A 55,430-nucleotide genomic window follows, 5' to 3' on the forward strand; every position below is an offset into this window, starting at 1 on the left:
ACACCCGTTCCCATACCGAACACGGAAGTTAAGCTCTTCAGCGCCGATGGTAGTTGGGGGCTTCCCCCTGTTAGAGTAGGACGTTGCCGGGCATATATATTATTCCACAGTAGCTCAGTGGTAGAGCTATCGGCTGTTAACCGATCGGTCGTAGGTTCGAGTCCTACCTGTGGAGCCATTTATATGGAGAGCTGTCCGAGTGGCCGAAGGAGCACGATTGGAAATCGTGTATACGTTAACCGCGTATCAAGGGTTCAAATCCCTTGCTCTCCGCCATAATTACTTAAATACGGCCCGTTGGTCAAGCGGTTAAGACACCGCCCTTTCACGGCGGTAACACGGGTTCGAATCCCGTACGGGTCACCAAGTTTTTTCATGAAAATGAAAACAACCATGTTTTTTCGAAAAAAAACTTATACATATAAACCTTTTGGAGGATTAGCTCAGCTGGGAGAGCACCTGCCTTACAAGCAGGGGGTCGGCGGTTCGAACCCGTCATCCTCCACCATTTTACCTTAATATTTATCTGGATATCATCGCGGAGTGGAGCAACGAGCGTTACAGCACGATTATGCTGCGAGTAAACTCGACGCACACTTCAAAGAAAAGTACTTGCAGAGGAAGAGTTCCTCACACTCGGACACAATCGTCCGTAATCTTAATATCATCGCGGGGTGGAGCAGTCTGGTAGCTCGTTGGGCTCATAACCCAAAGGTCGCAGGTTCAAATCCTGTCCCCGCAACCAAATGGACTCGTGGTGTAGCGGTTAACATGCCTGCCTGTCACGCAGGAGATCGCCGGTTCGATCCCGGTCGGGTCCGCCATTTTGGCTCGATAGCTCAGTCGGTAGAGCAGAGGACTGAAAATCCTCGTGTCGGCGGTTCGATTCCGTCTCGAGCCACCATTTTTGGCGCCGGTTTAGCTCAATTGGTAGAGCAACTGACTTGTAATCAGTAGGTTGGGGGTTCAAGTCCTCTAGCCGGCACCACTATTCTTATTGTTCAAAATGTAAGAAATTACTTCTTGAAGAATACATGAATATGTATTAAAATAGGTTTTGTCTCTCATGGAGGGGTAGCGAAGTGGCTAAACGCGGCGGACTGTAAATCCGCTCCTTTGGGTTCGGCGGTTCGAATCCGTCCCCCTCCACCATCTAATTTTTAGCACATTTATTGATTCAGGGGCATAGTTTAACGGTAGAACGAAGGTCTCCAAAACCTTTGGTGTGGGTTCGATTCCTACTGCCCCTGCCATATGGCGATCGTGGCGAAGTGGTTAACGCACCGGATTGTGGTTCCGGCATTCGTGGGTTCGATTCCCATCGGTCGCCCCATATGATTGGGCTATAGCCAAGTGGTAAGGCAACGGACTTTGACTCCGTCATTCGTAGGTTCGAATCCTGCTAGCCCAGCCATATATGCGGAAGTAGTTCAGTGGTAGAATACAACCTTGCCAAGGTTGGGGTCGCGGGTTCGAATCCCGTCTTCCGCTCCAATTATATGATCTTAAATGGCGGCATAGCCAAGTGGTAAGGCCAGGGTCTGCAAAACCCTTATCCACCGGTTCGAATCCGGTTGCCGCCTCCACTACATACCACCCAGCCGGGGTGGTGGAATTGGCAGACACACAGGACTTAAAATCCTGCGGTAGGTGACTACCGTGCCGGTTCGAGTCCGGCCCTCGGCACCAATTAAATAAACTGCCAGCTTTACTTTTCACATGCCGGTGTGGCGGAATTGGCAGACGCGCACGACTCAAAATCGTGTTCCTTCGGGAGTGTCGGTTCGACCCCGACCACCGGTACCATTACATAACGATCAAGACTTCTTACAGTTGTAAGGAGTCTTTTTGTTTAACTGGACAAACTTACTTCACACACGCTGAGAACAAACGGAGAAGAGTGTTCAATATCTGCGGACCAGTCTCTCCTGATTTAAAAAAGTGATGGAAGGTTGTCATATTTTTATTACACGCTGACTATATTGGTATCAAGGCAGTTGTAGGTTTTAGCGCAGGACTTCGTTTTAAATGAAGTCCTGCGCTTTTTTTATTGGATGAGAAAGGATTCAGAGGAGCCGCCGTGGATTTGTATAAACATTTTTTCGATCGCCTTCAGCAGCCTTTCGGCTTCGTCTTCCGGCATGGAAGGCCTGAGATAAACGAGCTGCAGGGTATTTTTTACTTGTTCTTCTGTCATGGTGCGTTTGGAATCAACGATAGGGCTTCCAAATGCGCTGTTTTCGTCCTTGGACAGAAGTTTGCCTTCCATGTTCATTAAACGCCCGTTTAACCCTTCATATTGATCTCCAGGAGCGCCTATTTTAATTTCTACGTCTCCATGGATGGCATCTGCATTATAAATACCTAAAGGTATACCATATTGAAGGGAAAAGAAGTTATTTACGTCAACGGCGGAATTGACCAGTGCTACGTCCTTGCCTCCATATACACGGCGCAGGAGAGCTTCAGAGGAAGGTCTGTAGCGGGAGGGATCCATAGAAAGCTTTTTGAAGACCTGGCGCCATTCCTGTATACCCGGGTGGTCGGCCACGGATTTATCAAGTGCATCCAGTTTCAAGGATTCAAGAAATAATTGGAATCTGCCTCTTAGCATTTGCGGTGATTCTTCAATCACGATATCATGATATAGTATTACGCCCATTTTAAAGGAAGGGACAAGCCTTTTTATGTCCTCTGCCAGTATAATCATTAACGATCATCCTTATCTATAGCTGTATTTTATAGTTAGTTTACCATAGATGAAATCATCCATTTAAGGAGAAAGGAGGTACATTCATGACAGGTGCCCAGTTAAAAGAAGAACTCATTGCATATAGTAAATCAATTGGTATCGACAAGATTGGGTTTGCTGCAGCTGATGTCTTTGTGGAACTGAAGGAACGACTGAAGGAACAGCAGAACCACGGATACCAATCTGGATTTGAAGAAAAGGACATCGAGAAACGGACGAATCCCGAGCTGCTGCTTGAGGGAGCGAACACCATTATTTCGATTGCTCTTGCTTATCCTTCCAGGATGAATGATGCTCCACGCAGTACAAGGGAAGCGAGAAGAGGGATATTTTGCAGAGCTTCCTGGGGAGTGGATTACCATCATATTTTGCGTGAGAAATTAAGGCTGCTGGAAGCGTTTATCGCTGAAAAAGCTCCGCATGCCCGTTCAGTATCGATGGTAGATACCGGCGAGCTGTCTGACCGCGCGGTGGCAGAACGCGCCGGCATCGGCTGGAGCGGCAAAAATTGCGCAACCATTACGCCGGAGTTTGGTTCATATGTTTATTTGGGAGAGATGCTGACAACGGTTTATCTTCCGCCTGATACTCCCATCACAGACCAATGCGGAGATTGCAACATCTGCGTGGAGGCTTGTCCTACGGGCGCTCTCGTACAAGGGGGACAGCTCGATTCGAACAAATGCATCGCCTTTTTAACACAAACAAAGGATTTTATTCCTGATCAATATCGTGAAAAGATTGGCAACCGATTGTATGGTTGTGATACCTGCCAAACGGTCTGCCCTAAAAATAAAGGAAAAAATTTTCACCTTCATCCCGAAATGGAGCCGGATCCTGAAATCGCCAAACCATTATTAAAACCACTTCTCCGCATGAGCAATCGGGAATTCAAGGAGAAGTTCGGTCAGGTGTCCGGTTCCTGGAGGGGGAAAAAGCCGATTCAGCGAAATGCTATCATAGCGCTTGCCCATTTTAAGGATACCAGTGCTGTTGGCGATTTGGTACAGCTTATGAAGGAGGACCAAAGGCCCCTTATTCGTGGAACTGCTGCATGGGCACTCGGTAAAATAGGCTCAGAGGCAGCGAAAAACGAGCTTATTTCGGCGAAAGAACAAGAAAAAGACGGGAATGTGGCAGCTGAGATCAATAAAGGCCTTCAAATGATTCAAAATCAAGGCATACACTAATCGCATCGCAACTGCATGTCCGTTAGTATAGAAACCAAGAAAATAAAAGAAGGGATTTTTATGTGTAATATCAAAACCTTATTCTCTTACGAGGAAATGGATAGCCCCATGGGCCCCCTGACTGTTATAGCCACACAAAACGGCGTTTGCCGGATTGATTTTGGGAGCCTTGAAGAAAATTTACCATCCCTTCAATCCTGGATGTCGAAGCACTATCTTAAGGGGGAACTGATCCATTCACCGGAAAAACTCAAACCGGTTGTTGATCAGCTTGCGAGTTATTTCAGCGGGAATCTCCAACAGTTTACTATTCCTTTGGATTTATATGGTACTCCTTTTCAGATTAAAGTGTGGGAGGAGCTTAAGGGAATTCCCTATGGTGCCACATGTTCCTATAAGGACATTGCTCAAGGAATCGGTGCACCAAAAGCAGTAAGAGCTGTAGGCAGTGCAAACAATAAAAATCCAGTTCCGATCATTATTCCTTGTCATCGTGTGGTAGGGAGCAATGGTGCCCTGGTCGGTTACGGCGGGGGTCTGGATAAAAAAGAGCTTCTTTTAAACATCGAACTTCAAAACTTTATACCTAAGTCTTCCTGAACCGTTTATTATGACGGTTCTTTTTTTTTAGCTCTGATTCATATGGTAATAGTACGTTACTTTTGCAGCAGTGGAGGTGCCATATGAACTGGCTGGAACATCTCAAATTTTATGTTCAAAAGCTTACCGACTGGATGGTGAATGAGAACTGGAGTGAAAGTGTTCAGCTTCCGATGGAAGAAAGGGAAAGCTTTGCAAGGAAAAAACAGGCGCTGCATGAACGGAATGCGGTACTTGTCAATAATAATGTGGAGGCACAGGTTCTCAGGCATTCGGTTTTTAATGATACGAGACAGGTGGATTATGTACTTCACTTCAGTAATTTAATCCGGCATGGATTCGATTTTTATGTTGAAGAGTGGATTCAGCAGAGGAGGGCGTTGTTTAAAGAAGACGTGCTGATCAGTGACCAGCTCCTGAATCCTGAAGGAAAGCATAAAGAAAAAGTAAAGATCGAAAGGGAAACGGATCCGCCTGAACCGCGGAAGCATTCGTATGACCGGCTTGCAGCGGTACGGTATGCGGAGCGATGGTGGAACACCTACAATCCGGCCTACAAGTCATTTGATGTTGATTGTACAAACTATATCTCCCAGTGCCTTCATGCAGGGGGAGGCATTCCCATGGTTCACCATGGAACACGCTCCAAAGGGTGGTGGTTTAAGTATCATGACTGGAGCTACAGCTGGACAGTGGCCAATGCCATGCGGTGGTATTTAAGCGGATCCAAGTCATCTCTGCAGGCGAGGGAGAAATCCTCTGCCAGCCAGCTGATTCCGGGTGATGTTATTTGTTATGACTTTGACGGCGACGGCCACTGGCAGCATACCACCATTGTCGTGGGGAAGGATTCTTCGGGCGAACCGCTGGTAAATGCCCATTCCACAGACAGCCGGATGAGGTATTGGAGGTATGAAGACTCGACAGCCTATACTCCGAACATTAAATATAAGTTCTTTCATATTACGTAATGTTCCGCTTCGGGGCTAATTCTTCATAAAAGTGCTATAATAATGAAGATATAAGCATACGAGGTGAGAGTTTTGGGTTTACATGTAGTTCTTTATCAGCCGCTGATTCCGGCAAATACAGGGAATATTGCCCGTACATGTGCGGGAACAGGCACTTCACTGCATCTGATCCGTCCGCTTGGCTTTTCAACGGACGACAAACAGCTAAAACGTGCAGGTCTGGATTACTGGGAACATGTGGATGTTCATTACTATGATTCGCTGGATGAACTGTTTGGACGGTTTCCGGAAGGATTGTTTTATTATATTACAAAGTTTGGAAAACAGCGGTATACCGATATGGATTACAGCGCGCCGGCCAGAGACCACTTTTTTGTATTTGGCCGGGAGACAACCGGATTGCCGGATGAATTATTGAAGGCAAACGAGAAGTATTGTTTCAGGCTGCCGATGAATGATAACATCCGGTCGCTGAACCTTTCCAATACAGCCGCCATTTTGATTTATGAAGCACTGCGTCAGCAAGGTTTTCCGGCGCTCATATAAGTGCGGCCTGAAGTAAATAAAAAAACGTCCCGGGTTGGGGCGTTTTTTTATATGTACAGATTATTTGGCTCCAGGATTATCATTGTATCCCGCAGTGAAAATGGCGGTCAAGAACGCAAGCATAACTCCTAGGATCAGGATAAAACTCATGCGGTCTCCTCCTTTGGGTGTAATGGTTCCGTAGCTTCTTTTATTATATCGAAACCGCTGTCATCGTACAACGGCAAACATAGCCAGAAAAAGAAAAGACTATTTCTTCAACTTGTATCATACCCATACTAAAACCACTATCATTCATTAAATTCTGTGGCAATACGGCAATCATGCGAAATTCATAAAACAAGTTGAATGATTGGGGACATCCTCGCATAAAGTAGATTAACAAACGAAGGATGCAAACACTACGCAAGGGGGTACACATGGATATTTTAGGTAAAATCCAATTGCACCGTGAAGAAGAGAGGCGTCTTGCCTGGGAAGGTACCTTCGGAGAATATCTTGAGATTTTAAAGGAACGTCCCTATGTCGCTCAGTCCGCTCATTCCCGAGTCTATAATATGATAAAAGATGCTGGAATAGAGGAAGTGAACGGAACCAAGAAGTATAACTTTTTTAACAACCAGATTTTTGGGCTTGAAGATTCAATCGAGCGGCTGGTGGAGGAGTATTTCCATCCGGCAGCCAAACGGCTGGACGTGAGAAAAAGGATACTTTTGCTGATGGGGCCAGTTTCCGGGGGGAAATCCACCATTGTTACCATGCTTAAGAGGGGTCTGGAAGATTATTCGAAAACAGAGTCGGGGGCAGTCTATGCGATTAAAGGTTGTCCGATGCACGAGGATCCGCTGCATCTCATACCGCATCATTTGAGGGACGATTTTTACCGGGAATTTGGCATTCGAATTGAGGGCAGCCTGTCCCCGCTGAACACCATGAGGCTTGAAAAGGAATACGGAAATTGCATTGAGGATGTAATGGTTGAACGAATCTTTTTTTCCGAGGATAAACGAACAGGGATTGGAACGTTCAGTCCTTCCGATCCAAAGTCGCAGGACATTGCCGACTTAACGGGAAGCATTGATTTTTCAACCATTGCGGAATTTGGATCAGAATCCGACCCCCGTGCCTATCGTTTTGATGGAGAACTGAATAAGGCCAACCGGGGTATGATGGAATTTCAGGAAATGCTTAAGTGTGACGAAAAGTTCCTCTGGCATCTCTTATCATTAACGCAAGAAGGCAATTTTAAAGCAGGACGTTTTGCCCTTATCTCGGCTGATGAGCTCATTGTGGCCCACACCAATGAATCGGAATATCGCTCGTTTATTGCCAACAAGAAAAATGAAGCCCTTCATTCCAGGATTATCGTAATGGGTGTCCCTTACAACCTGAGGGTTTCGGAAGAAGAACGCATTTATGAAAAAATGATCAAGGAAAGCGATATGTCCCATGTTCACATTGCGCCCCATGCACTTAGGGTAGCGGCCATTTTCTCGGTGCTTACCCGTTTGATGGACTCCAAAAAGCAGGGGATGGACCTCATCAAGAAAATGAGGCTGTATGACGGCGAAATTGTCGAAGGCTATAACCATATTGATCTTGAAGAGCTTCAAAAAGAATTTGCTGATGAAGGTATGAGCGGTATTGACCCGCGGTATGTCATCAACCGGATTTCATCTGCCATCATCCGCAAGGAGGTTCCTTCCATCAATGCGCTGGATGTGCTCAGATCGATGAAGGATGGACTGGATCATCATGCATCCATTACGAAAGAGGATAAAGAACGCTTCATGAACTTTATCTCTCTTGCCCGAAAAGAGTATGATGAGATAGCCAAGAAAGAGGTTCAAAAAGCATTTGTATACTCCTATGAGGAATCTGCCAAGACATTGATGGACAATTACCTCGATAATGTTGAAGCCTATTGCAATAAGAATAAACTGAGAGATCCGTTGACTGGCGAAGAAATGAGCCCGGATGAAAAACTCATGCGCTCCATTGAGGAGCAAATTGGAATTTCTGAAAACGCCAAAAAAGCCTTCAGGGAAGAGATATTGATCCGAATTTCAGCGTATGCAAGAAAAGGAAAGAAATTCGATTATAATTCTCATGAACGGTTGAGAGAAGCGATTCAGAAAAAGCTGTTTGCTGACCTAAAAGACGTGGTAAAGATTACAACATCCTCAAAAACTCCGGATGAAGCACAACTGAAGAAGGTGAATGAAGTAATTGCCCGTCTCGTGGATGAGCATGGGTATAATACGACATCAGCGAATGAACTCCTTAGATATGTAGGAAGCCTGTTAAACCGGTAACCGTAAAAAACGCATCCCTATTTAAAAATGGGATGCGTTTTTTTATCTTTAAAAGGTTCTCAGCAGAACACATAGCACCCAAGAATAAAAATCAAACAGGAGGAGAATACCTTGTAATATGATAAACTATAGTGGTAAATTAATACTATACGCTAACAAAAAGGAAGTGAAAGGATGAGTTCCAGGGAGAAGAGCAGCCAATTATGGGATTGGATCAAAGCCATTGGAATTGCACTTATTCTAGCGTTGCTAATAAAAAACTTTTTATTTGAGCAGTACGTTGTTTATGGAGAATCAATGATGCCTACGATCGAAAACGGGAACAGGCTGATTGTAAATAAATTAGGCTACAATATAGGTGAACCTAAGCGATTTGATTTAATCGTTTTTCATGCAAATTCGCAGGAGGATTACATCAAGCGGGTAATCGGTATGCCGGGAGAGCACATCGAGTATGTAAACGATCATCTTTTTATCAACGGTAAACAAGTGGATGAACCTTACTTGGATAACTATAAAAAACAGGTGACCAATGGGAACCTGACGGGAGATTTTACGCTGGAGGAAGTTACCGGGAAAAAGGTGATCCCAAAAGGAAAAGTTTTTGTGATGGGAGATAACCGGCTTCACAGCATTGACAGCCGGCACATCGGGCTGGTTGATGAAAGCGAAATCGTCGGGGAAGTGAATCTGCGTTATTGGCCGATGGAAGAATTGAAAGTCATAAAGTAGTTTATTGACGTGGAGTATTGGGAATAGTGGAGGCAAGAGGTGATGGTTATGTCCAGAGAACAGGATTATATCGATAAACCGAAAAACAGTTCCATGACACCAAATTTAAAAGAAATGAAAGAGCATGGAAAAGTGATGGAACACATGTCCACCAACGAAAATGTGAAAAAAAGCGGAAAAATGCCTGATCCGGATCAATATGAGGATGAAGGCGCAAAAAAAGATAAATAATCGTGGCGAAAAATCTGCTCTGGGATGTCCTGGACAGGTTTTTTTTTTGCGGGATTTGTTTGGGAATTCAAAATATCTATTTACTAATGAGAATCAATCTCATATAATGGATGAATATACTGATAATAATTATCATTCTCTCAGAGGTGCTATATATGGTATTAACGGACATTAAAGCTGGCGGAAAAGCAAAAATCACCAATACGGAACATGTGAATGTACTGGTACGAAGAAGATTGCTTGACTTGGGGATCATGGAAGGAACGGAGGTCAGCATTAAACGAATCCTCCCTTTTGGAGGTCCGTTTGCGGTGGAAGCCGGCGGACAGTGGGTGGGCATTCGCAGAAGTGAAGCCAAATTGATCCAGGTGTCCCATCCATGATTGAAATCGCACTTGCCGGAAATCCGAATACCGGAAAAACCTCTTTATTTAATATACTTACCAACTCATATGAGTATGTTGGGAACTGGTCAGGTGTAACGGTAGAGAAGAAAGTCGGCATGCTGAATAATAAAAAAGGGCATCTTATCGATCTGCCCGGTATTTACTCACTTAATCCTTTGTCCAGGGATGAAGGGGTGGCAACCCGCTTTTTGATTGAAGAGAATTTTTCCATGGTTCTCAATATCGTTGATGCCTCCCAGCTTGAACGAAACTTATACTTAACGATTCAGCTTCTCGAATATGGAAAACCTGTGGTGATTGGGCTGAACATGGTTGACGTAGCCAAGGGCCGCGGAATCATGGTTAATGAAAAGAAACTGTCCGAGAAATTACAAAGCCCCGTTTTGCCAATTGTAGCCCGTACAGGATCCGGCTGCAAAGAGCTTGCAGGGCTTTTAACCAATGAAGAACAAAAGAACAAGCCCTTGTATATTTCGTATGGTCAGCCGCTGGAACAGGCGATGGAAACGCTCGCGGCAAAAATGCACGGTGTCGAAAATTTGCCGCCAAAACGCTGGCTTGCTCTTCAATTTTTTGAAGGGAATGAAGTGGTTCATGGGTTGCTGAAAACCATGATACCTGAAGCTGAGCTTCAACGCATTTTTACAGAAACCGAGGCACTGGTTCAATCCAAGGAGGGGGCCAAGTCACTTTCCTATCATATCCGCGCTATACGGGCCCAGTATATAAAAGGAGTGCTTGATGTTTCCCTTCAAAAAGGCGAAGAGGTCACTTATACATTGACCGATCGGATCGATAATATCGTGACCAACAAGTTTTTGGGGATACCGATTTTTATCCTTTTTATGTACCTGATTTTTAAACTGACGTTTGACTGGCTTGGCAGCCCGATCTCAGACATGCTTGACGCATTTTTAACGGGACCGCTCACTGACGGCCTGACATCGATGCTTCAAGCCGCAGGAGCTTCTGCCTTTATTAAGGCCGTTATTCTCGATGGGATTGTAGCCGGTGTAGGTGGGGTTCTTGTATTTGTTCCACAAATCATGATCCTGTTTTTCCTGATCTCCTTTATTGAGGATTCAGGGTATATGGCCAGAATTGCCATGGTTATGGATAAGACACTGGAAAGCATTGGTCTGAACGGAAAAGCCTTTATTCCGATGATTATCGGGTTTGGCTGCAACGTCCCCGGTATTATGGCCGCACGTACAATTGAACAGCCAAAGGAAAGGCTTTTGACCATTATACTCACACCACTAATGTCCTGTTCTGCGAGACTCTCCGTGTACAGCTTGTTCGTTGGAGCCTTTTTCACGCAAAACCAGGCACTTGTTGTCCTTTCGCTCTACCTGCTTGGTATCGTGATTGCACTTACGCTGGCGAAGATTTTTTCTTCTACTATTTTGAAAGAAGAAAGTTCGATGTTCGTGATTGAGCTTCCTCCATACCGTATTCCTCAATGGCGTACATTGATGCGAAATACATGGGAGAAGGGCAAAGGCTTCATCAAAAAAGCAGGAACGTTTATTTTCGGAGGATCTGTTATCATCTGGTTCCTCAGTTATGCAGGTCCCGGAGGACTGGGTGTGGACATGAATAAAAGCTTTCTTGCATTGATCGGCGGAGTGCTCGCTCCTCTGTTTGAACCGATAGGGTTCGGCAGCTGGCAGGCAGGTGCTGCTCTGATCACCGGATTCCTGGCCAAAGAAGTCGTTGTTTCTACCATGAATATTATTTATGTTGCTCCGGATCTTCATACATTGCAAGGAATCATGGCAAATCATTTCACCTCATTATCGGCTTACAGCTTTATGGCGTTCTTGCTGCTCTATGTTCCTTGTCTGGCGACAGTGGCTGTTATAAAAAAAGAAACAGGGTCCGCCAAGTGGACGTGGTTTTCCATCATATATGCACTGCTTATCGCCTATATTGTTTCATTAATCATTTATCAGGGCGGCAAGCTGCTCGGATTTTAAGATTAACCTGAAAGTAGGGAATATAAATGTTGCTTAGTATTTTGCTCGGGATACTGATTTTTGGATACGCAGGTTTTACCATCTTTCGTTTTGTGAAAAAAAGCAAACAAGGAAAATGCGCGACCTGTTCTATGAAGAAAGGCTGTCAATCTGCATGCAGTGATGTGACAGAAAGCAAAGCCGCATTTAACAACTACACGAAATAACAAAAAGCATTCCATGGCTTGCCATGGGATGCTTTTTTTTCACAGTTCTTTATAAAATGTGCCAATTACATAGCAACTCTCGTCTTATCCTGCATAGGATAGTGTAACCAACCCTTTTTACATTCAAAAAAGCGGGTGGTTCTTTTATCAATTTGATCCATTAACATTCAAATAAAATAATGAGTACGTAAAAAAAGGAGGGGAAATAATGGGCGAGGAAGCGAAAAACAATTTTGTAGTTTCTCAGGAAAACTGGTCCCTCCACCGCAAAGGCCACCATGACCAGCAGCGTCACATGGAAAAGGTTCAGGAAGCCATTAAAAACAATTTGCCTGACTTGATCAGTGAAGAGAACATCATTCTTTCCAATGGGCGGGATGTCATAAAAATACCCATTCGTTCATTGGATGAATACAAAATACGTTACAATTATGAAAAGAACAAGCATGTTGGGCAAGGAGAGGGAGACAGCCAGGTTGGCGATGTAGTGGCCAGAGATGGAAATCCAAGCCAGGCCGGAGCCGGAAAGGGCAAAGGCGCGCCGGGAGATAAGCCGGGATCCGACTATTCGGAGGCGGAGGTTTCTTTGGCGGAGCTTCAGGAATTCTTATTTAAGGAATTGGAACTGCCGGATCTTAAACAAAAAGAACAGGATAATATCGTTCTTGAAAAAGTTGAATTTAATGACATTCGAAAAACTGGTCTGATGGGCAATGTGGATAAAAAGCGCACGATTCTTACAGCGTTTAAGCGAAATGCCCTGAAAGGCAAACCTGCCATTGCTCCGATCTATAACGATGATCTCCGTTTTAAGACTTGGAATGAAGTCGTAAAGCCTGAATCAAAGGCTGTGGTGCTTGCCATGATGGATACATCAGGAAGTATGGGGATTTGGGAGAAGTACATGGCAAGAAGCTTTTTCTTTTGGATGACCCGTTTTCTTCGATCCAAATACGAAACCGTTGAAATTGAATTTATTGCTCATCATACTGAAGCAAAGGTGGTCTCTGAGGAAGACTTCTTTAATAAGGGGGAAAGCGGCGGAACCATTTGTTCTTCCGCCTACAGGAAGGCATTGGAGCTTATCGAAACCAAGTATTCTCCATCCCGTTTTAATATTTATCCGTTTCATTTCTCAGACGGTGATAACCTGACAAGCGACAATGCACGCTGTGTGAAGCTCGTGCAGGAGATCATGCAGCACAGCAATATGTTTGGCTATGGCGAGGTTAATGCCTATAACCGCCATTCCACCTTAATGAGCGTCTATAAGAACATAACCGATCCGAAGTTCAACTATTACATTTTAAAGGAAAAAGCAGACGTATATCATTCCATGAAAAGCTTCTTTAAAAAGAGAGAAGCTGCACGGTAAAGAGGAATCCCATTATCCATCTATTGGATAATGGGATTTCTTTTATTATTCCCGATAATTACATATAACTAATTCATAACTAATGTTGGGAGGGACCGGAGCCTGTGAATATCCGAATAGTAAAGCAGATGGTCACGGTTTTTTTTCTGTCTGCGCTTGTATTGTGGTTCTCTCCTCAAAATGCGAGTGCCGCCTGGTTTGAGCCGCTCAAAGTGCATTTTCTCGATGTCGGCCAGGCTGACAGTATATTAATCCAAACACCAAATGGGAAAAATGTTCTGGTGGATGCGGGAGATGAAAATGACGGCCCGGAAATTATCCGCTATCTTCAAAGCCAGGGTGTGGCTGATATTGATGTGCTAGTGGCGACCCACCCCCACCATGACCATATCGGTTCGATGGACGATGTGATCCGGAATTTTAACGTCAAAAAGATCTATATGCCGAATTTGCCCTACGACACCGCCTACTACCATGATTTGTTTAAAATAATAAACGAAAAGAAAATACCGGTAGAGCGGGCAAAAGCGGGGGTCAGTTTTCGATTTGGATTTTCTGTAAAGATGGAAATGCTTGCTCCAAGGTCTTCTTATTATAAATACATTAATGATTATTCAGCCGTAATGAAAGTGACCCACGGCAAAAATTCATTTTTATTAATGGCGGATGCCGGTATGGAATCGGAAAAGGAGATGCTTTCGTCCAAGAAAGATGTAAGGGCAGATGTAATTAAAATCGGCCATCATGGAGCAAATACAGGGACGACCATGGCATTTTTGAAGGCTGTCCATGCAAATACGGCCATTATCTCCGTTGGCAAGAACAATCCGTATCACTATCCCTCAAAGGAAGTGTTGTACCGGCTGGCGCGGAGAAACATGACGATTTACCGAACCGATCAGCTTGGTGTGATTACTGCGATCAGCAACGGAAAAAAGATCACATACCGGACGAACGGTTTCAAATAAGGCAGCCTGCAATGAGGCTGTCTTGTTTTTTTTATGAAAAAAACGGGTATAAATGTTGGCTGGCATTTATAGCTTCCCCCTTGCACTTTTTTGTGCTGGATAAGAAAATAAGAAGGAAGAGAGGGGAGATGAGAGCAATATGATTAAAGCTGTTGTTTTTGATTTTGACGGGCTGATTCTTGACTCGGAAACATCCGTTTATAATGCCATCCAGGAAATTTTTTCAGAGCATTCAAGCCATATGCCCCTTGAAGTCTGGCAGCAATGCATTGGAACAAAGGATTTCTTGGATCCCTTCGAATATCTTGAAGAACAGATCAGTAAAAAAGTGGACAGTGATGGCCTCCGTGCTATGCACCATGAAAGGGTGGTGGCCATGCTTGAAGGAACAAGCGCTCTTCCCGGTGTGGAGGATTATATGGAGGCGGCAAAGGAGCTCGGCTTGAAAATAGGTTTGGCGACAAGCTCATCCCGAGCCTGGGTGACGGGTTATCTGGAAAAACTGAATCTGCTTCCCTATTTCGATTGCATCAAGACGGCCGATGACGTAGAACACGTTAAGCCAGACCCTGCTTTATACCGTGAAGCAGTAAAGTGTCTCGGTGTTAAGCCTGAAGAGGCTATAGCATTTGAGGATTCCGCGAATGGAGCCAGAGCAGCCAAAAAGGCAGGTTTGTATTGTGTGGTTATCCCAAATGAAGTAACAAAGGGGCTTGTGTTTGGAGATGTTGACCATCAAATGGAAACGATGGCTGAACTGCAGTTTAAGGAATTGCTGAGGAAATTCAAATGATCCCCATACAAGGCATCAATCATCTCACACTGACTGTCTCAAGCCTGACGAGATCCCTTTCTTTTTATATCGATGTTTTAGGTGCGGTACTGATACACCGGGGCCGGACCGACGCTTATATCGAGTGCGGGCCTGTTTGGATTTGTTTACTTGAACGGGGAGAAGCTAATAGGGCAGAAGCTGGCAAAGCCGGTATGGATCACGTGGCATTTACGATCTCTGATTCTGATTTTGATCAGGCCGTTGAAACTTTAAAAGCCAGTTCAGTCAGCATTATCAGAGGTCCAGTTACACGCGGGGACGGCAGGTGTGTGAATTTCTTGGATCCTGACGGGATTCAGCTTGAATTGAATACAGGTTCTTTAGCCGGAAGAATGAAGATCTGGAACTGAAGAACATAAAATAAAATAGCAGTTAAGGAGTGAATCCATTGAGCGAAGTTGATGTTTCAAAATTCGAGAAAAAAATTGAACTGAGAAATATTCAGTACAATGATATAGATGAAATACTTGAATTGCAGCGGATCTGCTTCCCGGGGCATATGGAACCCTGGAAGCGGGAACAGCTTGAAAGCCATCTGGATATTTTTCCGGAAGGCCAGTTTGTTGTTACCTTTGAGGGGAAAATTATCGGAAGCTGTTCGAGCCTGATCATTAATTTTGATGAGTACGATGATCAGCATACCTGGGATGAAATTACGGATGAAGGCTATATCACGAACCATAATCCAAACGGATATAATCTATATGGAATTGAGGTTATGGTTCATCCGGATTACCGGCGGATGAAAATTGGAAAACGCCTGTATGAAGCAAGAAAAGAGCTTGCCGAAGAATGGAACTTAAAAAGCATTATTCTTGGAGGACGGATTCCGAATTATTATAAATACTCCAAAGAAATGACACCCCGCGATTACGTGAAGGAAGTCATCCACCACAACATTTATGATCCGGTGCTTACCTTCCAGCTCATGAACGGTTTTACCGTGATGAGAATTAACCGCCATTATCTTCCAGATGATAAGCAATCAAAGGAATATGCCACATTAATGGAATGGAACAATGTGGACTACCATCCGCATAATACGCGAAGGCACTTTAAGACAAGTGAGCCGATCCGCATTACAGCGATTCAGTACATGATGAAAACCATTAAATCATTTGATGATTTCGCAACACAGGTAGAGTATTATACAGACGTTGCGGCGGATCAGGGATCGGACTTTGCCGTATTTCCCGAATTGCTGACCACTCAGCTTCTCTCATTTGTGGAGGAGAAAAGCCCTAGTCAGGCCATCCGAAGGTTAACCGAATTTACCGAGGATTATATCGAACTGTTTACCGGGTTAGCTGTAAGGTATAATGTAAATATTATAGGCGGTTCCCATTTTGTAGAGGAAGATGGAAATATTTATAATGTTGCCTATCTGTTCCGCAGAGATGGTACGATTGAGAAACAATATAAGATCCATATCACTCCGAATGAAAGAAAATGGTGGGGAATCACACCGGGAGACAAGGTACAGGTGTTTGATACGGACTGCGGAAAGATCGCCATCCTTATTTGTTATGATATTGAATTCCCTGAGCTTTCAAGAATTGTTACAGATATGGGTGCGAATATTATTTTCAGCCCGTTTTGTACAGAAGACAGGCAAGGCTATGTCCGGGTAAGATATTGTTCACAGGCAAGAGCGGTTGAAAATGAAATTTATACCGTGATTGCCGGGACTGTTGGAAACCTTTCGCAGGTAGAAAACATGGATATTCAGTATGCACAGTCCGGAATCTTTACCCCTTCAGACTTCGCATTTCCGCGTGACGGCATCGTGGGAGAATGCCACCCGAATATTGAGACCGTGGTTGTCGGGGATGTGGACCTGGAAATACTGCGCAGACAGCGCAAGACCGGGAATGTCACCCAGCTGAGGAACAGGCGGCTGGATCTCTATGAAGTCATCCAAAAAAGCAAAAGTAAAATGTAAGGTGCATGGCGGCAGGGAAACTTCCTGCCGTTTTTGCTTGAAATTTAATATTTCTCGGGAAATATGTCACTTCTTCCAGAAATGGAAAGATATTTATGCGAAGCGTGTCGAAAGCGGTTTTCCTGTCTGCGGCTCTGCGCTATAATAAAGAGAAGTTAATGATTATTGAACAGAGATTCAGCATATAAAAGGAGGAGAGTCGGGAAATGACCTGGAAGACATCATATGAAAAATGGCGAAACGAACCAACTCTTGATAAGGAGCTTCGATTCCAGCTGGAAGAATTAGAAAAAACAGAAACGGGCCTGGAGGATTCCTTTTATAAAAATCTGGAATTCGGCACAGGTGGAATGAGGGGCGAAATCGGCCCAGGAACAAACCGAATGAATACATACACGATTCGAAAAGCATCCTCCGGTTTGGCAAGCTTTATTGAAGAGCAAGGTGAAAAAGCAAAGGTACGCGGTGTGGTGATCGCGTACGACTCAAGACATAAATCTCCTGAATTTGCAATGGAAGCTGCCAGTACACTGGCTTCAAGAGGAATACAGACCTATGTGTTTGAAAGCCTCCGTCCGACTCCTGTACTTTCATTTGCTGTCCGCTATTTAAAGGCGTTCAGCGGAATTGTGATTACAGCAAGCCATAATCCTCCGGAATATAATGGATTTAAAGTGTACGGGCCGGACGGCGGCCAGCTTCCTCCACGTGAAGCGGACCTATTAACCGAAAAAGTGGAAGAGGTTGAAAATGAACTTGCCATCTCTGTAAAAGATAAATCACAATTGCAGGAAGATGGTCTTATTCAGATCGTGGGTGAAGAAATTGATACTGCTTACCTTGAGCAGCTGAAAGGCATTACTGTAAATCCAGACCTGATCAAGGAGATGGCAGACTTAAGCATTGTCTTTACCCCCCTTCATGGAACGGCGAACCTTCCTGTACGAAATGGCCTTGAAGCAATCGGTTTTAAAAATGTCACGGTAGTCAAAGAACAGGAACTGCCTGATCCCGATTTTTCCACGGTAAAATCGCCAAATCCTGAAGAACATGCCGCATTCGAGCTTGCCATTCAGTATGGAAAAGAAAAAGATGCAGATGTCCTAATTGCGACGGATCCTGATGCAGACCGCGTGGGAGTCGCTGTCAAGAATCTGGATAATGAGTATGTGGTGCTAACCGGAAACCAGACAGGAGCACTCCTGCTTCATTACCTTTTATCACAGAAAGAGGCACAGGGAGAACTTTGTCCAAAGGGCGTTGTGCTAAAAACGATTGTTACTTCTGAACTTGGAAGAGAGATTGCAAGCTCCTTTGGACTTAAAACAGTGGATACGCTCACTGGTTTTAAATTTATCGGAGAAAAGATTAAAGAGTATGAAAAAACCGGGGAGCATACCTTCCTGTTTGGATATGAAGAGAGCTACGGCTATCTTATCGGTGACTTTGTGAGAGACAAAGATGCTGTACAGGCCTCCCTGCTGGCAGCTGAAGTAGCGGCTTATTACAAAAAACAAGGTAAGACCATGTATGAAGGCCTTATGGATGTGTTTTCCACTTACGGCTATCACCTTGAAGGCCTTGAATCCCTTACGCTTAAAGGGAAAGCTGGCGCTGTACAAATTGCGAACATCCTCGAGAGTTTCAGAGCCGACCCTCCAGCAGAAGTGGGAGGAAAGGCAGTGCTGTATGTGGATGATTACAGCATTGGGAAACAGCGCAATCTTGCAACGGGAGAGGGGACCCAGATCGACCTTCCAGCCTCCAATGTTTTAAAATATATTTTAGAAGACGGCTCATGGTTCTGTCTCCGTCCTTCAGGAACGGAACCAAAAATCAAATTTTACTTTGCTGTTCAATCCAACACATATAGTGACAGTGAAAATCTGCTGCAAAGTCTGAAGAATGACGTTATGGACCTTGTCAGCCAGCTTGTCGCTGCTGCTCAGTAATCCATCATCTAAGGCAGCCCGGGTCTTTCGGGTCTGCTTTTTTGGTGATTCGACGAATGCGAGCCGGGAGGTGTAGATGATCGGAAAGCAGCGTAAACAGACGAATTTTTAAACAAGCGAAAACCAAACCCAGACCTTTAAGTCCCTGGGAACCATGGTTATCATGTTTATGTCGCTGATTTTTGTCATTTTGCTTTTACTTGTAGCTTTACTTTGTATAAATCTGGGCTGCTGATGGAACTGAAACGTTTGACTGTATAGTTGGAATTCTGTAAAATTGTTTATTATCTATGCATTGGGGTGATTGATTTGGGAAGTACCGTATCAGTGAACTAGCAACATTAGCAGGCGTTTCAAAAAGAACTATTGATTATTATACGAAGCTTGGCCTGTTAAAGGCTGAACGTTCCCAATCAAATTATCGATTTTACAGTGGAGAAGCTCTAGAGCAGCTTAAGTGGATTAATTATTATAAAAATCAGCATCTTCCTTTAGAGAAGATTAAAGAAAAAATGGCATCACTCAATGAACATTCAGGAGAGTATGCCGAAACACTACAAAAAGTTGATATGCAGCTCAATACGCTTGAAAAAGATGTTCAGGAGCTAAAACCTCTGCTTCAGCAACTGAACAAAGATCAGCTAAAACTGGCAGTTAAACACATGCCTGCCGAGCGTGTTGCCCTACTTCACAGCCTATTATTGATTATTGGAGAAACGCCGTTTGTTTAAGGGAACGATTGGTTATCCAGTAAAAACTTTAGGAGGTGACATCTTTATTCCTCTTTTTAAACGGGAGAATAAAGAGTCTATTTGGACATATTTAAGCTATTCTTAGTAGCATTATTGATTGTATTAACCGCCTTTTTTGTGGCAGCTGAATTTGCGATTGTAAAAATCCGCCGGACGAGAATTGACCAGCTCGTTGAAGAAGGAAACAAAAAGGCCATTGCCGTCCGAAAGGTACTGATGAACCTTGATGGATATCTTTCGGCCTGCCAGCTTGGTATTACGATTACGGCTCTCGGGCTGGGCTGGCTTGGTGAATCCACCCTTGAACACCTGCTGCATCCATTGTTCAGCCAGCTGGATTTATCACCGGCACTCACAAAAACAATAACAATTGTACTTGCTTTTGCCATCATTACCTTTCTTCACGTCGTTCTTGGAGAACTATCGCCTAAAACCTTTGCGATTCAAAAAGCCGAAGAGATCAGTTTAATGCTCTCGGGTCCCCTGATCATGTTCTACAGGGTATTGTACCCGATCATCTGGCTGTTGAACGGAAGTGCCCGGCTGTTTACCAGAATGTTTGGTTTGCAAGCTGTTTCGGAACACGAAATGGCCCACTCTGAAGAAGAATTGCGTTTGATTTTATCAGAAAGCTATAAAAGCGGAGAAATTAATCAGTCAGAATACAGCTACGTGAATAAAGTATTCGAATTTGATGACCGTATCGCGAAGGAAATCATGGTGCCGCGTACGGAAATTGTGTGTTTGTATCTAAATAAATCCATTGAGGAAAACCTTGCGATCATTACGAGTGAGAAATATACTCGTTATCCTGTTGTAGACGAAGATAAAGACCATGTGGTTGGAATGGTTAACGTTAAAGAAATTTTCTATGACCTCATGTCGGGCCAGGAAAAAACGCTGGAAAGCTATCTGCGTCCTATCCTGACGGTTCTTGAAACCATGCCGATTCAGGAAACATTGGTGAAACTTCAAAAACAACAGGTTCATATGGCAGTACTGATGGACGAGTACGGAGGAACTGCGGGACTTCTAACGGTTGAGGATATCCTGGAAGAAATCGTAGGTGAAATCCGTGATGAATTTGATACAGATGAGACACCGATGATCTTAAAAATCACACCGAAGGTCACCGCACTCGACGGAAAGGTTTTAATTTCAGAAGTGAATGATTTATATGGTTTGGAAATTGACGATTCAGACCTGGACACGATCGGCGGATGGGTGCTTTCCCAAAATTCCGATATTGTGGAAGGTGAGGTTATTAATTACGAAGGATTAACCTTTAAAGTCGTTGAAATTGATGGACACCAAATTAAACGGATTGAGGTTAACAAGGTGGAGAGCCCGAAAAAGGAAGAGGAATCTCTTAGACAGCCAGCCTTGATCACGGATTCGGAATAACTATAAAACAACAGGAGCCTGCCATCATCGAGATGGCAGGCTCCTGTTGTTTATCTTGGGCTAAGAAAGATGGATACCGAACGGATCAATGTCAGGGAGCTGGTCGCAAACGCCACGGAAAGGATGGTAACCATGGAATAAAAGAACATTCCTTCTCCGATAAAATACAATCCCGCTAAAATAACGGAAGCATCGATAAAGAAGATGATGATACCAACGTTAAGAGGGGATCTCTTGGCGATAAACAAAGCTAAAAGATCGGTGCCTCCGGTACTTGTTTCGTATCGGAGCATAATCCCAATTCCTGTACCGATCAACAAGCCACCCGCCACTGCGCTTTCCATCTCAGGAAGATGGAAAAACCCATTGAGCGGCACAAGCAAATCAATGACAAATGATGAGATCAACATTCCGTGCAGGCTGTTTAGAAAATACGTGCGGTCAAACTTCCAGGCCAAAAAATAAATAGGGATGCTGAGCAGGATAATCGTCATTCCCACCTTAAATCCCCAGATATATTTAAATAGGAGGCCAATTCCAATCATCCCGCCGTCCAGGAGATGAAAAGGCAGGATAAACATATTGATTCCAATCCCCATCAGAAAACTGCCAATAAAGACAGCTGTCACTTTTGCCAGCATCGTCTCACTCCTGTCCACCCTTTATTTTACTTTATGATGGGAGGCAGGCAGCGATTCATGAAAGACGATGCGGTTTATGTCTTTTTTAGAAGCTCCCTTAGTTCGCTTGAGCTTACCGTTTCTATATCGAATTGATTTTTTAACGTGTCCAGTTGCTTCATTCTTTCTTCAAATTCTTCTTCTTCATCTTCCATATACCGCTTGGAGAAGTAAAGGGAGTCATTATCTGCTTTCATAAGAAGTTTGATCTCAAGCTCCAGCGGCTGTTTTCCTGAATCTTCATCACTGAACAAGATGCCGCCTGGTGAGGTTTCTTTTTGGCTCAGATACATCTTACCATGAGTTGATTGGTGAGCATTGGAGAATTCAAGGATCTCTTCGAACGATTCTGCATTTCGCATGTGAACCCCATCCCTTCTTTTGCATTATCCTATACAGGTTTCCCTGTACGCCTGAATTTAAACAACCGTTTAATTTAAAATATCAGCTGAAGACCATGATGATTGTCCACACCAAAACCATTGGATTTGCATTAACTATTAGTAACATCGGTTCTGTTTTTAATCGATGATGAAAGGAGAGTAATTCATGGGTTTTGGTTTTGATGGCGGAGGCTTTGGCGGCCGCCGGGGAGATACGTTTAGAAGAGAAGCGTGTGCGCTGATTAACGAACGTGTACAAGTAGATACCGTAAACCAGACATTCCGTGGCCGATTGGTAGAAGTTGGCCGAGATGTCATCGTACTGCGTGTTCGAAAAAACAACTGTACGTTCCGTGTCGTCATTCGCATATGCGAGATTGTAGCGATTTTCCCGATTTAACAAGATTTTTACCGGTACTAAACATCCCGTTAAGGGGTGTTTTTTTTAATTTCTATACCAAAAAAAATAAGTTAGCAATTATTTACTTTGACAAGTAATTTAGCTTGATTATAAAATAGAAGTATTGTGTGAACGATTACAACTATAAGAGGTGAGATACAACATGAAAAGAATTGGACTAGCTTGGCAGATTCTTATCGGTTTGGTTCTGGGTATTGCGGTGGGTGCAATTTTTTACGGCAACGATGACGTTGCTAAATATTTGCAGCCGATTGGCGATATCTTCATCAGACTGATCAAAATGATTGTTATTCCTATCGTGGTTTCCAGCTTGATTGTCGGTGTAGCCGGGGTTGGTGATATAAAAAAGCTGGGTAAACTTGGCGGGAAAACAATTCTCTATTTTGAAATCATTACAACCATTGCTATTGCGATTGGTTTGCTTGCTGCTAATATCTTTCAGCCAGGTGCTGGTGTAGACCGTTCCGGGTTGGAAAAAACAGATATCGGAAGTTATGTGGATACGGCAAAAACTGCCGGAGAGCATGGTTTTGCGGAAACCTTTGTAAACATTGTCCCGTCAAACCTCTTCCAATCCCTGATGAATGGCGACATGCTTGCGATTATCTTTTTCTCAGTAATCTTCGGGCTTGGAGTAGCAGCTATTGGGGAGAAAGGTGAACCCGTTCTTAAATTCTTCCAGGGAACAGCGGAAGCGATGTTTTATGTGACTAACCAAATTATGAAGTTTGCTCCATTCGGCGTGTTTGCGCTTATTGGTGTGACGGTTTCCAAGTTTGGTTTAACCTCCTTGATTCCATTAAGTAAACTGGTGGTACTCGTATACGCCACTATGATATTCTTTGTGATTGTAGTACTTGGTCTTGTAGCAAAAATCGCAGGCGTTAATATCTTTAATATTTTCCGTATTTTAAAGGATGAACTTATTCTTGCCTATTCCACTTCAAGTTCGGAAACGGTTCTTCCAAAACTGATGGAAAAAATGGAGAAGTTCGGCTGTCCAAAGGCGATTGCATCCTTTGTTATTCCGACAGGCTATTCGTTTAACCTTGATGGCTCGACCTTGTATCAGGCACTTGCGGCACTGTTTATCGCTCAGATGTACGGAATCGATATGCCGATTTCTTCCCAAATCACCCTCCTTCTCGTGTTGATGGTGACATCTAAAGGGATTGCAGGTGTTCCTGGAGTATCGTTTGTCGTACTTCTTGCCACATTGGGTTCAGTTGGAATTCCGGTTGAAGGATTGGCGTTCATCGCAGGAATCGACCGTATTCTTGATATGGCACGTACAGCTGTTAACGTGGTTGGTAACTCTCTGGCAGCAATTATCATGTCCAAGTGGGAAGGCCAATTTGATGAAACCAAAGCACAAACTTATATTAATGAAGTGAAACAAGCGTCATAAAGCAGAAGCTCCTGTACAATACAGGAGCTTTTTTTTTATTAGGCACACAGGCATATTGATTAAGTTATTATAAAAAAAATGATATAATCGAGATATACCATAAGAGAAACTTATAACAAGAGGGGGAGTGCTTTTGGAAGCTTTACAGCAGCAAGAAGCTCATAAACGAATTACCAAGACAAATCTTTTAAAGAGAGTGGTTTTTATCGCGCTGGGGGCTGCATTGGTCGCCACAGGACTTGAAATTTTCCTCGTTCCCAACCAGATCATTGACGGCGGAATCGTCGGCATATCTATTATTCTTTCCCATTTAACTCACTGGAAACTTGGCCTTTTTCTTATCGTTCTTAATATTCCTTTCTTCTTCTTTGGATATAAACAGATAGGTAAAACCTTTGCCCTTTCCACATTGTTTGGCGTCCTGGTCATGTCCATTGGGACAGCCGTGCTGCATCCCGTCCCAGTACTCACTGATGACCCTTTACTCGCTGCGGTATTTGGTGGAATTATCCTTGGTGTTGGAGTCGGAATGGTGATTCGTTATGGAGGATCCCTTGACGGAACGGAAGTGATGGCTATCCTCTTTAATGCGAAAACCCCGTTTTCTGTCGGTGAAGTGGTAATGTTTTTTAACATTTTCATTCTGGGCAGTGCCGGTTTTGTATTTGGCTGGGACCGTGCCATGTATTCATTAATCGCATACTACATTGCTTTTAAGGTGATTGATATCACGCTCGATGGATTTGATCAATCCAAATCGGTATGGATTATCAGTGATGAACATACGAGGATCGGTGAAGCACTGTTAGCGCGCCTTGGACGAGGGGTTACCTATTTGAATGGGGAAGGTGCCTATTCAAGGGATGAGAAAAAAGTCATTTTTACAGTCATTACCCGGCTGGAAGAAGCCAAATTGAAAAATATTGTAGATGACATTGATCCTACTGCCTTTTTAGCAGTCGGTAACATTCATGATGTAAAAGGCGGCAGATTTAAAAAGAAAAACATTCACTGATTGATCAGTGGCAACAGCCCTTGAATTATTGCTCAATATAGGGTAAGATTTATCCTTGTTTTGGGTATAGTTTAAGAAAGTATAGTTGATATAGACAGGGTTGTGAGAAGATTGCTTGGAGTAAAAAGAAAAAAGGATAAAAAAGGGTTATTTTTAACCTCGGTTCAAATTATTGTTCTTTTTTACCTCATATCTGTAGTTGTTGCAACCGGAGTTTTAAGTCTGCCGGCATTTCACAATCCGGGTGTTTCATTAAGCTTTATTGATGCGCTGTTTACAGCGGTCAGTGCCGTCAGTGTGACAGGCCTTTCCGTTGTAACCATTCATGAGACATTTAATACAAGCGGTGTTATTGCTTTGGCCATCATCGTTCAAATTGGCGGGGTAGGAGTAATGACTCTAGGGACTGCATTATGGATTTTACTGGGAAAGAAAATTGGCATGCGTGAGCGCCAATTGATCATGACCGATCAGAACCAGTCCACACTGGCCGGTATTGTTAACCTGATGAGGCAGATTCTCGGCCTTATTATCATCATTGAGTTCATCGGTATGGTCCTTTTCACGTTTCTTTTCCTTAAATATTACCCGACCTGGCAGGAGGCTGCCTATCATGGATTTTTCGCTTCTGTTACGGCTACAACCAATGCGGGTTTTGACCTTACGGGACAATCTCTTATCCCATTCAGGCATGATTACCTGATTCAGCTTTTGACTATGATTTTAATCACCACCGGTGCCATTGGATTTCCGGTGCTTATTGAAGTAAAGAACTTTATTGCGGAACGAAAATACAAAGAGCGGTACACATTTACACTGTTCACCAAGGTAACTACCCTTACGTTTTTTATTTTGGTTGTACTTGGAACTCTAGGGATTTATGCCTTTGAATCCCACCGTTTCCTGGCGGATAAAACATGGCATGAAACCTTTTTTTATTCGCTTTTTCAATCGGTAACCACTCGGAGCGGCGGGCTGGCCACCATGGACATGAACCACTTCTCCGTGCCGACCAATCTTTTTTTAAGCGCGATGATGTTTATTGGTGCGTCGCCGAGCAGTGTGGGCGGCGGGGTCCGGACAACCACGATTGCAGTTGCCTTTCTCGCCATTTTGTTTTATGCAAAAGGACGCAATTCGATTAAAATATTCAAGCGTGAAGTTCTTACCGAAGATATTCAAAAGGCTTTTATTGTTCTTATCGTTGCATTTATGCTGTGCAGCATTGCTTCATTGATTGTGGCGGTTACCGATCCGATGCCGATCGAGAAGATTGTATTCGAAGTGTGTTCCGCGTTTGGAACAACCGGTTTAAGTCTGGGGATTACCCCGCATTTAAGCACAGGCGGTAAAGTGGTGCTGATGGTGCTTATGTTTATCGGAAGGATTGGAATTCTTTCCTTCTTATTCATCATTCGCGGACGGGTCGTTATTGAACATTTTCATTATCCAAAAGAAAAAATTATTATTGGGCAATAGCCTGAGCAACCTGAAGAAGACCTATATGTACGGGGTCTTCTTTTTTTTATATGGCCTTTTTAGCATTCCTTTTCTACGGATTTGATTAATCTTCAAAGCCGCCATAAGATAAAGCTAAGAAGATGTTGAGGAGGAATAAAATGAAATCGTTAACTTATACCCTTTTAGATGTTTTCACCAATAAACCATTCAGCGGAAATCAATTGGCTGTTTTTCACGACAACGTTCAACTATCAACTGAATGGATGCAAAAAATTGCCAGGGAATTGAATCTTTCGGAAACGGTTTTTGTTCAATCACCGGACAATCGCAAAAATAATAAAAAGCTGCGCATTTTTACTCCAGAGATGGAATTGCCAATGGCAGGGCACCCTACTTTAGGGGCTGCATTTCTGCTCGCACAAAAAGGGTGGATTGCTACTTCAGAGGGAAGGAATGAATGGATCTTTGAAGAGGGAGTCGGCGATATTTCAGTCACAGTGCATAAAGGGAGCGGTGATGATCTCAGGATTGAGATGAATCAGCCCATGCCGCAATTCGGCCCATCCTTTCAAGAGCGCGAGTTGGCGGCGACCTTACTGTCTCTTTCCCCGGAAGACCTGGATGTGGACCTTCCCATTCAAACGGTATCCACAGGGGTCCCTTTCTTGTTTATTCCCGTTCAATCCCTTGAGGCAATGAAAAGCATTAATTTCAGAATGGATATTTGGGAGAAGGATTTTAGCCATAACCCGTCAACCAGGCATATTTTTGCCTTCACAGCTGAAACAGAAGAGGAAGAATCAACGGTTCACAGCAGAATGTTCGCACCGGCAATGGGAATACCGGAAGACCCAGCTACCGGGGCAGCAAGCGGCCCATTAGGTGCCTATATCGTTGAACATATGAACATTGTGCAGGGGCATGAAGGGATATATCAACTGCGAAGTGAACAGGGCTTTGAGATGGGAAGACGCAGCCTGATTGATATCACCATTCGAAAAGACGCGGAATATAAAGAAGTAAAAATTGGCGGGAGAAGTGTCATTGTCGGTTCAGGAGAACTTTTTCTTGACCTTTAATAGGTGGTTTAAGGCACCGGTTCTAAACCGGGCCTTTTTTTGTCCGGGGAAAAATAACAAAAACCACCCATAAACGAAACAACTGTTACGTAATAGGTTGAAACAATTGTTATTTATGTTATTATGTCTACATGATATGGATGATAAGGTGGGAGTTTTAATGGAAGAAGGCCGGATGTGGTATTTGTTTTCTTATAAAGTCCCTGTGGAACCTTCTACACTCAGAGTGAGGATATGGAGAAATTTGAAAGCACTTGGAGTCCTTTATATACAGCAGTCTGTTTGCCTTGTCCCAAAAGTGGGGGACATAGGGAACAAGCTGGCCAAACTGCATACCCTGATTAAGGACCATGGCGGCGAATCCTTTATGATGGAGATCCTGAAGTTCTCTGATTACTCCGAGGAGGAACTTATTAAATTGTTTAATAAGCAGAGAACAAAAGAATACAATGATTGGCTGGAGAGCTGCAGATATTTTGGACAGGAAATGCATAGGAAAGCAAACAACATTGTTTATTTAAATATTGATGAAAGTGAAATGGAGCTTATGCGGTTAAAAAGGCAGCTCAGAAAAATTCTAAAAAAAGATTACTTTGATCATGAATTATCCTTTCAGGCTAAAGCATACTTGAAACAGTGTGAGGAAGACCTTTATTCGCTGGCGGAAGCTGTATATAAGTTAGAAGGGACACAAAAAGGGAAATGATAATTGTATATTGCATTTGTACAGTTGTATTTCTTTTTCTGTTGTATGGCTTGATCCCTACCGTCTGCATCAGGCTGTTTTCAGTTGGCATTATTAAAAAAGGAACAACAGAAAGAAAAGGATTTTTTCTCACATTTGATGATGGTCCTCATGCGGTGTATACACCGCAACTGCTGGACCTGTTAAAGTCGTATAATGTACCGGCAGCATTTTTCATAGTTGGTGAACGAGCCGAAAGGGAACCCGAACTTCTTAAAAGGATGAGTAAAGAAGGGCACACTGTAGGAATTCATCATCAAACCCATTCAAACAGTTGGTTTTTAACACCGGGTAAACTAAAAAGAGAAATCAGCAAATGTGCAGCTGTTATTCAACATGCGACAGGAAAAAAGGCGAATTTTTACCGGCCGCCCTGGGGAAGATTCAACTTGTTTTCACTTTTGCTCTCAAGAGAGTATCAAGTGATTATGTGGTCCTCCATTACTGGAGACTGGAAGGCCGGTCAGGGAAAGGCCAAGCTGGCCGCAAAGTTAAAGAAGGGCCTGCACAGCGGATGTATTTATTTGCTTCACGATAACGGTGAAAACCCTGGGGCGGATGATGTGGCACCTTCTGTTATGCTTCAAGCTCTGCGGGATTTTCTGGAATATGCCAGAAGCCAAGGATATATCGGATTGCCACTGGAAGAATTAAAGAATACAAACAAACGAGGTTAATATGAGTTTAGATACCGTTATTTCCTATTTGCAAAACTACGGTCATTGGATCATTTTACTGGTTTTATTTTGTGGAATTACCGGCATCCCTGCTCCTGAAGAATCATTTTTGTTTTTGGTCGGGGTGTTGGTTGCAAAAGGACATTTAGAGTTTGGTACGAGCTTTCTTTATGCATTTATGGGTACTGTTGCCGGTATGTTTGCCTCTTATTGGCTCGGCCGAAAACTGGGACTGCCGTTTATTGAGCGATACGGAAAATTCATTAAAATAACACCGGACCGATGGAAAGCTGTGGAGAAAAGGTTCCATGAACACGCCCTTACGACCCTTTTGTTCGGTTTTTACCTTCCCGGCCTTCGTCAGCTGGCACCCTACATTGCAGGAATCAGCACGTATTCTTTTTTGCGCTATGTACTGCTTTCGTTTCTTGGGAGCGGGATGTGGACAGCTGCTTTTATCAGCATCGGCTATTTCTTTGGAGACCGAGTCAAGTTATCCTACTTGCCGTGGATTGCCGCAGCAGCTTTGCTGTTATTCGTGCTGACTGTATTCAGAAAGAAATTTACAAACAAGGCTTAAAAGGTTTGTAAGGAGGATTTACCATGAAGAAAATCTTGTTTTTACCTTTATTTCAAATGCCTTCTGGTCATCATCAGGTTGCTGATGCATTAATGTCTTCCATTGAGCAAAGCAGTGATGAACAGGTGGTTTGCAAAAAAATTGACTTTCTCAGCTACTGGAATAAGCCGCTGGAAAAAGTCATATCAACTACGTATTTAAAATGGATTCATATGATGCCAAGGACATATGACTGGATCTATCATCATGTGATGTATTCTCCGGCCAAAAAAAGATTGATGCCCCCTCATCAGCTTCTTCTTTTTGAGCACAAAATGCTGCGGATGCTGAAGGAGGAAAAGCCGAATGTCATTGTATGTACGCATTGTTTCCCTTCAGCCGTTATCAGCCGGCTTAAAAAACGGGGATTGATCGACATTCCTGTTGTAAATGTGTACACGGATTTCTTTATCAATGATATTTGGGGAAAAAGAGGAATTGATTATCATTTGGTCAGCGATGTATCCATGAAAAAAGAGCTGATTAACAGACACCAAATTAACAGCACGCAGATTATTATTACGGGAATTCCGGTGAATGAAGACATCAGAGCCTATTTTTCCGCTAAACCCGCCTTGAAGAAACATATTTTAATTTCAGGAGGAAGCATTGGGCTTGGACAGATCAAAGGGTTCTTAAAACAGATTAAACCAGGTTCCAATTACCGCTATACGGTCCTGTGCGGTAAAAATCAGAAGCTGTATAAAGAACTAACCTCCTGGAATCATCCGAATATTAAACCAAGAGGCTATATTTCCACGAGGTCTGAAATGAACCATCTGTACGAACAGGTGGACGCGATTGTAACAAAACCAGGAGGAATCACAATCAGCGAAGCACTAAAGAAACGATTGCCCATTTTTGTCCACTCCGCATTGCCTGGTCAAGAACAGATCAATTTGAAAAAGCTTATCAGAGAAAAGCTGATTATCCAGTTGCACGAGGATATCCCTTTGGAGGATCAAATTGCCTCTGTGCTTGAAAATGAACCGGAAGTGAAAGGGCTTTTGAACAAAATGAGTTATTTTGAAAATCATCGGGAAAAAAGCGCGTATGAAGTGGTGCTCAATTTGCTGAATGAGACGCCTATGCTTAAAGTTCAGCCAGTCTAATTCACCTTTAATAAACCGGGGGAAGCATTGATGCTTAGAATAATGGCAGTCACAAAAGATCATGAACTTATCCTTCAGCCGTCGGTCGAAGAGCTGTCGGAAGACAGGATGGAGTGGTATTGGGTCGATTTTATCGATCCGGAGGATGAGGAAATTAAGCTGCTTAGCTCTTATTTCCATTTTCATCCGCTGGCAATTGAAGACTGCCTGCAGTTTCTTCAGCGGCCTAAACTTGAGTATTACCAGGGTTACAGTTTTTTCGTTATGCACGCTCTTCATACCCAGTCCCTTGCTGCCCAGGAAGTTGATCTTTTTATCGGAGAAAAGTTCATCGTTTCCTTTCATTATGACCAACTGGCAGAAATGGATTCTACGTGGAACTACTTTGCAGGGCTTGGAAACTTTTCCTCAATCGGACCGATAGAAGTCGGGCATAAAATCATGGACAAAATCGTGGATACGTATTTTCCAATTGTCCAGAACATAGAAGACCACCTGCTAGACATTGAAAACAATTATGAAAAAGGAAATAAGCACACTCTAATTCAACAAACATTTGATGTTCGGAGCGACCTGTTAAAAGTACGGCGTACCATTTTTCCCATGCGGGATTTAATGTACCGGACCTTGGAATCCAAACGATTAATTATCAATGAAAATAAAAAAGCGTATTTTCATGATATTTATGACCATCTCATAAAATTAAGTGAGATGATCGATTCCAACCGGGAAATGACCTCGGATATCCGTGATAATTATATATCACTTAATTCCTATAAAATGAATAACATTATGAAGACCCTCACGGTTATTACAACGATCTTTATGCCGTTAACGTTTATTGCAGGAATTTACGGTATGAATTTTCAGTATATGCCGGAATTGAAGTGGCGTGAGGGTTACTTTTTTGTGCTGGGAAGTATGCTGGTTCTCGGACTGAGCATGTATTTCTGGTTTAGGAAAAAAGGATGGTTTGATCAGGACTGACCACAAAAAGTGAAGATGAAAAATTTACGAATAAATACAGGCAAACGGGTGAACCAAACAGGGAAAAAGGGTACAGAAGGTAAAAAGGAAAAGGCCGGGGCTTTATGAGAATGGCAAACAGCCTGCAGGAAGGAAGGCGGAGAAGATGGATTACGGCTTCTTTTTTCAGTTTTTTCATGATCATGGTTACCTTGGTGTGTTCGTGCTTTCATGGATTGGAGTCCTGGGGCTCCCCGTACCCAATGAAATCATTGTAATGGTCAGCGGAATGCTTTCAAATAAAGTTCTTCTGAATCCTGCTTATTCATTCATTGCCACTTATTTGGGAGTGATTTCTGTTTTAACATTGATTTATATGCTCGGAAGGTATGGCGGCACAGCCATCGTCCAACGGCTTTATAGAATCGGCCGGATCAGAAAGGGAGTTCAAAAAGCATCTGGCCTGCTTGACCGCTGGGGAGAGAAAATTCTTTTATTTAGCTTTTTTATTCCGGGATTAAGGCTCTTAATGCCTTTTATTGTTGGCAGCAACGGTCTGCCATATTTACGCTTTGCTATACTCACCTATCCTGCGGGTTTTCTTTGGGCTGTTTTTTACTTCGCCATCGGGAATCAATATGGGGAACATCTTACCCAGATTCATTCGTATTTCCAATCATACAGCTGGATCCTTCCTTCAGTGGCCATTACCTTCGCTTTAATGTGGTCATGGCGCTATGCCAAACAAAGTAAAAATCATCTGCCCCGTCTTCATAAGCATTCCAAGTAAGGCGATTTTGTGAAGCCATACAGCAGCAGCTATCCTGTTAGTGGTTCTAAATTTCTATACCCTTCTCTATCAAGTGATTCTTACTTGCCCAAGGCATCAGGGTACAATTCTCAAAACATACAAAGTATTGTACGCTGCAGGGAACCGGAATACTTTCTAAAGAAAAACAGCTACGTCAGGAATTTTCAAAAGAAAAGCCAGCATTTGAAATAAAATTGAAAACACCGGAAACGGCTAGGCTCCTGTACGGCATCACGAAAAGAGTCGATACGCTGCATATATCGGTAGATCAGAAACAGAGTCAAAGAAAAGTTGGAGATGCAAACGTAAATCATACGAAAGCCCACCCTGACATGCCGGGTGGGCTGGTTTCATTAAAGGATTGGTTTTTTTGACGGTAAACGGTGCTTTGCCGGTTCTTTTTTTACGTTGGCATGCCTTATTTCGTTCAGGAGAGCAATTCCAAATATACTAAGTACGCTGCATAAAAAGGTCATTTGTCATTCCTCCTTTTCTCTCAAAACTAATATTGCCTGCCTGGTTGGTTTCTAAACCTTTCGTTTCTATTAAATGCCATTACTATATTCGTGATCATTCCTGGCTTTTTGTCTGTTAATTATCCTCACCGGGCTTATAGGAATATGGCCCTTTGTCTTCATTATGCGGGTTGTTGGTGTCAATGTGGAGCGTTCCTGATTCTGTAATCGTGGCTAGCATCACATTCTGTACATCGGCCCCCTTTTGTTTTAGCCGCTTCAATAGCCAGTCTCTATCCAGTTTCAAGTATTTGAGGTTATGGTCAATGATCTGGCCGTCCATAATGACTGGAATAGGAATAAATTCTCGTTTTACCTTTACTTTTAAATCACCAGGCTGAACCGGCCGGAAATTGGATTTGGGAATGACGCTGATCTGGCCATTGTCTTCCATGGCACAAAGCGCGATGTTCCGGGTATCGGTAAAGCCTTTTACACGCAGCTGGGCAAGGAGCTCATCAATGGGAAGCCGTACCTTTTTTAGCCCCTTGCGGTCGATATCCCCGTTTCGGATGAGAACGGTGGGGCTCTCAAATAATGTCCATCGCAGTTTGTTGTTGAGGGACAGCCGCATGAATAGTTTATAAAAAAGAACGATGATGAACGTAAACAAAAGGGCTACCCATACGCTGTCTTTTTGCAGCGGCTGGCTGATGACATTCCCGATGATCAAAATATAAAGCATGTCAAAGCTGTGCATTTGCGACACGGCTTTTTTGCCTGTAATCCGTAAAAAGATATAGCCAAATAAAAAAATCAAAAAAGGCTTATAGATAAATTCCATACATGTCCCCCCTTGTAAACCTACATATATTATGGACAGAATGTCATGAGACTCATACTTGGCCGCAGAAGTTTGCCCCCATTCTTCATGAAATGGCGGGGGCCGTCATAAATTGAAAGTAAGAGATGATAGAGGAGGGAACAAGCATGTCTTGGGATGAGCAAAATAAAGAGCTCGGAAATGCAATCGCCGAGATTACAGAAATCGCGGATGGATTTGGCCTCGACTTTTACCCGATGCGTTATGAAATCTGCCCAGCGGATATTATTTATACATTTGGCGCGTACGGAATGCCGACTCGTTTTTCTCACTGGAGCTTCGGAAAGCAATTTCACAAAATGAAGCTGCAATATGATCTGGGTTTAAGCAAAATCTATGAACTGGTGATCAACTCTGATCCCTGCTATGCCTTTTTATTGGATACTAACTCATTAATCCAGAATAAGCTGATTATCGCCCACGTGCTGGCTCACTGCGACTTTTTCAAAAACAATGTCCGTTTTTCCAATACACGGCGGGATATGGTGGACAGTATGACGGCCACTGCGGAAAGGATTTCTCAGTATGAAATCATTCACGGAAAAAAAGAAGTTGAAGTCTTTCTCGACGCGGTGCTCGCCATTCAGGAACATATCGATCCGTCGATTGTGCGCAACCGGCTAAGCTATAATTTGGAAGATGAAGAACAGGATGAGCCGGTGAGAAAAGAGACTCCCTATGATGATTTATGGAGCATTGACGAATCAAGAAGCAGACGAAATCAGCCATCTCCAGTGAAAAAGAAGCATTTTCCTCCTCAGCCGGAGAAAGACATTCTGTTGTTTATTGAAGAATACAGCCGTGAGCTGGAAGACTGGCAGCGGGACATTCTTTCCATGATGCGGGAAGAAATGCTCTACTTCTGGCCCCAACTAGAAACGAAAATCATGAACGAAGGCTGGGCGTCCTATTGGCACGCCAAAATTCTGCAGGAAATGGATCTGACCTCCCATGAAACTATTGAGTTTGCCAAACTGAATGCCGGAGTGGTCCAGCCGTCAAGAACCTCCATCAATCCGTATTACATGGGACTTCAGATTTTCAAAGATATTGAAGAACGGTATAACAACCCCGATGAAGAATTGCTTAGACAGGGGGTAAAGCCTGGATCGGGCCGTGAGAAAATGTTTGAAGTGCGGGAACTGGAATCCGACATGTCGTTTATCCGGAACTATTTAACAAAGGAACTGTGCCAGCGTGAGGATATGTATTTGTTCCAAAAACAGGGCCGGGACTATAAGATTGTGGACAAAGAATGGGAAGCCATACGCGATCAGCTTGTTGGCATGAGAGTGAACGGAGGATTTCCGTATCTGACGGTAAATGATGGCGACTATTTGAAGAATGGGGAACTTTACATCAAGCATTCGTACGAGGACATTGAACTGGATGTGAAATACCTTGAAAAGGTCCTTCCTTACATCAATCAGTTATGGGGCCGGCCAGTGCACATGGAAACCAAAATTGAAGAAAAGCCTGTTCTATTTACCTATGACGGAAAGAGCATGCATAGAAAGTACCTCTAATCCCATTATAAAAGCATCACGTCGTCAAACGTGATGCTTTTTCTATGAAAAGAATGATGAGCAAAACATGCTCCTTGACAATATACCGGGCGGGGTATAATATTTACATAAAGTCACATTAAAAAGATGATGTTGTGTTATATTCAGCATTTTTAGGTGCACTTGCGTTTGCTATTGTACCGGTGCATATTTATTCTAAATGTCCTTGTAAAAAAGAAAAGAAAGAGGTGTAAAGCATGGAATACGATAAAGGAGTAAAAAACCGTCTGAAACGGATTGAAGGCCAGATTAAAGGAGTGCTCTCCATGATGGAACAAGGCAAAGACTGCCGGGAGATCGTGACCCAGCTATCTGCGGCGAGAAATGCAATGGACCGTACAATGGGGGTTATTGTCAGTCAAAACCTTGAGCAGTGTGTGAGGGAAAATGTTGAAAAAGGAGCTTCCACAGAGCATCTGGTAAAAGAAGCGGTAGAGTTATTAATCAAGAGCAGATAAAAAGTTCCGGTTGACGAACTTTTTATTTGAGTTATAATATACCCGTACGGGTATAAGTGTATTTTATTTAAAAATATACCCATAGGGGTAAAAGGAGATGGGATTATTGTCTGGAGCAAAAAAGAAAACAACGATTGTTTTATTTAGTGGCGATTATGATAAAGCCATGGCAGCTTACATTATCGCGAATGGGGCGGCAGCCTATGATCATGAGGTAACAATCTTTCATACATTTTGGGGATTAAATGCTTTACGAAAGGATGAGCCGCTTTCCGTCAAAAAGGGATTTCTTGAAAAAATGTTCGCCAAAATGATGCCACGCCATGCTGATAAAATGGGCTTGTCAAAAATGAATTTTGCGGGAATGGGTCCCAAAATGATTAAACATGTGATTAAGAAGCACAATGCCATGACATTACCTCAATTGATTGAAATGGCGAAAGAGCAGGAAGTGAATCTTATAGCCTGCACAATGACCATGGATTTACTGGGACTACAGCAAGAAGAGTTGATGGATGGCATCGATTATGCTGGTGTGGCAGCGTACTTGGGGGAAGCATCTGATGGCAGCGTGAACCTATTTATTTAAAGGGGGGACTTGTACATGAAAGAAATAACAACAAAAGAAGTCGAAAGCCTGTTGAAGAAGGATAATATTCATGTCATTGATGTAAGGGAAACAGAAGACGTGAAGGCTGGAAAAATTCCAGGCGCCTTAAATATTCCGTTAGGCTTGCTTGAATTCCGAATGCTCGAGCTGGATAAAGCGAAGGAGTATATTATGGTTTGCCGTTCAGGGGGAAGAAGCTTTAAAGCTTCCCAAATGCTCGAAAGTCATGGATTCAAGGTGATCAATATGGCAAGCGGCATGCATGCATGGAAAGGCCCGACAGAATAATTTTTTTAGAAATAAATATACCCCATAGGGTAATTTGGGAGGAATGACAATGATTAAATCGAATGCAATGCTGGACGCCAAGGGGCTCACCTGTCCGATGCCAATCGTTAAAACAAAAAAGGCGATCAATGAACTGGGGGCTGGTGAGATCATTGAAGTACAGGCCACGGATAAGGGATCGATGGCTGACATGAAGGCATGGGCAACGAGCAGTGGTCACCACTATTTAGGAACTATTGAGGAAAACGGGGTTTTGAAACACTATATCCGCAAAGCAACAGCAGAAGAGGAAAAAGCCGAAAAGCATCACCCACATGTAATTTCTAATGAAGAGCTTTTAGATTCCGTAGCTCGACAAGAACATTTCGTACTTCTGGATGTCAGAGAATCTGCAGAATATGCTTTCGGTCATATACCTGGTGCCGTATCATTGCCACTCGGGGAATTAAACGATCGTTTAAATGAACTAAAGCGAGATTCAAGTGTGTATGTTCTGTGCCGGACAGGAACCAGAAGCGATCTTGCTGCACAAAAACTGACAGAAGCCGGATTCAAGAACGTGATTAATGTTGTACCAGGCATGAGTAAATGGCAGGGACCTATAACCAAATTGGAGGGATAAGGAATGGCGATTCAAAAATTAACGGCAGCACAGGTGGCAAGCCTTATCATCAGAAAAAGCAACCTATTTATTTTTGATGTGAGAAATGAAGATGCTTTTCAAAATTGGAAAATTGAAGGGGAAGCGATCCACTACTTGAACATTCCCTATTTTGAACTGTTGGAGGGAGTAGACGGTATTTTGGATCAGCTGCCAAAGGATACAGAGATTTTGGTCGTTTGTGCCAAAGAAGGATCATCGGTCATGGTGGCAGAAATGCTGTCAGAAAAAGGGCTGGATGTGTTCTATCTTGAAGGAGGCATGAAAGCATGGAGCGAATATCTAAGGCCGGTGAAGATTGGCGGACTGAAAAGCGGAGGTTCGATCTACCAGTTTGTTCGAATTGGAAAAGGCTGCTTGTCTTACATGATTGAATCAAATGGGGAGGCGATGATCGTGGATCCTGCAAGAATGACCGAGCCCTATGAATCGTTTGCGAAGGAGAAAGGGATAACCATAAAATACGCCGTGGATACCCACCTGCATGCCGACCATATTTCTGGAGGACGATTGCTTGCAGAAAAAACAGGAAGCACGTACTATCTCCCGCCGAAGGATGCCGACGAAGTAACTTTTCCCTACACTCCCCTGGATGAGGGCGAAACCATTACGGTTGGCCGCACGTCCGTTTCTGTGGAGCCCATCCATTCTCCGGGACATACCGCTGGGAGCACCACGCTTCTGATTGACAAGACGTATTTATTAACCGGGGATATCTTGTTTGTAGAATCCATTGGCCGTCCAGACTTGGCAGGAAAAGCAGAAGATTGGGTTGGAGACTTAAGGAACACACTGTATCATAGCTATAGGGAGCTTTCAGATGATCTTACTGTCCTGCCCGCTCACTATTCTAACATCTCAGAGCTTGGAAACCAGGGAGAGGTTAAGGCAGTACTTGGAGATCTGTTTGAAAAGAACGAAGGTCTTCATCTCGATGAAACGGAATTCAGAACGGCGGTTACTGAGAATCTGCCTCCGCAACCAAATGCCTATCAGGAAATCCGCAAGACTAACATGGGAAAATTAATCCCGGACAAAGAGACACAGCAGGAGATGGAAATCGGTCCGAACCGATGCGCCATTAATGACTAAAAGGGAGGAAATTAATATGACATCTGATCAATTACTTGATGCAAAGGGACTTGCTTGTCCGATGCCCATCGTACGTACAAAAAAAGCAATGGATGCACTGGAATCCGGACAGGTGCTGGAGGTTCACGCGACGGATAAAGGGGCAAAGAGTGACCTTTCTGCCTGGGCGAAAGCAGGTGGACATGCGCTCCTGGAAATGAACGAAGACAACGGAGTATTTGTATTCTTTATTCAAAAGAAATAATTGAGGGGAACATGGGGTGAATTTATGGCAATGGACGTAGGTTATCTCTTTACCATATTTGTGATTGGTTTTATTGGCTCTTTTATATCAGGTTTGCTTGGCATAGGAGGAGCGATTGTTAATTACCCCATTCTTCTGTATGTTCCTCCATTACTCGGGTATGCAGGCTTTGGTGCTCATTATGTTTCAGGAATTGTGGCGGTACAAGTATTCTTTTCCACGCTTGCCGGACTTATGGCATACAGAAAAGGGGGCTTTATTCATATGAAGCTTCTCATGATCATGGGATTAAGCTCCTTAACAGGCAGTTTCATTGGGGGATTTGGCTCTCATCTTTTAACGGAAAAAGCCATTAATATTATTTATGGTCTGCTGGCGGTTATTGCTGCCGTTCTTATGCTTTTTCCAAAAAAAGAAGCAATGGATGATATCAGGTCCGAACTGGTATTTAACAAAAAATTAGCAGGAATTCTCGCGCTGACCGTTGGAGTATTTGCTGGAATTGTAGGAGCAGGGGGAGCGTTTATTCTGGTGCCGATTATGCTGGTCGTGCTGAAGCTTCCAACACGGGTGACCATCGCGACCTCACTGGGAATCACATTTCTTTCGTCCATCGGTTCCTTGATTGGCAAAGCAGCAACAGGACAGATTTTGTATCATCCCGCCGTTCTTATGCTGATCGTCAGTCTGATCGCAGCACCTCTCGGTGTAAAAGTTGGAAAGAAGATCAACACAAAAGTGCTTCAGGCCGTTTTGGCCATCTTGATAGCCGGAACGGCGGTCAAAATATGGTTGGATATTTTTATTCATTAGAAGGAAAGCCGCTTAACAAGCTGCTTTCCTTTTGCAATATACTTACTTTTTGTTTGCAAGTGGTGTATAATCAAGGATAATCCGGAAATAAGCACGCAGACTAGTGTTAAACGCGTAACAATAAACAAAAGGGGATTCATCAAGATGGAACAATCAATTCTTAAATCCGATGTTATTTTATTGTTAAAAAATAAAATTCAATTGATTAAAACATCCGAAAACGGAGGCATTTACCTTGTTGGTCCAATTCGCCTTCCGGTTAATCTATATGGAGAGACCGTAGTTTTTCAGTGGTATTGCTGGCTCGAACGGGAGCAGGTCACAGAGAATATCGATGAAATTATTCGAAAACTATCTTCCGCAAACCTTGCTGAATATCAACAGTCAAGCGTGCTCGTCTATGGCGACTTCAAAAACAACGAAGATGCGCTCATTCGCATGCATTCCATTTGCCATACGGGGGACATCTTCGGAAGCAAGCGCTGCGACTGCGGTTTTCAGCTGAAAAAATCGATGCAGATGATCAAAAACCATGGAACAGGCGCACTTTTTTACCTGGCCAATCATGAAGGACGCGGAATCGGCCTATTTTCAAAAGCCATGGCATATGTGCTTCAGGAAAGTGGTTATGATACAGTAGAAGCAAATCTGAACCTTGGGTTTGTGGATGATTCACGGAATTATGAGGATGCCATCTCGGTATTAAAAACACTTCGGACTAAACCAGTGACCTTGATTACGAACAATCCAAAAAAGCTGGATGCATTAAAAAAATCCGGCATGCTGCTTTCTGGACGGACACCGTTGTGGGGAGATGAGTCAGAGTATAATGCCAACTACTTGAAGACGAAAGTTTCCCGTTCAGGCCACTTAAAAGAGGAGGAAAGCTGCCCAAATGACTGATCATACCTTCTATATGAAATTGGCGCTTGAAAACGCCCGAGCCATGAAAGGCCAGACCGATCCAAACCCCATGGTCGGTTCTGTTATTGTCAACGAGAACCGAATTGTGGGAATCGGCTCCCATTTAAAGCCTGGGGAGCCTCATGCTGAAATCCATGCGATTAGAATGGCGGGAGAAAAAGCAAAAGGGGGAACGATTTATGTGACCCTAGAACCTTGTTCCCATTATGGAAGAACGGGACCCTGTGCCCAAGCCATTGTGAAAGCTGGATTAAGCAAGGCTGTGATTGCAAGTCTGGATCCCAATCCCCTCGTATCTGGAAGGGGAGTCGCGATTCTAAAGGAAGCTGGTATCGAAGTCATCACCGGAATCATGGAGAAGGAATCGCAACAAATGAATGAAGTATTCAATAAATTTATTGTGCGAAAGCTCCCTTTTGTCACGATGAAATCCGCCGCAACGCTTGATGGGAAAATCGCCACGGCAACGCATGACAGCAAATGGATTACCGGAGAGGCAGCCAGAAAGGATGTTCACCAGATCCGAAATGAAAACATGGCCATCCTTGTAGGTGTTAACACCGTGATTAAGGATGATCCAGAGCTGACCGCGCGTATACCAAACGGCCGCAACCCTGTCAGGGTTATACTTGATTCCACCCTGCGAATCCCTGTCTCATCCAAAGTTGTGCAGGACAAAAAAGCAGAAACCTGGATCTTTACGACAGAACGGGCTGGAGGGGAGAAGCGCCAAGAGCTGGAAAGTCATGGCGTCTCCATATTTTCGACTAAAAGCCGGGATGGTCGGGTGAATCCCGCAGAGGTCTTACATTTTCTTGGAGAACAGCAAATCTCGTCTGTGATGATTGAAGGAGGCGGAGCCGTAAATGCTTCTTTCCTTGAACAGAAGCTTATCGACAAATTCGTGGTCTATATGGCTCCCAAACTTCTGGGCGGAAGCCTGTCACCAACGTTTCTTGAAGGTGAGGGTGCTGACCGGATGAGTGGAGCAGTGGATCTTCGTGAGATGACAGTGGAACAAGTCGGGGAGGATTTTAAGTTTACAGGATACCCTGTATATAAGTAACAGAAGGAGAACAATGATGAAATTCGGTTTTGATATTGATGATACGTTGATTAATTTGAGAGGCTATGCCTTTACGATCTATAATAAAAAGCTAAACAAAAATCTCGCGATGGATATTTTCGAAGCATTGAAAACGGTAGAAATCCATGAACCGTTCGGCCTGACGAATGCAGAGGGAAAACAGATGTGGAACACTTTGCGTGAAGAAATCTATTTTTCTGATTGTCCAGCATACCCTGAAGCGGTTGAAACCTTACAGGAGCTGAAAGAACAAGGTCATGAAATATATTACATAACCGCTCGTCCGGGAGAACATGCTGAACGGACGATGAATTGGATGAAGGAGCGGGGATTTCCTGTTGATGACGATAAATTTTATTGCGGCATGAAGGATCATGAAAAAGTAAAAATCATTGAAGAGCTTGGCCTTGATTTTTATTTTGATGATAAACCAGGGGTGCTCGCTACCCTCTCATCAGACTACTTAAGAGTTGTGGTCAGGGACCAGTCGTACAACCGGCATTTACAAGGGGAACGTCTCTCACATTGGAAAGAGATGAAGACGTTTCTATCTTCAGAATAACAAAAATTACTGCAAAGCCTCTGTATTTCAGGGGCTTTTTTTATTTTTCAAGAAACATTGACAAAACCATTGGATATACATATCATATAAGAAAATGTTGCACGAAGGAAACAAATAAGAGTGGGGGAAAAAGAAGTGGATAAGACTAACTGTATCACCCTTTTTGAAGGGAAGAATGGCGACTTCATACAGATCACCTCCATGGATATCGAAGGTGTGATGAGAAGACGGCTGCTGGATCTTGGATTTGTACCAGGAGCAGTAGTGGAGGTTGTACGAAAGAGTCCGCTGGGCGATCCCATTGCTTTTCGTGTCAGCCAAACAACCATTGCCCTGAGAAGGGAAGAAAGTTCGAAGATTCAAGGGGAGCTGATGAATCATGACTGAAACGTACCGGGTCGCACTGGCGGGAAACCCCAACACGGGAAAAAGTACATTATTCAATGCATTGACCGGATTAAAGCAGCATACGGGGAATTGGGCCGGAAAAACGGTTACGCTTGCTGAAGGAACATTAACCCATAAGGGGATAAACTACCAGCTGATTGACTTACCGGGAACGTATTCCATCTTCTCGAACTCCCGGGATGAGGAAGTGGCAAGAAATTATATTGTATTTGAAAAACCAGATGTGACACTTGTCGTGGTGGATGCCACCTCGCTTGAACGGAATCTGAACCTTGCTCTGCAAATATTGGAAATGACTCGAAATGTGATCATTTGCATTAATTTGATAGATGAAGCAGAAAAGAGAGGCATCTCCATCAATGAGCGCTTACTTACCCGCCGGCTTGGCGTTCCTGTCATAAAAATTTCTGCCCGGAACAAAACAGGATTTCCCCTTTTGCTCGACACCATCGAACGCCTTGCAGAGGGCAAACTTGTATGCGAACCCGCGCGGATAACATACGACAAAGACATTGAAATAAAAATCGCTTCATTGGAGCCATTTGTGGCTGAAATGGTGGAAGATCGCATCTCTTCCCGCTGGGTGGCTTTGCGCTTGTTGGATGGGGATGAGTCTCTGCTGGATGAATTGAAATCAAGGCTGAAGGTAAAGGAGGGGTCGGCATGAATACAGAACTGGCAAATTCAGGTTCTAGAGGAGATTTGAATGCTCTCTATGAAAAGGCACAGCAGCTTTCGTCATCAGATCTTCGCGATAAAATCGTGGGCAGCCTTTATCAGGAAAGCAAGCGGCTCTGCGAGGCGGGTGTTCATCATTCAAACACCAAACGTGATCGGCGAACGGAGAAATTGGATGCTGTATTCACCTCTCCCATTTGGGGCTTTCCAATCATGATGGTTATGCTTGGCATTGTTTTTTACCTTACGATCGCCGGAGCCAATGTTCCATCTGATATGATTGCCCGATTTTTCGGATGGCTGGAAAACTATATTACAGCCTTTTTCCAGTGGATAAGTGCTCCGGATTGGCTGTATGGTGTTCTTGTTTTGGGTCTTTATCGCGGCACCACCTGGGTCGTAAGTGTGATGCTGCCGCCGATGGCAATTTTTTTTCCAACGTTCGCCTTGCTTGAAAACTATGGATATTTACCGAGAGTAGCGTTCAATATGGACCGCATTTTCAAAAAAGTGGGCGCACACGGGAAGCAGTCCCTGACGATGGCGATGGGATTCGGCTGTAATGCTGCAGCAATGATGTCTTCGCGAATTATTGAATCACCGAGAGAGCGGATGCTCGCCATCCTTACCAACAATTTTGTTCCGTGCAACGGGCGTTGGGGAACGCTGATTGTGCTGGCGTCCCTCTTTATGGCGGCAGGATACACAGGAGGAGCGAAGTCCCTTGTTACAACATCGGTAGTTGTTGGCATTGTCTTGTTCGGAATTCTTGTAACCTTTTTGGTCTCATGGGTATTATCCAAGACGGTGCTCAAAGGAGTACCTACGCACTATACACTTGAACTTCCTGCATACAGGAGGCCCAAGTTTTGGGAAACGGTCATCCGTTCATCGCTTGAACGTTCATGGGCGGTGCTTCTCAGAGCTGTTAAAGTCGCTGCACCAGCCGGCATACTGACATGGGTCCTGGCTAATGTTTCGGTCGGCGATACAAGCGTTCTTATGCATATCGTCAATTTCCTGGACCCGTTTGGACAGATGCTGGGGCTCGACGGCTATATTCTGATGGCATTCCTGATCGGACTGCCTGCAAATGAAATTGTCCTGCCCATTTTGATTATGGGTTATCTTTCTACAGGGGCCCTGACAGAGGTTGACAACCTAGGAGATTTGAAACAAATTTTCGTGGACCAGGGGTGGACGTGGCTAACAGCACTGAATATGATGCTGTTTTCATTGCTTCATTTTCCATGCGGAACGACTTTGGTCAACATTTATAAAGAAACAAAAAGCATAAAATGGGCCTTTCTTGCTTTCCTCATTCCAACCATGATCGCCATCTTCGTAACATTTGTGATTGCACAAAGTGTGAAATTGCTGGGATGATTTAAAAACCAGGACCGTATGACCGGTTCTGGTTTTTTTTATACCAAATTCTTTAAAGAATTGTTATGATAAACAAACAATTACATAAAAATTTATAAGTGCTCAAGACCAAAAAAGGTGGAGAGATAATAGGGAATCCAGTGAAAATCTGGAGCAGCCCCCGCTACTGTGAACCCGGTTAAACCGGTAAGCCAGGAGACCTGCTTATAAATTTTGATTTCTGTGTCTTCGGTGGGAAGAAAGGGATAGTGTACATTAGATCAAAACCTTGGCGCCTGCAGACAAGGTTTTTTTTGTTGAAATGGAAGGGAGAAAAAAGGATGAAAAACCATTGGAAAAATGCCAGTATTCCGGCAATTGATAAAAAGGTGGGAAGGGACGCGCAGACTTACATTCATTCATTAACAAAGCCGGTTGGCAGTCTCGGAAGACTGGAAGATTTGGCGGTGAGTCTTGCCTCCATGACGAAGGAACGCTTTCCGACAGTATTTCCGCCGGGGGTTTTGATTTTTGCTGCTGACCATGGCATCGTTTCAGAAGGAGTATCAGCCTATCCACAGGAAGTAACGGGCCAGATGGTACGTAACTTTTTGAATGGCGGAGCTGCAATCAACGTGTTCAGCAAACAAATCGGTGCCAAGTTGAACATCGTGGACATTGGGATAGCCGCTGAAATTAACAGCCAAACCTTGATTTCCCGAAAAGTCCGTTATGGAACGGCTAATTTCCTTCTGGGAGATGCCATGATCCGGGAGGAAGCCGAGCAGGCCATTGATGCGGGGTATCAGACGGCAAACGAAATGATTAATAATGGAATCAAGTGTCTTATTCCTGGTGAAATGGGGATTGGTAATACGACGGCGAGCAGTGCGGTAGTCGCGGCTGTGAGCGGTGAAGAAGTTGATACACTGGTTGGGACTGGCACTGGCATTGAAAAAGAAAAGCTGCAGATCAAAAAAGATGTCATTGAAAAGGCGCTGGCGCTGAGAAAACCGAACGGAGACGATCCGGTTGATGTTTTATCCAAAGTGGGAGGGCTGGAGATTGCAGGAATGGCTGGAGCCATGCTGGCAGCATCCTCAAGAAGCATTCCGATTTTGGTGGATGGCTTTATCGCAAGTACAGCTGCCTTAATCGCAAAGATGATCTGCAGCGCTTCTGCTGATTACATGATCTTGGGCCATCGTTCGGCTGAGCCCGGCCATATGAAAGTGATAAAGCTGCTTGGTAAGGAACCCATTCTCGATTTGGGCATGCGGTTGGGAGAAGGGAGCGGTGCGGCGATTGCCTTCCCCGTTCTTCAGTCGGCATCGCTCATGATTAACGAAATGGCTACATTTGAGGCCGCCCAAATATCCGCTAAGAAACAGGAAGGAGAAACACGCCTTGTTTACAAATGATGAAAAAGAAGCTGTCTACAAAGTCATTGCTGCCCGAAGGGATGTCCGGAGTTTTTTGCCGGATCCTGTTCAGGATGAAGCCGTTTATTCCATATTAAAGGCAGCCCATCAAGCTCCGTCTGTTGGTTTCATGCAGCCATGGAATTTTATTCTGGTCACCTCGGAAGAAGTAAAGGATCGTTTGGCGTGGGCGGCGGACAAGGAAAGAAGAGCTTTAGCCATCCATTATGAAGACGATTCGCGGTCATCCGCGTTTATGAATTTGAAAATAGAGGGAATAAAAGAAGCACCTTTAACAATTTGTGTAACCTGTGATCCGACGCGTGGCGGATCACATGTTCTGGGAAGAAATTCAATTCCTGAAACTGATAGAATGTCCACGGCCTGTGCCATCCAGAATATGTGGCTGGCATCCTGTGCCGAAGGATTGGCCATGGGATGGGTCAGCTTTTACAAGAAAGCCGATATCCGTGATATTTTACATATCCCGCCTCACATCGAGCCGGTGGCGCTCCTCTCCCTGGGGTATACGAACGATTATCCGAAGAAACCCATTCTCGAAGCGGAGAACTGGGAAAGCAGAAAAGAACTGGATTCCTTGATTTATACCGACCGCTGGGAAGGATAAACCGGAAATACGGCTGTTATAAAAGGCAACTACCAAGCATAACCATAGACCATGTGCAGAAAACATATGAAGGAAGGACTGCCGTATGAGTGAATACTGGGCGGAAAAAGCTTTGGTTAAATTCCAGTCTCAGTTTGATCAAAATACGACCTATAACATTAAGAACAGCCAAAGATGGTCAGGCAGCTCAAAGATATGGAAGTATATGGACTTTGCTAAGTTTGTCGGCATGCTTTACCAAAAATCGTTGTTTTTTCCGAAACCGTCCCTTTTTGTGGACAATCATGAAGGCAGTTATTCTGCCCTGGACGTAAATAATATCCTCAATGATCCGCTGTCATACCTTACGGTGCCGGTGGATGAAAAGCTCTCCAAAGCCGAGAAAAGAAGACAGCTCCATGAATATATTAAGCAGATGCATGATTATGTCGGGGTCAATTGCTGGCATCTGAACGAAGAGGAATCAGCGGGGATGTGGAACCTGTATTTGAAATCGGATGAAGGAATTGCCATCTGTTCCACGCTGGATAAGCTGTTTACCAGCATCAATGACAAACGTTTTCGGACATATGTCGGGCAGGTCCAATACATTAATTTTAATTCGGAAATGGCCAGTCTCAATCCTTATGAAACCTTATTCTATAAACGGAGGTCTTTCAGCCATGAAAATGAAATCCGGCTGCTTGCCTTCGATGATCCTAATCATCGGAGATTCAATCATAAGGACGGGGCCTATGTGGATTGCAATTTACACACGTTAATTGACGAAGTGTATGTATCTCCCACCAGTCCGGAATGGCTGAAGGAAGTGGTCCAGTCGGTGCTTGAAAAATACAGGCTGCCGTTTAAGCCGGTGATCAAGTCTTCCTTGTATGAAAGTCCCTTCTATTAAAAAGACAGCATTGGTAAAGCCGATGCTGTCTTTTTGTTGCCTGTGGGCTTTTTCGTTATAATGGAGGTTGATTATATTCTTTGAAATCTAGTACATAAGTTGTTTGATGCTTAAATCTAAGGAGAAACTATGCTAGCAAATATCTGGCCGCCGATCTATTTGTCCATTACCGTTGCGGCTTCCGCATGGATCATTGTTATACTGTCTGGCGTACTGCTGGGGAAGTCAATGGCAGGCAAGTCGTTTAAAGGGAAACACATCATTGAAACCCTATTAATGCTTCCTCTCGTTCTTCCTCCAACCGTCATCGGGTTTCTTCTCATTATCATTTTTGGGAAGCGAAGTCCGGTTGGCCAATTCATAGAATTATTGTTTCAGCAGCCTGTTATTTTTACCTGGTGGGCCGCAGTGCTGGCTTCAAGTGTTGTTGCCTTTCCGCTCATGTATCAATCAGCAAAGACCGGATTTGAAGCTGTTGATCATGATATTGAGAATGCCGCGCGGGTTGATGGAGCAGGGAAATGGAACGTTTTTTTCTACATTACGATTCCTCTTTCCTGCACGTCCATTGTTTCAGGAGCCATATTAAGCTTTGCGAGAGCACTTGGAGAATTTGGGGCAACCTTAATGTTTGCCGGAAATATTCCCGGGCGCACGCAGACCATTCCGACTGCAATTTATCTTGCCATCGATTCAGGTGACATGAGGGAAGCCTGGATTTTGGTTCTTGCCAGTATTGTCATTTCATTTGCGATGCTTACAGCAGCATACCGAATTAAACGTTAATGGAAAGAGGGGCTCCGGCCGTTCTTTTTTTTGTGCAAAAGTTGAAACCTTCCATTTCTTTTTTCGTATATAACGGTAAATGCGCATCAGAAAGGCAGATTATGATCAAAAGGATCGTTTCAAAACTAAAAATGACACTGGTCCAACTTTAGACATGTTCGTTTTTTTGTTGTTCGGCCCAAGGAAGCACTATTGCTTTGGAGCTAATCCTGGATATCATGAGGTCAGCTTCACACCCGAAAACGTATTCCATTACAACACATATCCCTTCGTTTACCGCCCATTTGCCTGATGATATACCGATTTCCTGTTTCTATGTTTCATATAAGGTACAGGCCGTCATTCAGGCAGGAAAAGGCAGAGCCCGGTTTCATTTCCTGACGGTGTGCATCAATTATTGCTGGTTTTTTATGCTTTAGGTGCGCTGGTTTTTCGTGAAATGCAGACTCGGGAATTTAACGGCAAACAACAGTTCTTTGGTTTTGGTGACGAAGGAATAAGTTTTTTATCAATATGGGGGAGGAATAAAAATGTTTTTTCATCCAATGGATTTTCTGATCATTATCGCGTTTGCCATTTCATTATGGGCTCAATTTAAGGTAAAAGGAAATTTCAAAAAGTGGTCGGAGGTCAGTGCCTATTCCGGAAGAACCGGGGCAGAGGTGGCACGGTCCATACTTGATCAAAATGGGCTGTCACATATACCGGTAGAGCCTGTGCCAGGGACGCTGAGCGATCATTATGATCCTGTTTCAAAAGTGGTACGTTTATCCGAACCGGTTTATTACGGTGCCTCGATTGCCTCCGTTTCAGTGGCTGCCCATGAAGTGGGGCATGCGGTTCAGCATAAGCAATCTTATGGAGCCCTTGTTTTCCGCCATCGTATGTTTCCGCTTGTTAACCTCACTTCAGGTGTTGCACCGTTTTTATTGATGGGTGGACTCTTGCTTCAGCAATTCCAACTAATTGGAGTGGGTATTGTATTGTTTTCGTTTGCGGTTCTTTTTCAGCTCGTGACCCTTCCGGTGGAGTTTAATGCGAGCTCGCGTGCAAAACGCTATCTGCTGACTGAAGGATTTATCCGCAATGATGAGGAACGCGGTGTAAATAAGGTGTTGAATGCTGCTGCCCTGACCTACGTGGCTGCCGCCCTCATTTCGTTATTGGAACTGCTGAAATTCGTGATGATCTTTTTTCAGGGCCAGCGCGAAGAATAAGAATGGCTTTGAAGTTGCTCCCTATTCAGGGGGCTTTTTTATATTAATTAAAGATAAGTAGTTTAAAGGATTTCCGAGTGTGGGATACATAACTGAACCACGTGCGTATCAAAAGGTAAAGCAGTAACCAACTATTTCTATAGGAGGTTTTATTATTGGCTAAAAACCAGGTATACACCAAATCCTATCACCCTTATCACAGTCTTAATGACCCTTGTCCGGATCCCGGCGAAAAGCACTATTCAACTCCTCCCCATCTTTACATGGGATTCCAGCCGGAAAAACTCCCGCAGTTCACACCAAAAGAAGCTTTACAAAAAGGCACCTTATGGCCCGCGTTGTATGATCCGTATGAAAAAAATCAAAAACTGAAGGGGTGAAGAGTGATGCCAAAGACATTACCTAAGGAATATTATTCGATGCTTGAAGAGATACAGGCCGTTGATTTTGCAATCACCGAGCTCAATTTATATTTGGACACCCACCCTGAGGACCAGGAGGCGTTTAAACAGCTGACAGAGCTTTCAGAAGAGAAGCAGAGGCTGTTGAAGCCTTTTGAGCAAAAATTCGGGTCCATCCGGCCGGATGGAATTGATGACCATTGGACATGGAGCAAAGGGCCTTGGCCATGGCAGGTTTAAAAATGAAGGGGGAGATCCGTAATGTGGGTTTATGAAAAGAAACTGCAGTATCCGGTAAAAGTCAGCACCTGCAATCCTCAGCTTGCCAAATTTTTGGTGGAACAATACGGAGGAGCAGACGGGGAGCTGGCAGCAGCGCTTCGTTATTTGAACCAGAGGTACACCATCCCCGATAAAGTGGTTGGCCTGCTGAATGATATCGGCACCGAAGAATTTGCCCACCTCGAAATGATTGCGGCAATGGTTTATAAACTGACAAAAGATGCAACGCCTGAACAGCTGAAGCAGGCAGGATTAGCTGATCATTATGTGAATCACGGAGAAGCCCTGTTCTACTCCAATGCTGCTGAAGTGCCGTTCACCGCAACGTATATCCAGGCAAAAGGAGATCCCATTGCGGACCTTTATGAAGATATTGCTGCTGAAGAAAAAGCAAGAGCCACCTATCAGTGGATCATTGATATGTCTGATGATGTGGATTTAAACGACTCCCTTCGCTTCTTGAGGGAAAGGGAAATTGTGCATTCCCTGCGATTCCGCGAAGCGGTGGAGATCTTAAAAGAAGAGCGGGACCGAAAGAAGGTATTTTAACCAAACGAAAAAGATGTTTCTCTTACGAGAGAAACATCTTTTTTAAACCTGCAGTTTTCCTGCACAGGACAAGGTTCCCCGTGCTTTTGCTCATTAACGGTAAAACTTGGATTAATAGATCCCGCCGTAACCGATACCGCCTGCGCCAAATCCAGCCCCATAACCACCGAATCCGAAGCCGCCCCAACAAGCGCAACCGACGATAACCAAAAGAATAAACAACACGACGAGCAAGGCGAAAATTCCGCCGCCACCAAAAAATCCCATAGTTTACACCTCCTCAAACTTAGAATATGATGGCTTGGCTTTATTGGTTTAGGCAAGACATGAAATGTGCCGATGCCATGGTGGTGATGGTTCTGAGTGTTGGAGGAATGGGTTTTTATCGTAAAGACCACAAGGAGGCCAGAGCATGAAAGAACCTTTTATTCCGGTAACATCAATCGCAAGCGGTATTGGCCAGGAGGTCATGCCTGATCTGTACTATTTTCCCGTACAGATTGTTAACGTAATATTTGCAGGAACCCATGATGAATGGGTGTTGATTGATGCCGTTATGCCAAACTCAGCGGATAAAATTATAGATGAAGCCGAGAAACGGTTTGGAGAGGGAACACGGCCCAGAGCCATCATTCTTACGCATGGTCATTTTGATCATACCGGGTCGTTAAAGGAACTACTGGAAAGATGGAAGGTGCCAGTCTGTGCCCACATCCTTGAATTGCCTTATTTAACGGGGGAAACAGATTATCCAGAGCCTGACTCGTCTGTAGGAGGAGGCCTTGTTTCAGGCATGTCTCCCATGTTTCCGACTGAAGCACTGCATTTGGAAAATCAGGTATCCCCTTTGCCTGAAGAGGGAACGGTTCCCTTTATGAACGGATGGCGATGGATCCATACGCCTGGCCATACACCCGGGCATGTATCCTTCTTTAGGGAAAATGATGCCTCGCTGATTGCCGGGGATGCGTTTGTTACCGTTCAGCAGGAATCTCTGTACAAGGTGATGACTCAAAAGCAGGAGATTAGCGGGCCACCCAAATATTTAACAACAGACTGGGAAGCGGCATATGAATCGGTCAAGAAACTGAATGATTTGAATCCCCAGCTTGCAGTAACCGGCCATGGACTTCCGATGTCGGGCCAGCTTCTCGGTACGAGCCTTGTGAAGCTGATTGACCGGTTCCATGATATAGCTGTTCCCGAGCATGGAAAATACGTTGACCGGGATGATTGAGAGCAGAAACCTTACGGATGGGTCAATCAACCATTTTGGTAACCACCCTTGTCTTTCATGAATAATCTGGCTATATACCACACAAGGAGGATCTACTTTGTACGAATACAACAGCAATATTCAGCCAGGCTATAACATGCCGATAGACAACAAAGCTATGCATCATCACCATCATCATCATCATGGCCACAAAGAAAATTGGATGAAGATGTGCAAGCAGTACGCAGGGGCCAACTGTGAAATTGAAATGTCAGATGGAAAGATATATCAAGGAAGAATCCACAGCCATGATAATGATAACATCTATCTTGTCATGCCGATGCAAAACAGGGATGAAGCGGCTGAACGTTTCTTTCCGGGATTTGGTTTTGGATTTGGCTTTCCGTTTTTCGCAGGCCCGTTTTTGCCAGGTTTCGGTCTGTTCGGTTTTCCATTCTGGGGATTCAGAGGGTTTAGACGTTTTTGGTGGTAATCAGTAGATAGATTGTCGGATAAAAGAGAGCCACAGACCATGTTGTCTGTGGCTCTCCTTTTTTTTATCGATCAGACATGAATGCCTCAATCTCGTCTGTGGTGCGGATGATATCCGCGGACAGGTTCTCATATCCATCTTCTGTGACTAGAATGTCATCTTCTATACGTATACCAATCGCTTCTTCTGCGATATAAAGTCCAGGTTCAATGGTGAGCACCATCCCCGGCTCAAGCACCCGGTCTTTGTAGGACCCAACATCATGGGTATCAAGCCCAAGAAAATGGCTTACGCCGTGATAATAGTAATTGGAGATTTCAGATGCTTCTTGTATTAATCCGATCTTCATGCATTCTTCGGCAAGAATGGCTTTTGTACGTTCGTTTAATTCTGCGAATTTCAAGCCGGGTTTAATAAGAGAGGTGGTTTCCCTTAAAGCTTTCAGCACAATGTTGTAAATTTGCTTTTGCCGCTCAGTGAATTTTCCATCAGCCGGGAAAGTGAAGCTGATATCGGCGTTATAGTAGTCTTTTTGTGCACCAAGGTCAAGCAAGATCAAGCTGTTCTTTTCAATGTGTGAATCATTGTTTTCGTAGTGCAGTACGGTCGCATTTTTTCCGCTTGCCAAAATTGTATGGAAAGCAAAGTCCTTTACTCCCGACGTTTTGAGGACAAAATTAAAGTGTGCCTCCAGCTCATTTTCCAGCATGCCTGACCCCGCGTGCTTCATTACATTGTAGATGCCGTCTTTTGTAATTTGAATTGCTTCTTTGATTTTTTCAATTTCCTCCGCTGTTTTGAATACCCGCAATTCTGTAATAATAGGATACGCATTGCGAATCGCAACATGCGGGTAATTCTCCTGAAGATGCTTGGCAAAGAGGGAGGCTTTAGACGGCCAGCCTTTAAACTCCCGTTGCTCCAAATCGAGAAATATAGTTTGTACCTGCTCGGTGAACAAGGTACGTCCTATCGAAGATTCGAAGGATTCAAGGTATTGCACATGTCCTATTCCTGAAACGGCTTTCGCTTCTTCTTGTGAAATGGTAACGCCAACCCATTTTTCCATTACCGGATCCGGCTTTTCAATAAAAAGTGTCTCTTCGATTGTTCCGGATGTCTTCTTGATCACAAGAATGACGTTCTGCTCGTTAATGCCGGTGTTGTAATAGAAATTCCGGTTCGGGGTAAATGGATAGCGCTCGTCTGCTGATTTATAGGGAGCTTCACCGGCAAACAAAATAGCAGCGGTTTCATCTGGAAGCTGTTCGGCAAGCTTTTTTCGGTTCTCCGCATAAAATGATGGTTTCATAGAATCCTCCTTCTTTTTGTAAAACTGACTGATTAGTTTATTTAATTGTATTTTTTTTGCAATTTTTCGTCAATGCGTTTACCAAAAATTTTTCCGGGCAGGGTGATCCGTTCGTTTACTAAACGTTTGACAGCCGTTCATATCCTGGTGTATCTCGCTTCTGGTACGGCCGCGATATTTGGGAGCTGATTGAGAGCAGTGGCAGTCATGTATTTAAAAGTATTTGGATTCGTATAATTGCTGGTGAGGATTCTTGGATTGTTTACCTCCCAGTTTGCCGGCATTCACGTTATGGCAGCGGACTTCACCGTTTCCCAATGAAAAAGACAGGATCCAAACAAGATCCTGTCTTTTCTATAGGACATTTTTCGCGTAGGCTTCAAGCTTCAGGTAGCTTTCTTCTTCCTGTGGAAATTCTTCTTCCAAGTAGAATTCCGCCTTTTCCGGCTGGCTGAAGTCAAAATCAAGCGTTCCTGTGAAAACATACGTTGCATTTCCTCTGAGAAGAACCGAGTAGCCCCCTTGCTCGAGCGGGTTGACTTTGCAGCGAACCATTCCGCCATTGTTCAATACGGTGACTTCCTTTTCCGGATGATTAATGCCAAGCAGGCAGGTAATGAGGCTTGAAGCGGACATAGCTGTTCCGCAAGAATTGGTGATCCCTACTCCGCGTTCATAGGTTTGGACGAAAATCTTTGAGTCGCCAAGATCTTTTACAAAGCTTACGTTTACGCCTTTTGGAAACACATCTTTAATCTCGTTGGCTTTTTTTCCAATTTTCGCCACCTGGTTTTCACGTATTTCATTTACCAGCGTAATAATATGGGGATTGGGCATACTGACAGCTGTAAACGATAAGTCGGGTGAAAGTTTTGGTATAACGGTGTTCTGGAGCGTGTTTTCGCTATGGATAACCGGCAGAGTGGAAACATCAAAGGAAACAGGTCCGATCAGTACTTCATAGGTTTGGATGTCTTCATAAATGCTGTCAGTCTTTTGTACATTCAGGTTGGCTTTTTGCGTTTCAACCACAGCGTTATCTGTTCCAAGAAGCTCGGTAATGTATCTTCCTGCAATGCGCAGGCCGTTTCCGCACATTTCCGGTTCCGTGCCATCTGAGTTGAAAATCCGCATTCGCGCGTCCGCTTTATCGCTTTTTTGGATAAAAAGAATGCCGTCTGCGCCGATGGAGTGGCAGCGGTCACATAGCGTTCTGGTCAGGGAAGTCCGCTGTTCGTCATTTAATCCATAGTCGTTGCTGTATTCATCAATTAAAATAAAATCGTTATATGATCCATGTGTTTTCAGAATATCGATCTTCAATGGTTGTCGTCCTTTCGTTTCACTGTGTTTATTAGTATCATACCAGTAATCATGGGAAAATGTTAATATCAAACCATTTCGAAAGTGCATTTATTTCGTGTCGTGAACATGGCATGTTATATAATAGGAGTAAGAGTAAAAAAGGGAGGTTATTTTAATGAAAGAAGTGCAAACGTTAGAAGAATTCAATGAGATTATTTCTGCAGATAAAGAAACAATCATGATCTTTACAGCAGGATGGTGCCCTGACTGCAGGCGCTTGGAAGTATTTCTTCCTGAAATT

At 43.8% G+C, this 55,430-nt stretch carries 62 protein-coding genes, 16 tRNA genes, 1 rRNA gene, 1 pseudogene and 1 riboswitch (1 of these 81 running past the window's edge); of the genes and pseudogenes, 73 read left to right on the forward strand and 7 right to left on the reverse strand.

Annotated elements, in window-relative coordinates:
• The 17 genes from rrf to BLT53_RS19480 all read left to right on the forward strand — a co-directional run.
• Positions 1 to 92 (forward strand): 5S ribosomal RNA (rrf, locus tag BLT53_RS19400); the annotation flags it as partial.
• Between the two features lie 11 nt (positions 93 to 103).
• Positions 104 to 178, forward strand: a tRNA-Asn gene (locus tag BLT53_RS19405).
• 7 nt (positions 179 to 185) lie between these two features.
• A tRNA-Ser gene (locus BLT53_RS19410) sits at positions 186 to 276 on the forward strand.
• Between the two features lie 15 nt (positions 277 to 291).
• A tRNA-Glu gene (locus BLT53_RS19415) sits at positions 292 to 366 on the forward strand.
• Between the two features lie 66 nt (positions 367 to 432).
• A tRNA-Val gene (locus BLT53_RS19420) sits at positions 433 to 508 on the forward strand.
• Between the two features lie 160 nt (positions 509 to 668).
• Positions 669 to 745: transfer RNA gene (locus BLT53_RS19425), tRNA-Met, on the forward strand.
• Positions 746 to 748: 3 nt separating this feature from the next.
• Positions 749 to 824 (forward strand) — tRNA-Asp (locus BLT53_RS19430).
• A gap of 4 nt (positions 825 to 828) precedes the next feature.
• Positions 829 to 904: transfer RNA gene (locus BLT53_RS19435), tRNA-Phe, on the forward strand.
• 8 nt (positions 905 to 912) lie between these two features.
• Positions 913 to 988: transfer RNA gene (locus BLT53_RS19440), tRNA-Thr, on the forward strand.
• 80 nt (positions 989 to 1,068) lie between these two features.
• Positions 1,069 to 1,152: transfer RNA gene (locus tag BLT53_RS19445), tRNA-Tyr, on the forward strand.
• A 27-nt stretch (positions 1,153 to 1,179) separates the two neighbouring features.
• Positions 1,180 to 1,253 (forward strand) — tRNA-Trp (locus BLT53_RS19450).
• 4 nt (positions 1,254 to 1,257) lie between these two features.
• A tRNA-His gene (locus tag BLT53_RS19455) sits at positions 1,258 to 1,333 on the forward strand.
• Between the two features lie 6 nt (positions 1,334 to 1,339).
• A tRNA-Gln gene (locus BLT53_RS19460) sits at positions 1,340 to 1,414 on the forward strand.
• A 5-nt stretch (positions 1,415 to 1,419) separates the two neighbouring features.
• Positions 1,420 to 1,494, forward strand: a tRNA-Gly gene (locus BLT53_RS19465).
• Positions 1,495 to 1,511: 17 nt separating this feature from the next.
• Positions 1,512 to 1,586, forward strand: a tRNA-Cys gene (locus tag BLT53_RS19470).
• Positions 1,587 to 1,600: 14 nt separating this feature from the next.
• Positions 1,601 to 1,689 (forward strand) — tRNA-Leu (locus BLT53_RS19475).
• Between the two features lie 32 nt (positions 1,690 to 1,721).
• Positions 1,722 to 1,806, forward strand: a tRNA-Leu gene (locus BLT53_RS19480).
• A gap of 241 nt (positions 1,807 to 2,047) precedes the next feature.
• Here the strand turns inward: BLT53_RS19480 and BLT53_RS19485 are convergent.
• Positions 2,048 to 2,710 carry a B3/B4 domain-containing protein gene (locus tag BLT53_RS19485; RefSeq protein ID WP_090237581.1) on the reverse strand — a complete coding sequence of 221 codons (663 nt, stop codon included), beginning with the start codon at positions 2,708 to 2,710 and terminating at the stop codon, positions 2,048 to 2,050.
• An 86-nt stretch (positions 2,711 to 2,796) separates the two neighbouring features.
• Between BLT53_RS19485 and queG the strand changes: the two genes are divergently transcribed.
• The 19 genes and pseudogenes from queG (at position 2,797) to BLT53_RS19575 (ending at position 21,157) form a co-directional block, all read left to right on the forward strand.
• Entirely contained in the window at positions 2,797 to 3,942 is a 1,146-nt protein-coding gene (gene queG, locus BLT53_RS19490; RefSeq protein WP_090237582.1) for a tRNA epoxyqueuosine(34) reductase QueG, read from the forward strand.
• A 60-nt stretch (positions 3,943 to 4,002) separates the two neighbouring features.
• Entirely contained in the window at positions 4,003 to 4,542 is a 540-nt protein-coding gene (locus BLT53_RS19495; RefSeq protein ID WP_090237584.1) for a methylated-DNA--[protein]-cysteine S-methyltransferase, read from the forward strand.
• Positions 4,543 to 4,625: 83 nt separating this feature from the next.
• On the forward strand, positions 4,626 to 5,513 hold the full coding sequence (locus tag BLT53_RS19500; protein WP_090237585.1) for an amidase domain-containing protein: 888 nt from the start codon (positions 4,626 to 4,628) through the stop codon (positions 5,511 to 5,513).
• Between the two features lie 72 nt (positions 5,514 to 5,585).
• Positions 5,586 to 6,059 carry a tRNA (uridine(34)/cytosine(34)/5-carboxymethylaminomethyluridine(34)-2'-O)-methyltransferase TrmL gene (gene trmL / locus BLT53_RS19505; protein ID WP_090237587.1) on the forward strand — a complete coding sequence of 158 codons (474 nt, stop codon included), beginning with the start codon at positions 5,586 to 5,588 and terminating at the stop codon, positions 6,057 to 6,059.
• A 419-nt stretch (positions 6,060 to 6,478) separates the two neighbouring features.
• Complete coding sequence (locus BLT53_RS19510; RefSeq protein WP_090237589.1) at positions 6,479 to 8,374, forward strand: PrkA family serine protein kinase; 1,896 nt, start codon at positions 6,479 to 6,481, stop codon at positions 8,372 to 8,374.
• Positions 8,375 to 8,548: 174 nt separating this feature from the next.
• Entirely contained in the window at positions 8,549 to 9,106 is a 558-nt protein-coding gene (lepB, locus tag BLT53_RS19515) for a signal peptidase I (RefSeq protein ID WP_090237590.1), read from the forward strand.
• A 48-nt stretch (positions 9,107 to 9,154) separates the two neighbouring features.
• Positions 9,155 to 9,337 carry a hypothetical protein gene (locus BLT53_RS19520; protein ID WP_090238061.1) on the forward strand — a complete coding sequence of 61 codons (183 nt, stop codon included), beginning with the start codon at positions 9,155 to 9,157 and terminating at the stop codon, positions 9,335 to 9,337.
• Between the two features lie 155 nt (positions 9,338 to 9,492).
• Positions 9,493 to 9,720: a FeoA family protein gene (locus tag BLT53_RS19525; RefSeq protein WP_090237592.1), complete on the forward strand. Its 228-nt coding sequence runs from the start codon at positions 9,493 to 9,495 to the stop codon at positions 9,718 to 9,720.
• Complete coding sequence (gene feoB / locus BLT53_RS19530; RefSeq protein ID WP_090237593.1) at positions 9,717 to 11,723, forward strand: ferrous iron transport protein B; 2,007 nt, start codon at positions 9,717 to 9,719, stop codon at positions 11,721 to 11,723. Before BLT53_RS19525 ends, feoB begins: the two co-directional genes overlap by 4 nt.
• A 26-nt stretch (positions 11,724 to 11,749) precedes the next feature.
• Entirely contained in the window at positions 11,750 to 11,929 is a 180-nt protein-coding gene (locus tag BLT53_RS19535; protein WP_090237595.1) for a FeoB-associated Cys-rich membrane protein, read from the forward strand.
• 208 nt (positions 11,930 to 12,137) lie between these two features.
• Positions 12,138 to 13,304: a sporulation protein YhbH gene (gene yhbH, locus BLT53_RS19540; protein ID WP_090237596.1), complete on the forward strand. Its 1,167-nt coding sequence runs from the start codon at positions 12,138 to 12,140 to the stop codon at positions 13,302 to 13,304.
• A gap of 104 nt (positions 13,305 to 13,408) precedes the next feature.
• Complete coding sequence (locus BLT53_RS19545) at positions 13,409 to 14,272, forward strand: ComEC/Rec2 family competence protein (protein ID WP_090237598.1); 864 nt, start codon at positions 13,409 to 13,411, stop codon at positions 14,270 to 14,272.
• A 139-nt stretch (positions 14,273 to 14,411) separates the two neighbouring features.
• Positions 14,412 to 15,065 (forward strand): HAD family hydrolase, encoded by a 654-nt coding sequence (locus BLT53_RS19550; RefSeq protein ID WP_090237600.1) that lies wholly within the window; start codon positions 14,412 to 14,414, stop codon positions 15,063 to 15,065.
• A complete protein-coding gene (locus BLT53_RS19555) occupies positions 15,062 to 15,457 on the forward strand; it encodes a VOC family protein (protein ID WP_425284720.1) in 396 nt (131 codons plus the stop codon). The genes BLT53_RS19550 and BLT53_RS19555 overlap by 4 nt, the downstream gene beginning before the upstream one ends.
• Before the next feature lie 38 nt (positions 15,458 to 15,495).
• Positions 15,496 to 17,049, forward strand: coding sequence for a bifunctional GNAT family N-acetyltransferase/carbon-nitrogen hydrolase family protein (locus BLT53_RS19560; RefSeq protein WP_090237601.1), 1,554 nt, complete (start codon positions 15,496 to 15,498; stop codon positions 17,047 to 17,049).
• 206 nt (positions 17,050 to 17,255) lie between these two features.
• On the forward strand, positions 17,256 to 19,001 hold the full coding sequence (locus BLT53_RS19565; RefSeq protein WP_090237603.1) for a phospho-sugar mutase: 1,746 nt from the start codon (positions 17,256 to 17,258) through the stop codon (positions 18,999 to 19,001).
• 323 nt (positions 19,002 to 19,324) lie between these two features.
• A pseudogene (locus BLT53_RS25835) lies at positions 19,325 to 19,510 on the forward strand (MerR family transcriptional regulator); the annotation flags it as partial.
• A 3-nt stretch (positions 19,511 to 19,513) separates the two neighbouring features.
• On the forward strand, positions 19,514 to 19,732 hold the full coding sequence (locus BLT53_RS25505) for a hypothetical protein (protein WP_244520519.1): 219 nt from the start codon (positions 19,514 to 19,516) through the stop codon (positions 19,730 to 19,732).
• Positions 19,733 to 19,813: 81 nt separating this feature from the next.
• Positions 19,814 to 21,157 (forward strand): hemolysin family protein, encoded by a 1,344-nt coding sequence (locus BLT53_RS19575; protein ID WP_090237605.1) that lies wholly within the window; start codon positions 19,814 to 19,816, stop codon positions 21,155 to 21,157.
• A gap of 50 nt (positions 21,158 to 21,207) precedes the next feature.
• On the opposite strand, the gene BLT53_RS19580 is transcribed toward BLT53_RS19575, so the two are convergent.
• Together BLT53_RS19580 and BLT53_RS19585 are read right to left on the reverse strand one after the other, a co-directional pair.
• Positions 21,208 to 21,798 (reverse strand): YitT family protein, encoded by a 591-nt coding sequence (locus tag BLT53_RS19580; RefSeq protein ID WP_090237606.1) that lies wholly within the window; start codon positions 21,796 to 21,798, stop codon positions 21,208 to 21,210.
• A 74-nt stretch (positions 21,799 to 21,872) separates the two neighbouring features.
• The gene (locus BLT53_RS19585) at positions 21,873 to 22,199 is read right to left on the reverse strand and encodes a hypothetical protein (RefSeq protein ID WP_090237607.1); all 327 of its coding nucleotides are present in this window, start codon (positions 22,197 to 22,199) and stop codon (positions 21,873 to 21,875) included.
• A 187-nt stretch (positions 22,200 to 22,386) separates the two neighbouring features.
• On the opposite strand from BLT53_RS19585, the gene BLT53_RS19590 reads away from it, so the two are divergent.
• The 11 genes from BLT53_RS19590 to BLT53_RS19640 all read left to right on the forward strand — a co-directional run bounded on the left by BLT53_RS19590 (position 22,387) and on the right by BLT53_RS19640 (position 32,513).
• Positions 22,387 to 22,620 (forward strand): DUF2642 domain-containing protein, encoded by a 234-nt coding sequence (locus tag BLT53_RS19590; RefSeq protein ID WP_090237609.1) that lies wholly within the window; start codon positions 22,387 to 22,389, stop codon positions 22,618 to 22,620.
• A gap of 163 nt (positions 22,621 to 22,783) precedes the next feature.
• The gene (locus tag BLT53_RS19595; protein ID WP_090237611.1) at positions 22,784 to 24,049 is read left to right on the forward strand and encodes a cation:dicarboxylate symporter family transporter; all 1,266 of its coding nucleotides are present in this window, start codon (positions 22,784 to 22,786) and stop codon (positions 24,047 to 24,049) included.
• A 133-nt stretch (positions 24,050 to 24,182) separates the two neighbouring features.
• Positions 24,183 to 25,064, forward strand: a complete 882-nt coding sequence (locus tag BLT53_RS19600; protein WP_090237613.1) for a YitT family protein — start codon at positions 24,183 to 24,185, stop codon at positions 25,062 to 25,064.
• Positions 25,065 to 25,175: 111 nt separating this feature from the next.
• A complete protein-coding gene (locus BLT53_RS19605) occupies positions 25,176 to 26,543 on the forward strand; it encodes a TrkH family potassium uptake protein (protein WP_090237614.1) in 1,368 nt (455 codons plus the stop codon).
• 140 nt (positions 26,544 to 26,683) lie between these two features.
• Complete coding sequence (locus BLT53_RS19610; RefSeq protein ID WP_090237616.1) at positions 26,684 to 27,604, forward strand: PhzF family phenazine biosynthesis protein; 921 nt, start codon at positions 26,684 to 26,686, stop codon at positions 27,602 to 27,604.
• Between the two features lie 160 nt (positions 27,605 to 27,764).
• On the forward strand, positions 27,765 to 28,310 hold the full coding sequence (locus BLT53_RS19615) for a Chromate resistance protein ChrB (protein ID WP_090237618.1): 546 nt from the start codon (positions 27,765 to 27,767) through the stop codon (positions 28,308 to 28,310).
• On the forward strand, positions 28,307 to 29,026 hold the full coding sequence (locus BLT53_RS19620) for a polysaccharide deacetylase family protein (protein ID WP_090237619.1): 720 nt from the start codon (positions 28,307 to 28,309) through the stop codon (positions 29,024 to 29,026). Before BLT53_RS19615 ends, BLT53_RS19620 begins: the two co-directional genes overlap by 4 nt.
• Position 29,027: 1 nt before the next feature.
• Entirely contained in the window at positions 29,028 to 29,606 is a 579-nt protein-coding gene (locus tag BLT53_RS19625) for a DedA family protein (RefSeq protein WP_090237620.1), read from the forward strand.
• Between the two features lie 23 nt (positions 29,607 to 29,629).
• Positions 29,630 to 30,757: an MGDG synthase family glycosyltransferase gene (locus BLT53_RS19630; protein ID WP_090237621.1), complete on the forward strand. Its 1,128-nt coding sequence runs from the start codon at positions 29,630 to 29,632 to the stop codon at positions 30,755 to 30,757.
• 30 nt (positions 30,758 to 30,787) lie between these two features.
• Entirely contained in the window at positions 30,788 to 31,744 is a 957-nt protein-coding gene (gene corA, locus BLT53_RS19635; protein WP_090237623.1) for a magnesium/cobalt transporter CorA, read from the forward strand.
• Between the two features lie 145 nt (positions 31,745 to 31,889).
• Positions 31,890 to 32,513 carry a DedA family protein gene (locus BLT53_RS19640; RefSeq protein WP_090237624.1) on the forward strand — a complete coding sequence of 208 codons (624 nt, stop codon included), beginning with the start codon at positions 31,890 to 31,892 and terminating at the stop codon, positions 32,511 to 32,513.
• 612 nt (positions 32,514 to 33,125) lie between these two features.
• On the opposite strand, the gene BLT53_RS19645 is transcribed toward BLT53_RS19640, so the two are convergent.
• On the reverse strand, positions 33,126 to 33,833 hold the full coding sequence (locus BLT53_RS19645) for a DUF421 domain-containing protein (RefSeq protein WP_090237626.1): 708 nt from the start codon (positions 33,831 to 33,833) through the stop codon (positions 33,126 to 33,128).
• 146 nt (positions 33,834 to 33,979) lie between these two features.
• Between BLT53_RS19645 and BLT53_RS19650 the strand changes: the two genes are divergently transcribed.
• The 23 genes from BLT53_RS19650 to BLT53_RS19760 all read left to right on the forward strand — a co-directional run bounded on the left by BLT53_RS19650 (position 33,980) and on the right by BLT53_RS19760 (position 50,803).
• Complete coding sequence (locus BLT53_RS19650) at positions 33,980 to 35,398, forward strand: SpoVR family protein (protein ID WP_090237627.1); 1,419 nt, start codon at positions 33,980 to 33,982, stop codon at positions 35,396 to 35,398.
• Between the two features lie 236 nt (positions 35,399 to 35,634).
• A complete protein-coding gene (locus BLT53_RS19655) occupies positions 35,635 to 35,895 on the forward strand; it encodes a metal-sensitive transcriptional regulator (RefSeq protein WP_090237629.1) in 261 nt (86 codons plus the stop codon).
• A 97-nt stretch (positions 35,896 to 35,992) separates the two neighbouring features.
• Positions 35,993 to 36,484, forward strand: coding sequence for a DsrE/DsrF/DrsH-like family protein (locus BLT53_RS19660; RefSeq protein ID WP_425284721.1), 492 nt, complete (start codon positions 35,993 to 35,995; stop codon positions 36,482 to 36,484).
• Between the two features lie 15 nt (positions 36,485 to 36,499).
• Complete coding sequence (locus BLT53_RS19665) at positions 36,500 to 36,793, forward strand: rhodanese-like domain-containing protein (protein WP_090237632.1); 294 nt, start codon at positions 36,500 to 36,502, stop codon at positions 36,791 to 36,793.
• A gap of 49 nt (positions 36,794 to 36,842) precedes the next feature.
• Positions 36,843 to 37,415: a sulfurtransferase TusA family protein gene (locus tag BLT53_RS19670; RefSeq protein WP_090237634.1), complete on the forward strand. Its 573-nt coding sequence runs from the start codon at positions 36,843 to 36,845 to the stop codon at positions 37,413 to 37,415.
• 3 nt (positions 37,416 to 37,418) lie between these two features.
• Positions 37,419 to 38,546, forward strand: a complete 1,128-nt coding sequence (locus BLT53_RS19675) for an MBL fold metallo-hydrolase (protein WP_090237635.1) — start codon at positions 37,419 to 37,421, stop codon at positions 38,544 to 38,546.
• 16 nt (positions 38,547 to 38,562) lie between these two features.
• Positions 38,563 to 38,790 carry a sulfurtransferase TusA family protein gene (locus tag BLT53_RS19680; protein WP_090237637.1) on the forward strand — a complete coding sequence of 76 codons (228 nt, stop codon included), beginning with the start codon at positions 38,563 to 38,565 and terminating at the stop codon, positions 38,788 to 38,790.
• Between the two features lie 30 nt (positions 38,791 to 38,820).
• Positions 38,821 to 39,603 (forward strand): sulfite exporter TauE/SafE family protein, encoded by a 783-nt coding sequence (locus tag BLT53_RS19685; protein ID WP_090238067.1) that lies wholly within the window; start codon positions 38,821 to 38,823, stop codon positions 39,601 to 39,603.
• A gap of 144 nt (positions 39,604 to 39,747) precedes the next feature.
• Positions 39,748 to 40,506 carry a GTP cyclohydrolase II gene (locus BLT53_RS19690; protein WP_090237639.1) on the forward strand — a complete coding sequence of 253 codons (759 nt, stop codon included), beginning with the start codon at positions 39,748 to 39,750 and terminating at the stop codon, positions 40,504 to 40,506.
• Positions 40,499 to 41,593 (forward strand): bifunctional diaminohydroxyphosphoribosylaminopyrimidine deaminase/5-amino-6-(5-phosphoribosylamino)uracil reductase RibD, encoded by a 1,095-nt coding sequence (gene ribD / locus BLT53_RS19695; RefSeq protein WP_090237641.1) that lies wholly within the window; start codon positions 40,499 to 40,501, stop codon positions 41,591 to 41,593. Before BLT53_RS19690 ends, ribD begins: the two co-directional genes overlap by 8 nt.
• Before the next feature lie 16 nt (positions 41,594 to 41,609).
• A complete protein-coding gene (locus tag BLT53_RS19700) occupies positions 41,610 to 42,176 on the forward strand; it encodes a 5' nucleotidase, NT5C type (protein ID WP_244520520.1) in 567 nt (188 codons plus the stop codon).
• 135 nt (positions 42,177 to 42,311) lie between these two features.
• Positions 42,312 to 42,563 (forward strand): FeoA family protein, encoded by a 252-nt coding sequence (locus tag BLT53_RS19705; protein WP_090238070.1) that lies wholly within the window; start codon positions 42,312 to 42,314, stop codon positions 42,561 to 42,563.
• Positions 42,556 to 43,251: a FeoB small GTPase domain-containing protein gene (locus tag BLT53_RS19710; protein ID WP_090237645.1), complete on the forward strand. Its 696-nt coding sequence runs from the start codon at positions 42,556 to 42,558 to the stop codon at positions 43,249 to 43,251. The genes BLT53_RS19705 and BLT53_RS19710 overlap by 8 nt, the downstream gene beginning before the upstream one ends.
• Positions 43,248 to 44,648 (forward strand): nucleoside recognition domain-containing protein, encoded by a 1,401-nt coding sequence (locus BLT53_RS19715; protein ID WP_090237647.1) that lies wholly within the window; start codon positions 43,248 to 43,250, stop codon positions 44,646 to 44,648. Before BLT53_RS19710 ends, BLT53_RS19715 begins: the two co-directional genes overlap by 4 nt.
• A 79-nt stretch (positions 44,649 to 44,727) precedes the next feature.
• A riboswitch (cobalamin riboswitch) is annotated at positions 44,728 to 44,870 on the forward strand.
• A gap of 98 nt (positions 44,871 to 44,968) precedes the next feature.
• Positions 44,969 to 46,048 (forward strand): nicotinate-nucleotide--dimethylbenzimidazole phosphoribosyltransferase, encoded by a 1,080-nt coding sequence (gene cobT / locus BLT53_RS19720; RefSeq protein WP_090237648.1) that lies wholly within the window; start codon positions 44,969 to 44,971, stop codon positions 46,046 to 46,048.
• Complete coding sequence (gene bluB, locus BLT53_RS19725) at positions 46,035 to 46,676, forward strand: 5,6-dimethylbenzimidazole synthase (protein WP_090237650.1); 642 nt, start codon at positions 46,035 to 46,037, stop codon at positions 46,674 to 46,676. The genes cobT and bluB overlap by 14 nt, the downstream gene beginning before the upstream one ends.
• Positions 46,677 to 46,761: 85 nt before the next feature.
• Positions 46,762 to 47,568 carry a DUF2971 domain-containing protein gene (locus BLT53_RS19730; RefSeq protein WP_090237651.1) on the forward strand — a complete coding sequence of 269 codons (807 nt, stop codon included), beginning with the start codon at positions 46,762 to 46,764 and terminating at the stop codon, positions 47,566 to 47,568.
• Positions 47,569 to 47,697: 129 nt separating this feature from the next.
• Positions 47,698 to 48,354, forward strand: a complete 657-nt coding sequence (gene modB, locus BLT53_RS19735) for a molybdate ABC transporter permease subunit (protein WP_090237653.1) — start codon at positions 47,698 to 47,700, stop codon at positions 48,352 to 48,354.
• Positions 48,355 to 48,551: 197 nt separating this feature from the next.
• Positions 48,552 to 48,773: a hypothetical protein gene (locus BLT53_RS19740; RefSeq protein WP_090237654.1), complete on the forward strand. Its 222-nt coding sequence runs from the start codon at positions 48,552 to 48,554 to the stop codon at positions 48,771 to 48,773.
• 111 nt (positions 48,774 to 48,884) lie between these two features.
• Positions 48,885 to 49,571, forward strand: coding sequence for a zinc metallopeptidase (locus tag BLT53_RS19745; RefSeq protein ID WP_090237656.1), 687 nt, complete (start codon positions 48,885 to 48,887; stop codon positions 49,569 to 49,571).
• Positions 49,572 to 49,726: 155 nt separating this feature from the next.
• Complete coding sequence (locus BLT53_RS24795; protein ID WP_139168441.1) at positions 49,727 to 49,951, forward strand: spore coat associated protein CotJA; 225 nt, start codon at positions 49,727 to 49,729, stop codon at positions 49,949 to 49,951.
• 6 nt (positions 49,952 to 49,957) lie between these two features.
• Positions 49,958 to 50,212: a spore coat protein CotJB gene (locus BLT53_RS19755; protein WP_090237657.1), complete on the forward strand. Its 255-nt coding sequence runs from the start codon at positions 49,958 to 49,960 to the stop codon at positions 50,210 to 50,212.
• Positions 50,213 to 50,233: 21 nt separating this feature from the next.
• Positions 50,234 to 50,803 carry a manganese catalase family protein gene (locus tag BLT53_RS19760; protein WP_090237659.1) on the forward strand — a complete coding sequence of 190 codons (570 nt, stop codon included), beginning with the start codon at positions 50,234 to 50,236 and terminating at the stop codon, positions 50,801 to 50,803.
• Between the two features lie 111 nt (positions 50,804 to 50,914).
• Here BLT53_RS19760 and BLT53_RS19765 read toward each other — a convergent pair whose 3' ends face one another.
• Positions 50,915 to 51,070 carry a YjcZ family sporulation protein gene (locus tag BLT53_RS19765; RefSeq protein ID WP_090237660.1) on the reverse strand — a complete coding sequence of 52 codons (156 nt, stop codon included), beginning with the start codon at positions 51,068 to 51,070 and terminating at the stop codon, positions 50,915 to 50,917.
• A gap of 145 nt (positions 51,071 to 51,215) precedes the next feature.
• Between BLT53_RS19765 and BLT53_RS19770 the strand changes: the two genes are divergently transcribed.
• Both BLT53_RS19770 and BLT53_RS19775 read left to right on the forward strand, forming a co-directional pair.
• Complete coding sequence (locus tag BLT53_RS19770) at positions 51,216 to 52,040, forward strand: MBL fold metallo-hydrolase (RefSeq protein WP_090237662.1); 825 nt, start codon at positions 51,216 to 51,218, stop codon at positions 52,038 to 52,040.
• A 97-nt stretch (positions 52,041 to 52,137) separates the two neighbouring features.
• Positions 52,138 to 52,512, forward strand: a complete 375-nt coding sequence (locus BLT53_RS19775; protein ID WP_090237663.1) for a hypothetical protein — start codon at positions 52,138 to 52,140, stop codon at positions 52,510 to 52,512.
• Between the two features lie 64 nt (positions 52,513 to 52,576).
• Here BLT53_RS19775 and BLT53_RS19780 read toward each other — a convergent pair whose 3' ends face one another.
• Together BLT53_RS19780 and dapF are read right to left on the reverse strand one after the other, a co-directional pair.
• Positions 52,577 to 53,824 (reverse strand): aminopeptidase P family protein, encoded by a 1,248-nt coding sequence (locus tag BLT53_RS19780; protein WP_090237665.1) that lies wholly within the window; start codon positions 53,822 to 53,824, stop codon positions 52,577 to 52,579.
• A gap of 354 nt (positions 53,825 to 54,178) precedes the next feature.
• Positions 54,179 to 55,147, reverse strand: coding sequence for a diaminopimelate epimerase (gene dapF, locus BLT53_RS19785; protein ID WP_090237666.1), 969 nt, complete (start codon positions 55,145 to 55,147; stop codon positions 54,179 to 54,181).
• A 157-nt stretch (positions 55,148 to 55,304) separates the two neighbouring features.
• Between dapF and BLT53_RS19790 the strand changes: the two genes are divergently transcribed.
• Positions 55,305 to 55,430: the 5' end (the start) of a thioredoxin family protein gene (locus BLT53_RS19790; protein ID WP_090237668.1), read on the forward strand. The gene runs 195 nt beyond the window's last position; 126 of the gene's 321 nt are visible here — the first part of the coding sequence; its start codon is at positions 55,305 to 55,307; its stop codon lies off the right edge, out of view.

The sequence above is a fragment of the Fictibacillus solisalsi genome (genome assembly GCF_900103485.1).
GTDB classification, from domain to species: domain Bacteria; phylum Bacillota; class Bacilli; order Bacillales; family Fictibacillaceae; genus Fictibacillus_C; species Fictibacillus_C solisalsi.

Bases quoted from the DNA above. Each gene is read 5' to 3' on its own strand.
- BLT53_RS19485 (WP_090237581.1), bottom strand. From the start codon at position 2,710: ATGATTATACTGGCAGAGGACATAAAAAGGCTTGTCCCTTCCTTTAAA.
- queG (WP_090237582.1), top strand. From the start codon at position 2,797: ATGACAGGTGCCCAGTTAAAAGAAGAACTCATTGCATATAGTAAATCA.
- BLT53_RS19495 (WP_090237584.1), top strand. From the start codon at position 4,003: ATGTGTAATATCAAAACCTTATTCTCTTACGAGGAAATGGATAGCCCC.
- BLT53_RS19500 (WP_090237585.1), top strand. From the start codon at position 4,626: ATGAACTGGCTGGAACATCTCAAATTTTATGTTCAAAAGCTTACCGAC.
- BLT53_RS19510 (WP_090237589.1), top strand. From the start codon at position 6,479: ATGGATATTTTAGGTAAAATCCAATTGCACCGTGAAGAAGAGAGGCGT.
- lepB (WP_090237590.1), top strand. From the start codon at position 8,549: ATGAGTTCCAGGGAGAAGAGCAGCCAATTATGGGATTGGATCAAAGCC.
- BLT53_RS19520 (WP_090238061.1), top strand. From the start codon at position 9,155: ATGTCCAGAGAACAGGATTATATCGATAAACCGAAAAACAGTTCCATG.
- BLT53_RS19525 (WP_090237592.1), top strand. From the start codon at position 9,493: ATGGTATTAACGGACATTAAAGCTGGCGGAAAAGCAAAAATCACCAAT.
- feoB (WP_090237593.1), top strand. From the start codon at position 9,717: ATGATTGAAATCGCACTTGCCGGAAATCCGAATACCGGAAAAACCTCT.
- BLT53_RS19535 (WP_090237595.1), top strand. From the start codon at position 11,750: ATGTTGCTTAGTATTTTGCTCGGGATACTGATTTTTGGATACGCAGGT.
- yhbH (WP_090237596.1), top strand. From the start codon at position 12,138: ATGGGCGAGGAAGCGAAAAACAATTTTGTAGTTTCTCAGGAAAACTGG.
- BLT53_RS19550 (WP_090237600.1), top strand. From the start codon at position 14,412: ATGATTAAAGCTGTTGTTTTTGATTTTGACGGGCTGATTCTTGACTCG.
- BLT53_RS19555 (WP_425284720.1), top strand. From the start codon at position 15,062: ATGATCCCCATACAAGGCATCAATCATCTCACACTGACTGTCTCAAGC.
- BLT53_RS19565 (WP_090237603.1), top strand. From the start codon at position 17,256: ATGACCTGGAAGACATCATATGAAAAATGGCGAAACGAACCAACTCTT.
- BLT53_RS25505 (WP_244520519.1), top strand. From the start codon at position 19,514: ATGGCATCACTCAATGAACATTCAGGAGAGTATGCCGAAACACTACAA.
- BLT53_RS19580 (WP_090237606.1), bottom strand. From the start codon at position 21,798: ATGCTGGCAAAAGTGACAGCTGTCTTTATTGGCAGTTTTCTGATGGGG.
- BLT53_RS19585 (WP_090237607.1), bottom strand. From the start codon at position 22,199: ATGCGAAATGCAGAATCGTTCGAAGAGATCCTTGAATTCTCCAATGCT.
- BLT53_RS19590 (WP_090237609.1), top strand. From the start codon at position 22,387: ATGGGTTTTGGTTTTGATGGCGGAGGCTTTGGCGGCCGCCGGGGAGAT.
- BLT53_RS19595 (WP_090237611.1), top strand. From the start codon at position 22,784: ATGAAAAGAATTGGACTAGCTTGGCAGATTCTTATCGGTTTGGTTCTG.
- BLT53_RS19610 (WP_090237616.1), top strand. From the start codon at position 26,684: ATGAAATCGTTAACTTATACCCTTTTAGATGTTTTCACCAATAAACCA.
- BLT53_RS19615 (WP_090237618.1), top strand. From the start codon at position 27,765: ATGGAAGAAGGCCGGATGTGGTATTTGTTTTCTTATAAAGTCCCTGTG.
- BLT53_RS19620 (WP_090237619.1), top strand. From the start codon at position 28,307: ATGATAATTGTATATTGCATTTGTACAGTTGTATTTCTTTTTCTGTTG.
- BLT53_RS19625 (WP_090237620.1), top strand. From the start codon at position 29,028: ATGAGTTTAGATACCGTTATTTCCTATTTGCAAAACTACGGTCATTGG.
- BLT53_RS19630 (WP_090237621.1), top strand. From the start codon at position 29,630: ATGAAGAAAATCTTGTTTTTACCTTTATTTCAAATGCCTTCTGGTCAT.
- corA (WP_090237623.1), top strand. From the start codon at position 30,788: ATGCTTAGAATAATGGCAGTCACAAAAGATCATGAACTTATCCTTCAG.
- BLT53_RS19640 (WP_090237624.1), top strand. From the start codon at position 31,890: ATGGATTACGGCTTCTTTTTTCAGTTTTTTCATGATCATGGTTACCTT.
- BLT53_RS19645 (WP_090237626.1), bottom strand. From the start codon at position 33,833: ATGGAATTTATCTATAAGCCTTTTTTGATTTTTTTATTTGGCTATATC.
- BLT53_RS19650 (WP_090237627.1), top strand. From the start codon at position 33,980: ATGTCTTGGGATGAGCAAAATAAAGAGCTCGGAAATGCAATCGCCGAG.
- BLT53_RS19655 (WP_090237629.1), top strand. From the start codon at position 35,635: ATGGAATACGATAAAGGAGTAAAAAACCGTCTGAAACGGATTGAAGGC.
- BLT53_RS19660 (WP_425284721.1), top strand. From the start codon at position 35,993: ATGGGATTATTGTCTGGAGCAAAAAAGAAAACAACGATTGTTTTATTT.
- BLT53_RS19665 (WP_090237632.1), top strand. From the start codon at position 36,500: ATGAAAGAAATAACAACAAAAGAAGTCGAAAGCCTGTTGAAGAAGGAT.
- BLT53_RS19670 (WP_090237634.1), top strand. From the start codon at position 36,843: ATGATTAAATCGAATGCAATGCTGGACGCCAAGGGGCTCACCTGTCCG.
- BLT53_RS19675 (WP_090237635.1), top strand. From the start codon at position 37,419: ATGGCGATTCAAAAATTAACGGCAGCACAGGTGGCAAGCCTTATCATC.
- BLT53_RS19680 (WP_090237637.1), top strand. From the start codon at position 38,563: ATGACATCTGATCAATTACTTGATGCAAAGGGACTTGCTTGTCCGATG.
- BLT53_RS19685 (WP_090238067.1), top strand. From the start codon at position 38,821: ATGGACGTAGGTTATCTCTTTACCATATTTGTGATTGGTTTTATTGGC.
- BLT53_RS19690 (WP_090237639.1), top strand. From the start codon at position 39,748: ATGGAACAATCAATTCTTAAATCCGATGTTATTTTATTGTTAAAAAAT.
- ribD (WP_090237641.1), top strand. From the start codon at position 40,499: ATGACTGATCATACCTTCTATATGAAATTGGCGCTTGAAAACGCCCGA.
- BLT53_RS19700 (WP_244520520.1), top strand. From the start codon at position 41,610: ATGAAATTCGGTTTTGATATTGATGATACGTTGATTAATTTGAGAGGC.
- BLT53_RS19710 (WP_090237645.1), top strand. From the start codon at position 42,556: ATGACTGAAACGTACCGGGTCGCACTGGCGGGAAACCCCAACACGGGA.
- BLT53_RS19715 (WP_090237647.1), top strand. From the start codon at position 43,248: ATGAATACAGAACTGGCAAATTCAGGTTCTAGAGGAGATTTGAATGCT.
- cobT (WP_090237648.1), top strand. From the start codon at position 44,969: ATGAAAAACCATTGGAAAAATGCCAGTATTCCGGCAATTGATAAAAAG.
- BLT53_RS19730 (WP_090237651.1), top strand. From the start codon at position 46,762: ATGAGTGAATACTGGGCGGAAAAAGCTTTGGTTAAATTCCAGTCTCAG.
- modB (WP_090237653.1), top strand. From the start codon at position 47,698: ATGCTAGCAAATATCTGGCCGCCGATCTATTTGTCCATTACCGTTGCG.
- BLT53_RS19745 (WP_090237656.1), top strand. From the start codon at position 48,885: ATGTTTTTTCATCCAATGGATTTTCTGATCATTATCGCGTTTGCCATT.
- BLT53_RS19755 (WP_090237657.1), top strand. From the start codon at position 49,958: ATGCCAAAGACATTACCTAAGGAATATTATTCGATGCTTGAAGAGATA.
- BLT53_RS19760 (WP_090237659.1), top strand. From the start codon at position 50,234: ATGTGGGTTTATGAAAAGAAACTGCAGTATCCGGTAAAAGTCAGCACC.
- BLT53_RS19765 (WP_090237660.1), bottom strand. From the start codon at position 51,070: ATGGGATTTTTTGGTGGCGGCGGAATTTTCGCCTTGCTCGTCGTGTTG.
- BLT53_RS19770 (WP_090237662.1), top strand. From the start codon at position 51,216: ATGAAAGAACCTTTTATTCCGGTAACATCAATCGCAAGCGGTATTGGC.
- BLT53_RS19780 (WP_090237665.1), bottom strand. From the start codon at position 53,824: ATGAAACCATCATTTTATGCGGAGAACCGAAAAAAGCTTGCCGAACAG.